Consider the following 57,671-nt stretch of genomic DNA (forward strand, 5'->3'; position numbering starts at 1 on the left):
GCGGGGGGGGGCGCCCCGCGCCGCCCGGGCCGGGGGGGGGGCGCCCCCCCCCGGGGGGGGGGGGGGGGCACGGCCCCTCGTGTCGTCGGGTCAGTGCGCCCGCTGCTCCCGGTGCAGGCGCTTCGCACGCTCGCGCCGGGACGGGGCCAGCACGTCCACGGTGACGCCGGCGCCCAGGCCGGGCGTGGCCTCCTGGACGCGGAACCGGTCGGCGACCTTCCGCACCCGGGCGTCGTCCGGGCCGAGGCCGATGTAGAACAGCGACTCGTCGACGGGGTCGTCGTCGCCGCCCCAGCGCACCACGCCCTCGCAGTCGGCGAGGATGTCCCGCACGGTCAGCACCTGCAACGGGAAGAGCGAGCCGCTCGCGCCGGCGCCCGGACGGATCCGCACCGCGGTGCCGGAGGCGAGGTTCGACTCCGGCGCGTCCTTCTTCAGGCCGCCGATCGGCTGCCAGCCCGCGAGGTCGACGCCGGGAAGCTGCTCGACCTCGTAGTGGTAGCGCCGCACGACGTGGAGCAGGATCGCCTCCACGTCGCCGATCCGGACGTCGACCTCCAGCCCGGTGCCGGACACCGGGCGCGTCCACACGGTGGAGACGTGGTTGGCCCGCTGCTCCAGGGTCCAGCCGTTGGCCGAGGTGGGGGCCTTCTTCCGGGCACCGGGGGTCGCGCTCGCGGGCGCGGCCACGGCCACGGACGGGACGAAGGAGCCGACGGCGGCCACGGCGGCGACCACGCCCGCCCCCTTGACCAGAGCCCGTCTCGGTACGCCGATCATGCTGCTGCGCGTGTTGTCGGTCACGAGTTCAGTTCCTTACCAAGCTGATGACGATGAGGGTGAGCGTGGGCAGTGCGGTGGCCGCGGAGCTCAGCAGCCAGTACGCACGCGGTGACAGCGCCGTCCTGCGCCGGAAGGGACGGTTGGCCATCCACCAGACGAGACCGAACAGGGTGAGGACCGGTGTGGCGACCATCACCCAGGGCAGCACGCCGTCGTTCTCGGTGGGTTCGCGGTCGGTCCAGCCCAGTTCGGCAAGGGGCCAGTTCGAGGCGAAGTACCACAGCAGGAACGCGGGCACCACGGCTGGGAACCCCAGCAGGACGTTGACGATCAGGGGGAGGCCCAGCCGGAGCCACGGAGGTGCGGTGCTCGTCTTCATGGGGTCTCACTGGCCGCGTGACAGCATGTTGTAGTTCTCCAGCACGTTGTACAGGCCGATCAGCTCACGGCCGTACTTCGCGGCGTCGTCGCCGGTCCCGTTGTACCGGGCCAGCAGGGCCTGGGTCTGGGCCGGGCTGGTGGTGAGGCTCGGCCGGGGGGCACCGAGCTGGTACGCGTTGTAGAGGGTCAGGTAGGCGACCGAGCTGATGTTGTACGCCTCGTCCTCGGTGAGCTTCTCCCACACCCACGGGATGTCCGCGTCGGTGAGCGGCGTGCCGTTGATGATGCCCTGCTCACGACAGTAGTTGCGGGCGTCGATCGTCACCCACGCGTGGATCTGTCCCCAGCCGGTGCTGCAGTCGTCGTCCAGCCCCATCCTCACGGCCTCCACGGCGGCGATGTCCAGGGGGTTGAGCTTGCGCAGCTCCCACAGCACCGGCGCCTGGATGAGGGCCTTGCGGAGCCTGAGCTGCCGCGCCAGTGAGGTGAACAGCCAGTCCGCGCTGAGCACCAAGTCGAAGGCCTTGGTGGTGGAGATGCCGCCGAGCGTGGCCCAGTCGTCGTCCGCCTCCCAGTCCTCGCCACCGGTCTCCGGCACGCCGATCGAGGTCAGGTAGGCCTGGACGTCCTTCAGCATGAGGTCCCGGTACGCGTTCTTGTCCAGGTCCGTGTCCAGGCCGCCGAAGTCGGCTCCGGGGTTGAAACTGCTCTGCCCGTAGTCCCGCCCGGACACGATGTTGTTGTCGATCTCGATCTGGCCCGCGCCCGATCCGACCGTGATGGTGGAGATCTGGTCGAACGCCCAGTTGGTGGGCAGCGGGTAACCGAGGTTGCCGGAGAAGCCGCTGGACATGTCGGAGACGAAGCTCGCCGCCGCGTAGCCGGCGTCGGCGACGCGCTGGCAGACGTTGCGCGGGCCGTAGACGCCGACGCCGTAGCCGGAGTTCTCGCCGATCGTGCGCATGATCCCGCGGAAGTGCGGGATGATGTAGTCGGTGACCTCGCCGTCCATCGCGTCGTAGTCGACGGCGAAGTAGATGATGGTGCCGGCCTTGAAGCCGTGGAACTGGGCCCACTCGATCGCGCGGAACGCGTCGGCGGTGCCCTGGTTGGGGCTGAAGTAGTCGGCCGACCGGCTCCACGTCTGGAAGATCGGGAAGCAGCTGAGCCCGTACTCCTTGATGGTGGCGAGTTCGCCCGGCTGGATCTGCTTCTCCGGCAGGCTCGTGGTGGAGGGGTTGAAGAGGTAGCGGCCGATGTACCTGTAGCCGGCGTCCTTCAGGGCCTGCGCACGCGCGGGCGTGATCTTGGTGACGCCGTCGCAGGCCGTTCCCTTGCGGGACTGGTCACCGTAGGAGACGAGCAGTGAGGCCCAGGTCTGGAAGTCGCCCTTGCCGGTCACGGGGAGCTTGCTGAAGGACTGGAAGGTCTCCACGCCGGCCTGCACCGTGGAGGTGAAGTTACCGAAGGGGACGTTCCGCTTGTTCAGGATCATGGCCGCGGTGAAGAGCTGCGCCCAGACGCCGGTGGTGCCGTTCGACACGGTGTGGTTCTTCAGGCCGGACTGGGTGCCCGGCCCGAACACACCGTTGGCGACGCCGTCCGCCATGCCCAGCTCGTACTGGATCGCGAACAGCATCGACTTGGCCACGTCACGGGAGTGGTGGCCGTCGCAGGGGATGACGTAGAAGTCCTTGCGCAGGATGTACCGGCCGTTCAGCCACTGCTGGATGGAACGGATGGTGTCCGAGCCGTTGTTGACGGTTACGTAGGCGTCCATGTTGAACAGGCCCTTGACCACCTTGGGCCACAGGGAGCCGCCCGGGTAGGTGCCCGAGACGCCCATGTTCTGGTTGAGCTTCACGACCGCGGCCTCGACCCGGTCGTTGTACTGTCCGTCGATCTCGCCGCCGTCGTAGCCCTTGCAGTAGAGGGCGGACTGGATGATGCGGCAGAAGTTGGCCGACGGGATGGTCGTCTCGTCGAGCTTGCCGTACAGCTCCCCCAGCTTTCCGAGGGTGGTCGGGCCGAAGGAGTCGGACAGGGTGGTGATGCCCATCTCGTACTGGAGCGCCCGGGTCAGGGCGTACATCACGGGCCAGCCGGTCTGGCCGTTCTCACTCAGCTTGGATATGCCCAGGGTCGCGCCGTCGTTGTACGTGGTGTTGATGAATCTCTGGGCGCGAAGCACCATCTCGTCAGCCATGGCTCCGTCATCTCCTGTCGGTCCGGGACGGACGGGACCTGTGGGGCCCGTCCGCCATGAGGTGGTTCGCGGTCGGTACGGCTGCGTCGGGTGCGGCTTCGTCCGCCCGGCCATGAGGGGTGACGGCGCGCGGGCCGCGGGGTGCCCGCCGCCGGATCGTGGCGTGGCGGCGTGGGACGGGCCTCCGGCTGTCCGTGCACGCTGCCCGTACGGTGGCGTGCGTTGCTGGAAGCTGTTGCGCGGACCGGGCGCCCCCTCGGCTCTGTGCCCGGCACACCGGTCGCGTGCTCCGTGACAACCTCCGTGATCTTGCTTTTTCCTTGACGCCCGATCAAGTCCTTTATGAATGGACTGTGTTGTTCAGAGGGGGGCGAAGGGGAGGGTTCGTGATGGGGTCGTGACCGGAAGGGAATGGAGATCGTGCACAACCCCGGGGGCGTGCCGGGCGTCGCGGGGGTGTGACGCCTCCTCGCCGGCCGGCCGGCGCGCGCGGGCGCCCGCACACGCCAGCCGGCCCCGCGCCCGAGGGCGCGGGGCCGGTGTCCGCGGGGGTCCGGGCGGGCGGTGGCTCAGCCCGCCAGCCCCAACTCCCGGGCGATCAGCATGCGCTGGACCTCGCTCGTGCCCTCGCCGATCTCCAGGATCTTGGAGTCGCGCCACATCCGGGCCACCGGGTACTCGTTCATGAAGCCGTAGCCGCCGTGGATCTGGGTGGCCTCGCGGGCGTTGTCCACCGCGACTGTGGAGGAGTACAGCTTCGCCAGGGCTGCCTGCTTCTTGAAGGGTTCGCCGGACACCAGCCGGCTCGCCGCGTCGCGCCAGGCGAGGCGGGCCGTGTGGGCCTTCATCTCCATGTCGGCGATCTTGAACTGGATCGCCTGGTTCGCACCGATGGGCCGCCCGAAGGCGTAACGTTCCTTCGCGTACTTCACCGACTCGTCCACACAGCCCTGCGCCAGCCCCGTGCCCAGCGCCGCGATGGCGATGCGGCCCTCGTCCAGGATGCGCAGGAACTGCGCGTAGCCGCGGCCCTCCTCGCCCAGCAGGTTCGCCGCCGGGACCCGGACGTCCTGGAAGGACAGCTCCCGCGTGTCCGACGCGTTCCAGCCGACCTTCGAGTACGGGGCCGCCACCGTGAACCCCGGCGTGCCCGAGGGGACGATGATCGAGGAGATCAGCGGTCCGCCACCGGGCTTGCGGCCGGTGACCGCCGTGACCGTGACCAGACCGGTGATGTCCGTGCCCGAGTTGGTGATGAAGCACTTGGTGCCGTTGATCACCCACTCGTTCGTCGACTCGTCCAGCCGGGCCGTCGTGCGGGTCGCGCCCGCGTCGCTGCCGCCGTCCGGTTCGGTCAGCCCGAACGCGCCCAGGACCTCCCCCGAGCACAGCCGGGGCAGCCACCGGCGCTTCTGCTCCTCCGTGCCGAAGAGGTGGATCGGCATCGCGCCCAGGGAGACCCCCGCCTCCAGGGTGATGGCCACCGAGGAGTCGACCCGCGCCAGTTCCTCCAGGGCCACGCCCAGCGCGAAGTAGTCACCGCCCATCCCGCCGTACTCCTCCGGGAACGGCAGCCCGAACAGGCCCATGCGGCCCATCTCCTGCACGATCCCGTACGGGAACTCGTGCCGCTCGTAGAAGTCACCGATCTTCGGCGCCACGACGTCGTGTGCGAACTCCTCCACCGTGCGGCGGAGTTCTTCCAGTTCGGGGGAGAGGTTGTGGTCCATGGCGTTCACTGCTCCTGGTGGGAGAGGGCTCGTACGGTGCGGGACGGGCTGGGTCGGCCCAGGTGCGCGGCCATCCAGACGCTTGTGGCGACCAGACGGTCCAGATCGACCCCGGTGTCGATGCCGAGTCCCCGCAGCATCCACACGAGGTCCTCGGTGGCGAGATTGCCGGTGGCGGACTTCGCGTACGGGCAGCCGCCCAGTCCGCCGGCGGAGGCGTCGACCGTGGTGACGCCCCGCTGGAGCGCGGCCAGCGTGTTGGCCAGGGCCTGGCCGTAGGTGTCGTGGAAGTGCACGCCCAGCGCGGCCACGGGTACGTCCGCCTCGGCGAGGGCGGTGAGCAGGGCGGTCACATGGCCCGGGGTCGCCACCCCGATGGTGTCGCCCAGGCTCAGTTCGTCGCAGCCCATGGCGAGCAGGGCCCTGCAGACCCGTACCACCTGCGCGAGCGGGACCGCGCCCTCCCAGGGGTCGCCGAAGCACATCGAGAGATAGCCCCGGACGTGGACGTCCTCCGCCTTCGCCCGCCTCACCACCGGCGCGAACATCGCCAGCGCCTCGTCCACCGTGCGGTTGAGGTTGGCCCGGGCGAAGGACTCCGTGGCGCTGGCGAACACCGCGACCCGCCGCGCGCCCAGCGCCAGCGCGCGGTCCAGGCCGCGTTCGTTGGGCACCAGGACCGGCAGCGCCACCGGCAGGTCGGCGACCGCCCGGTACAGGTCCTCGGCGTCCGCCAGCTGGGGCACCCACTTCGGGTGGACGAAGCTCGTCGCCTCGATCGTGGTCAGGCCCGTGCCGGCCAGGCGGCGGACGAACTCCGCCTTGACGACCGTCGGGACGGTCGCCTTCTCGTTCTGCAGCCCGTCGCGCGCGCCGACCTCGTGGATGCGGACCCGCGCGGGCAGGCCCTCGACCGGTACGGTCATGGGCAGGCCCAGCTCCGAGGCGTTCATGCCGTCTCCTCCTCCACCGGTGCGATGACCGCGAGCACCTGGTCCATGGCGACCGTCGTGCCCGGCGCCACGTCCAGTTCGGTGACCGTGCCGGCGTGCGGGGCGGAGATGACGTGCTCCATCTTCATCGCCTCCACCACCAGCAGGCTCTGCCCGGCGCTCACCTCGTCGCCGACGGCGACCTTCACCACTGTCACCGTGCCGGGCATCGGCGCGGTCAGCGAGTCGGCGCCCGCCCGGCCGGCGCGGGTGAGGGACGCGGCGACCGGGTCGTGGTCGCGGACGTGCCAGGCGTCGCCGTCCCGGCCGAGCCAGTCGGCGGCACGGTGGAAGGTGTGCCGGACGCCGTCGAGCGTCACCGTCACCCGGTCCTCGGTGACGGTGTGGGCACCGCGCGGGGCGTGCTCCACCGGGTCCGTGACCCGCAGGTGGAAGGCGGCCGGCTTCGGGGTGCCGCCCAGGCGCCAGCCGTCCGGCACCGAGAACGGGTCCGTCCAGCCCTCGCCGCGCGGGCGCAGCGCGTCCAGGCGTACGGCCGCCGCCGCCTCGTACACCTCCTCGGGGACCCCGGCGGAGACCAGGCCGTCCGCCTCGCGTTCCACCAGTCCGGTGTCCATGTCACCGCCGACCACGGCCGGGTGGGCGAGCAGCCGCCGCAGGAACCCGGCGTTGGTCTGCACGCCCAGCGTGACCGTCTCCGCGAGCGCCGCGCGCAGCCTGCGCAGGGCGGTCGCCCGGTCGGGGCCGTACGCGATCACCTTGGACAGCATCGGGTCGTACAGGCTGCCGACCTCGGTGCCCTCGCTCAGCCCGGAGTCGGTGCGCACGCCGTCGCCCTGCGGTTCGCGCAGCCTCAGCACCGTGCCGCCCGAGGGGAGGAAGCCGCGCGCGGGGTCCTCGGCGCAGACGCGCGCCTCGACCGCGTGACCGGTGAGCGTGATGTCGTCCTGTCCGAAGGCCAGCGGCTCGCCCGCCGCCACCCGCAGCTGCCACTCCACCAGGTCGAGCCCCGTGATCAGCTCGGTGACCGGGTGCTCCACCTGGAGGCGGGTGTTCATCTCCATGAAGTGGTACGACGACGGGTCGGTGCCGGGGACGATGAACTCCACCGTGCCCGCGCCCCGGTAGCCGCAGGAGCGGGCGGCCTGGACCGCCGCCGCGCCCATCGCCGCCCGGGTCGCCTCGTCCAGCAGGACGCTGGGCGCCTCTTCGATGATCTTCTGGTGGCGGCGCTGGAGCGAGCACTCGCGCTCCCCGAGGTGGACGACGTTGCCGTGACCGTCGGCCAGGACCTGGATCTCGATGTGCCGGGGCCGGTCGATCCACCGCTCGACGAGCAGCGTGTCGTCACCGAAGGAGGCGCGGGCCTCACGGCGGGCGGCGGCGATCTCGTCGGCCAGTTCCCCGGCGTCCCGCACCAGGCGCATGCCCTTGCCGCCACCGCCGGCGGACGGCTTGAGCAGCACCGGCATGCCGATCCGGTGCGCGGCGTCGGCGAGTTCCGCGTCCGTGAGCCCACTGCCGCTGGAACCGGGGACCACCGGGACCCCGGCCGCCCGCACCGTCTCCTTCGCCCGGATCTTGTCGCCCATCAGGGCGATCGCGTCGGCCGGCGGCCCGATGAACACCAGCCCCGCCTCGGCGCACGCCCGCGCGAAGGCGGCGTTCTCGGCGAGGAACCCGTACCCGGGGTGCACCGCCTGCGCGCCGGTGCGGGCCGCCGCCCCGATCAGCCGCTCCACCGACAGGTAGCTCTCCGCCGCCGGCGCCGGACCGATCCGTACCGCCGTATCGGCCTCCCGGACGTGCCGGGCGCCGGCGTCGGCGTCGGAGTACACGGCCACCGAGCGCACGCCCATCGACCGCAGGGTGCGGATGACGCGGACGGCGATCTCGCCCCGGTTGGCCACCAGCACTGTTTCGAACATCTGAGCTGCCATCGTGTGCAGTCCCCTCACATCCGGAAGACGCCGAACTGGGGATCACCCAGTGGCGCGTTGGCGCACGCGGTCAGGGCCAGACCCAGCACCCGCCGGGTCTCCATCGGGTCGATCACGCCGTCGTCCCAGAGGCGGGCCGTCGCGTAGTAGGCGTTCCCCTGGCGCTCGTACTGGGCGCGGACCGGGGCCTTGAAGGCGTCCTCGTCCTCGGCCGGCCACTCCTCGCCCCGCGCCTCCAGCTGGTCCCGCTTGACCGTCGCGAGGACCGAGGCGGCCTGCTCGCCGCCCATGACCGAGATCTTGGCGTTGGGCCACATCCACAGGAAGCGGGGGGAGTAGGCCCTGCCGCACATCGAGTAGTTGCCCGCGCCGTACGACCCGCCGACCACCACCGTCAGCTTCGGCACCCGCGTGCAGGCGACCGCCGTGACCATCTTGGCGCCGTGCTTGGCGATACCGCCCGCCTCGTAGTCCCGGCCCACCATGAAGCCCGAGATGTTCTGCAGGAACACCAGCGGGATGCCCCGCTGGTCGCACAGCTCGACGAAGTGGGCGCCCTTCTGGGCGGACTCGGAGAACAGGATGCCGTTGTTGGCGACGATCCCCACCGGGTGGCCGTGGATCCGGGCGAACCCGGTGACCAGGGTCTGCCCGAACTCCGCCTTGAACTCGGCGAACCGGGAGCCGTCCACCACCCGGGCGATGATCTCCCGCACGTCGTAGGGGGTGCGGGAGTCCACCGGCACCACGCCGTACAGCCCCGCCGGGTCCACCTTGGGCTCGACGGACTGCTCCACCCGCCAGGGCAGGGGACCCCGCGCGGGGAGCGTGGAGACGATGGTGCGCACGATCCTCAGCGCGTGCGCGTCGTCCTGCGCGAGGTGGTCGGTGACGCCCGACACCCGCGAGTGGACCTCGCCGCCGCCCAGCTCCTCCGCCGTGACCACCTCACCGGTGGCCGCCTTCACCAGGGGCGGGCCGCCGAGGAAGATCGTGCCCTGGCCCCGCACGATCACCGCCTCGTCGCTCATCGCCGGGACGTACGCGCCGCCCGCCGTGCACGAGCCGAGGACCGCCGCGATCTGCGGGATGCCGGCGCCCGACATCCGGGCCTGGTTGTAGAAGATCCGCCCGAAGTGGTCCCGGTCGGGGAACACCTCGTCCTGCATCGGCAGGAAGGCGCCGCCGGAGTCCACCAGGTAGACGCAGGGCAGCCGGTTGTCCAGGGCCACCTCCTGCGCGCGCAGGTGCTTCTTCACCGTCATCGGGTAGTACGTGCCGCCCTTGACGGTGGCGTCGTTGGCGACGACCACGCACTCCCGCCCGCTCACCCGGCCGATCCCGGCGATCACGCCGGCCGCCGGGGCCTGCCCCTCGTACATCCCGTCGGCCGCCAGCGGGGCCAGCTCCAGGAAGGGCGAGCCGGGGTCGAGGAGGGTGTCCACCCGGTCGCGCGGGAGCAGCTTCCCGCGCGCGACGTGCCGCGCCCGCGCCCGCTCGCCGCCGCCGAGCCGGGCCGCGGCCAGCTTGCCGCGCAACTCCTCGACGAGCGCCCGGTGCGCCTCCTCGTTGGCCCGAAAGGCCTCCGACGCGGGATCCTCCCCCGCGCTGTGAAGCTCCGGTGCCTCGTGCATCCTGCGGGTCCCCTCACCTTGTTAATGAGCGTTAACGTATGTCCCTTAGGTTAACGAGCGCTAACCGCGCTGTCTAGAATCGTTCTCATGGCCACCAGAACCGACGCCCCCACCCGTCGCGAGCAGATCCTGAAGGAGGCCGCCCGGCTCTTCGCCGAGCGCGGTTTCCACGGTGTCGGGGTCGACGAGATAGGCGCCGCGGTCGGCATCAGCGGGCCCGGGCTCTACCGGCACTTCGCGGGCAAGGACGCGATGCTCGCGGAGCTGCTGGTCGGGATCAGCGACTCGCTGCTGACCGGTGCGAAGCGGCGCCTGGAGGAGGCCGACGGCGTGGCTCCCGAGGCGGTCCTCGACTCGCTGATCGAGGGGCACATCGACTTCGCGCTCGACGACCGTCCCCTCATCACCCTGCACGACCGTGAGCTGGACCGCCTCCGGGACCCCGACCGCAAGCTGGTCCGCCAGCTCCAGCGGCAGTACGTGGAGCTGTGGGTGGAGACGGTGCGCCGGCTGTACCCGCGGCTGCCCGAACCGGCCGCCCGCTCGGCGGTGCACTCGGTGTTCGGCCTGCTCAACTCCACCCCCCATCTGATCCGCCAGGGCTCCCTGCCGGGCCGTGCGGGTGCCGCCGAACTGCTGCACCGGATGGCCCGCGGGGCGTTCGCGGCGGCGGGCGCGCGGTGATCCCGGGGAGTGACGAGCGTTACGGGGTCCCCGCTCTGGACGGCTGTGGATACTCGCCGGTATCTTGAGTGAGCAAGCGCTTAGCCACGGGGGGATCCGGCCATCGGCCGAGAACCCGGACGGCGAGCAGCCAGGTACGCGAGAGCGGCGCCGGTTCAGGCGCAGGGAAGGGTGGCGGAGTGCGCCGGACGGTTTTCAACGAGGATCACGAGGCGTTCCGGGAGACCCTCCGCGCCTTCATCGAGGCCGAGGTCGTCCCCGTCTACGACGAGTGGTTCGCGGCGGGCCAGGCACCCCGCGACTTCTACTACAAGCTCGGTGAGCTGGGCGTCTTCGGCATCAGCGTGCCCGAGGAGTACGGCGGCGCGGGCATGGACACCCACAAGTTCGAGGCCGTCCTCTACGAGGAGACCGCCCGCGCGGGTGTGCAGTTCGGCGGTTCCGGCGTGCACGTGCTGCTCGCGCTGCCCTACCTCAAGATGCTGGCCACCGACGAGCAGAAGAAGCGCTACCTGCCGAAGTTCGTCACCGGCGAGGAGATGTGGGCCATCGCGATGACCGAGCCGGGCACCGGCTCCGACCTCGCGGGCATGAAGACCAGCGCCAAGCTGAGCGAGGACGGCACGCACTACGTCCTCAACGGCGCCAAGACCTTCATCACCGGCGGCGTCCACGCCGACAAGGTGATCGTCTGCGCGCGCACCGCCGCCCCCACGGCCGAGGACCGCCGCCACGGCATATCCCTGTTCGCCGTCGACACCAGGTCCGAGGGCTACTCCGTCGGCCGCAAGCTCGACAAGCTCGGCCTGAAGACCTCCGACACCGCCGAGCTGGCGTTCGTCGACGTCAAGGTCCCCGCCGAGGACCTGCTCGGCGAGGAGAACAAGGGCTTCTCCTACCTCGGCCACAACCTGGCCTCCGAGCGCTGGGGCATCGCCTTCGGCGCCTACGCCCAGGCCAAGGCCGCCGTCCGGTTCGCCAAGCAGTACGTGCAGGAGCGCACCGTCTTCGGCAAGCCGGTCGCCCACTTCCAGAACACCAAGTTCGAGCTCGCCGCCTGCCAGGCCGAGGTGGACGCCGCCGAGGCCGTCGCCGACCGCGCCACGGAGGCCCTCGACGCCGGCGAGCTCACCCCCGCCGAGGCCGCCTCCGCCAAGCTGTTCTGCACCGAGGTCGCCCACCGTGTCATCGACCGCTGCCTCCAGCTGCACGGCGGCTACGGCTACATGAACGAGTACCCGATCGCCCGCCTGTACGCGGACAACCGCGTCAACCGGATCTACGGCGGCACCAGCGAGATCATGAAGACGATCATCGCGAAGGACATGGGCCTGTAAGCCCCGCGGGATCCCCGGCGTACACGACCGACCCATGAGCCAGGCACTGCAGGACCTCCTCGATCTGCTCGACCTCGAGCAGATCGAGGAGGACATCTTCCGCGGCCGGTCCCGCCCCGCCGTCGTCCCCCGCGTCTTCGGCGGGCAGGTCGCCGCACAGGCACTGGTCGCCGCCGGGCGCACCGTCCCCGCGGACCGGCCCGCCCACTCGCTGCACGCGTACTTCCTGCGCCCCGGCGACCCCGGCGCGCCGATCGTCTACACCGTCGACCGGATCCGCGACGGCCGCTCCTTCACCACCCGCCGGGTGGTCGCCGTCCAGCACGGAAAGCCGATCTTCCACCTCTCGGCGTCCTTCCAGACGTACGAGGAGGGCCTGGACCACCAGGACCCGATGCCGTCCGCCCCGGACCCGGCGACCCTGCCCACCTCCGAGGAACGGCTGCGCGGCTACGCCCACCTCGACCCCGAGGTCGTGGACCGCTTCCTGGAGGCACGCGCCGCGGTCGACCTGCGCTACGTCGACGAGCCGCCCTACGGCCGCTTCGGCGAGCCCCGCGAACCCCACTCCCAGGTGTGGTTCCGCACCAGCGGCAAGCTCGCGGACGACCCCCTGCTGCACGTCGTCCTCGCCACCTACGTCTCCGACATGACGCTGCTCGACTCGGTGCTCCTCGCCCACGGGCGCGGCGGCTGGGCGGTCGGCGACGTCGTGGGCGCGTCCCTGGACCACGCCATGTGGTTCCACCGCCCCTTCCGCGCCGACGAGTGGCTGCTGTACGACCAGCAGTCCCCCTCGGCCCACGGCGGCCGCGGTCTCGGCCAGGCCCGCATCTACACCCGGGACGGCCGCCTGGCGGTCTCGGTCATCCAGGAGGGCGTGGTCCGCGTCCCGCGCGCCTGACCCCTAGGCCAGCCCCGCCTCCGCCAGCAGGTACGCCGTCATCGGGTCGTAGTGGCGGGGGCTGGTCACGTGGTCGTCCAGGGGAACCGTCACCTGCACAGTGCCCTCCGCCTCCGCGAGGAACAGGGCCGGGTCGTTGCAGTCGGCGTAGCCCACGGAGTCCACGCCGTGCTGTCCGGCGTATCCCGCCCAGCCGTGGTCGGCGACGACCAGGTCGGGCAGCGGACGGCCGTCCCGCTCCAGAGCGGTCAGGATCGCCTTCATCGGCTCCCCGGAGTGGGTGTGCCACAGCGTGGCGCCGTGCTCGAGCACCGCCACGTCCGCGAACTGCATCACATAGCCCTCGTCCGTGGTCAGCCCGTCCGGGATCACCACGATCTCGCAGCCCGCCGCCCGCAGCGCGGCGGCCGTCGCCCGGTGCACGTCCAGCAGACCTCCCGGGTGGCCGGTGGCGAACAGCACCCGCTGCTGCCCGTCCGCCGCCTTGCGCAGCCGTCCCGCCATGCGCTCCAGACCGGCGACCGTCAGCTCCGGGTCGATGGTGTCCTGCCCGTAGCGGTGTTCGGGATCGTCGTTGACGCCGACCCGCTCCGCCATCACCGCGAGCACGTCCTGCTCGTCGGTCCAGCGGTCGCCGAGCTCCAGGCCGAGCCAGTAGTGGCGGTCGCCGTTCGCCAGCTTGCGGTAGTGGGAGAGGTTGTTCTCGCGCGGCGTGGCGACGTCGCCCGCGATGCGCGTGGCGACGAGGTGTTCGACGAGTTCGGCGCGGCTGGGTGTCCCGGATATCGGCATGCCCCCCATTGTGGAGCAGCGCCCTGTGCGCGTCCCCGGCATATCGCCCCCTGGGACGTGCGTCACGTGCTCAGCCGGCTCCGTGCGCGTACTCAGGCCGGGCGCCCCGGTCCTCCCTCCCGGCGCAGCGCGAACCACAGCTCCATCCGTACGTCCGGATCGTCCAGGTCGGCCTCCAGCAGCGCCGCGCACCGCGCGATCCGCTGCCGCACGGTGTTGCGGTGCACGGACAGCGCCACCGCCGTACGGTCCCAGCTGCCGTGCAGGGACAGCCAGGTGCGCAGGGTGTCGGTGAGGGCGGGGGCGGCCGCTATCGGCGCCAGCAGCGCCCGGGCGTGGGCGTCCGCGTCCTGCGGGGGGACGAGGTCGCCGAGGGCGGGGCGGGCGCCGTGCCGGACCAGGGGCGTGCGGGTGGCGCGGGCCCGGGCCAGGGCGCGCGCGGCCTGGATGTCGGCGGCCGGCCAGTCCCGTGGGGCGACGGCCGCGCTGACACCCAGGGTCCAGCCTTCCAGCGCCTCCACCGCCCGCCCGGCCGGCACCAGCACCCGTACCGTCTCGCCCGCCGGGTCCACCAGCGCCGACCCGAGCGCCGCGCCCAGCGCGGAGACGGCCACCGGGTCCGGTGCCCGCCTGTCCGGCCGCGCGTGCACCACCCGCCACCGCTCCCCGCCGAGCAGCGGCGCCACCTCCTCGGGCGTGCCGCCCAGCAGCAGCCGTACGAGCGCCGAGGCGCGGTCCGCGCCGGTACCGCCGTGCTGCTCACCGGTGAGCAGGGACAGCAGCACGGCGGCCACGGACGTGATGGTGTGGTCCCCCGGATCCCGCTGCGGGGCGGCCGCCCCGAGCACGAAGCCCCGCCCGTTGCCGAGCGCGTGGGCGACCAGCCGGGTACCGGCGACGGTGTCGCCGGCGGAGGCGGGCCGGCCGGTGCCGGGGCGCACCACCTCCGCCAGCTTCGCCAGCGCCGCCCGGACCTCCTCGCCCTCCTCCCGTCCCGCCCCGGCGAGTTCCGTGCCCTCGGGGCCGTACAGGACCGCCCGGCCGCCCAGGTGCCGCGCGAGCTGCCGCAGGACGGAGGGGACCGGGTCCCGGCGGGCCGCGGCGGTGGCCAGGCCCTGCTGGGCCTCCGTGACCCGGCGCAGCTCCGCCAGGCGGGCCTGGGCCATCAGCTGCCAGACCGCGCGCGCCACCCCCGAGAACGTGGTCCGCGGCGGCACCTCCAGCAGCGGCAGGCCGTGCATCCCGCAGGCCTCCGCCAGCTCCGCCGGCACCGCGTCGTGCACCGGCGCCAGACCGAACCCGAGCGCCGCGCCGCCCGCTGCCACGATCCGCGAGACGTACGCGTCGAAGTACCCCGCGCCCGCCCCCTCCGGGATGTGCACACCCGCCGACAGCAGCAGCTCCCCGCCCAGCAGGTACGGGTAGGGGTCCGCCATCTCGGAGGTGTGCGCCCAGTGGACGGCGACGCCGGGGTCGTCGGGTCCCGCGATCCGGCGCAGGCCGAGGTCCGCGCGGGCCAGGAGCGCGGTCAGGGGCACGGGCGGCGTGGGCGGAACAGCGGGATCCGGCACGGTGGACGTTTCCTCCATCCCCTTCGGCTGGAATGGATGAAACGTACACTTCGCAGTCGCCGTCCGGCCACCTAGGGTCGGGTCGACCGGCGGCCCGCGGGTACGGGCGGACGTTCCCGCGCCGAGCCGCCGGACAGAGCGTCACCAGGGCAAGCAGCGCGTACGCAGTGAAGCGCAGGAAAGAAGGCGGTTCCCCATGAGCAGCAACGAGACACCCCGCGGCCCCGTCGACTCCTCCCGTGTCCCGCGGTACGCCGGCCCCGCGACCTTCGCCCGGCTGCCCCGTCTCGACGAGGTCGGCCGCGCCGATGTCGCCGTGGTGGGCGTGCCGTTCGACTCGGGCGTCTCCTACCGGCCGGGCGCCCGCTTCGGCGGCAACGCCATCCGTGAGGCGTCCCGGCTGCTGCGCCCCTACAACCCCGCGCAGGACGCCTCTCCCTTCGCTCTCGCCCAGGTCGCGGACGGCGGTGACATCGCCGTGAACCCGTTCGACATCCACGAGGCCGTGGAGACCGTCGAGGCGGCCGCCGACGATCTGCTGGGCACCGGCGCCCGCCTGATGACCCTCGGCGGCGACCACACCGTCGCCCTGCCGCTGCTGCGCTCGGTCGCGAGGAGGCACGGGCCCGTCGCCCTGCTCCACTTCGACGCCCACCTCGACACCTGGGACACCTATTTCGGCGCCGAGTACACGCACGGGACGCCGTTCCGCCGGGCGGTGGAGGAGGGCGTCCTCGACACCTCCGCCCTCTCCCACGTCGGTATCCGCGGCCCGCTGTACGGCAAGAAGGACCTCACCGACGACGAGAAGATGGGCTTCGGCATCGTCACCTCCGCCGACGTCTACCGCCGGGGCGCCGACGAGGTCGCCGACCAGCTGCGCCGGCGCATCGGGGACCGCCCGCTGTACATCTCCATCGACATCGACTGCCTGGACCCGGCTCACGCGCCCGGCACCGGCACCCCCGAGGCCGGCGGCATGACCTCCCGCGAGCTGCTGGAGATCCTGCGCGGCCTGGCCTCCTGCAACCTGGTCTCCGCGGATGTCGTCGAGGTGGCCCCCGCGTACGATCACGCCGAGATCACCTCGGTGGCCGCCTCCCACACGACGTACGAGCTGATCACGATCATGTCCCGTCGGATTGCGGAGGACCGCGAGAAGTGACGCACGACCACGACCTGGTGCTCCGCCCGACGCCGGCCCAGACGGAGGCCGCGCTGAACCCGCCCCCCGGCCGCATCGGCGGGGACCTGGTCGTGGAGGCCCTGGCCGGGCTCGGCGCCACCACCGTCTTCGGCCTGCCCGGCCGGCACGCCCTCGGCGTGTTCGACGCCCTGCGCCGCTCCGGTCTCAGGTACGTCGGCCTGCGCGTGGAGAACAACGCCGCCTTCGCGGCGGACGCGTACGGCCGGATCACCGGCGAGGCGGCCCCGCTGCTGCTGTCGACGGGCCCGGGAGCCCTCACCTCACTGGCCGCGCTCCAGGAGGCGGCGGCCGCCTCCGCTCCCGTGCTGGCGATCGGCAGTCAGGTCCCGACGGCCGGGCTGGGCGGCGGCCGCCACGGCTATCTGCACGAACTCCCCGACCAGTCGGCCTCCTTCCGCGGCGTCGTGAAGTCCGTCCACACCGTGCGCACGGCGTCGCAGATCCCGTCGGCGATCGCGGCGGCCTGGAAGTCGGCGCTGAGCGTCCCGCACGGGCCGGTGTGGGTGGAGATCCCGCAGGACGTCCTGCTCGCGGAGACCGTGCTGCCCGTGGTGACGGCGATGGACGCCACCCCCGAGGAACTGCCCCCGCGCCCCGAACTGACGGCACTCGCCGCCCACCTGCTGTCGCACGCCACCCGTCCGGCGATCATCGCGGGCGGGGGAGTGGTCCGCTCCGACGCGTCCGGCAAGCTGAAGCGGCTCGCGGAGCGGATCCAGGCCCCGGTGGTCACCACTCCCGGCGGCAAGGGCGCCTTTCCCTGGACCCACCCGCTGTCGCTCCGGTCCTGGCTGGAGGACCGGCACACGACCGATTTCCTCGAGGACGCGGACGTCCTGCTGGTCGTCGGCTCCGGACTCGGTGAACTCTCCTCGAACCACCACACGTTCAAGCCCCGCGGCCGGGTGATCCAGATCGAGGCCGACCTCGGCAAACTGGAGTCCAACCACCCCGGCATCGGCATCCACGCCGACGCCCGCCTGGCCCTCCAGGCGCTGCTGGAGACGGTGGAGGCGCGCGAGGACGCGACGGCTCCGGAGCGCGTGCGCGCGCTGCTGGCGAAGGTGGCCGAACGCATCGCCGCCCAGGACCTCACCCTGGAGCAGCGGGTCCTGACGGCGGTCCGCCGCGCCCTGCCCGCCGACTCGCCCTCCTTCTGGGACATGACGATCCTGACCTACTGGGCGTGGTCCGCCTTCGATGCCAAGGGCCCCAACCATCTGCACTCCGCCCAGGGCGCGGGCGGTCCCGGTTACGGCTTCCCGGCCGCCCTCGGCGCGGCGGCCGCCGACCCCACCCGCCCGGTGCTCGCCGTCTCCGGGGACGCCGGCGCGCTGTACTCCGTCGCCGAACTGGCCACGGCCCGCCAGTACGGCCTCGACGTCACCTGGCTCATCGTGGACGACGGCGGCCACGGCGTCCTGCGCGAGTACACGACCGACGCCTTCGGCGAGCCCACGGGGACGGAACTGACCCGCCCCGACTACGTGGCGCTCGCCGAGTCGTTCGGGGTCCCGGGGGTCCGTACGACCCCCGGGACCCTGGAGGCCGACCTCGCCGAGGCGCTGTCGGCACCCGGCCCCCGGGTGGTGGTGCTCCCCGCCGTCCTGCGGATGTTCGCGCCGACCCACCTGGGCTGAGTACGGCGGGCCGGAGTCACGCCCGGGTACGGCGGGCCGGTGCGGCGCCGGAGTGCGGGGGTCAGCAGCCGCCCGGTCCCACCCCGTCGATCCGTCCGCCGAAGTCGCCGAGGTAGCGGGAGCGCCAGTCGCCGTTGAAGACGTTCCGCTTCTCGGTCGGCTGCCAGTTCACGAAGCAGGCCCGGGTGCTGGCCACGAACGAGCCGACGTGGTCGTGGAAGCGGGGCGGCATGTCGCGGTAGCCGCTGCGCGCGGTCCACTCCCAGTAGTTGCCGTCGAAGCCCTCGCCGCTCCAGAGGCACACCGATCCGTCGGGGCAGGACGGGGGTGCGGCCGGGGCGGCGGACGCCGCGTGGGCCGGCAGCAGCAGCGCGGTCAGGGTGAGGGCGGTGGCGAGGGACCAGGAACGAGTCTTCACGGCACTCTCCGGTAAGGCGTCGTGTACGGGAGTGCCCCGGCGGATCCGCCGGGGCACTCCCATGCTGTCGGCGGCGCGGCACCGAACGGCCCGGCCTGCCGTTCACACCACCTGATGGAGCGAACCCGAGGCTCGACGGCGTACTCGCGGCCGAGCGCCGGCCCTCGGCGCGCGGGGCGCACAGGGCTCGTGACACCGGCGCCCGGTGCCTCGGCGAACGGGGTGCGGCCGGGCCGGCGGGAGATCGTGGCCCGGCACCCGGGGCGCGTGGGACATCGCCTTCCAGGACGCCGATACGACCGCGGTGCGCTTCTGGCGTCGCGTCGCGTCGCCGCGACCGTCGCCGGCGGGGCGTGGACCGAGGCGCGCAGCGGGGTGCCGATCCGGCCGGACCTGCCTCCTGATGTCCGGATCCCGTTCAGCGCCCCGACGCGGCCCAGGGATCGAGCAGGTCGCGGAGCAGTTCGCCGAAGGCGTTGTCCAGCGTGTCCTCCCGGGCCCGGTCGCCGGCCGCCTCGGGGCAGAGGGCGGCGGGCCGGGCGATCCACAGGATCTTCCAGGGCCGGCTGCCGAGTTCGCGATCGCCCCAGACGCCGCCGTGCGGACAGAGGGGGTGCAGGACGTCGCTGATGCGTTCCGTCGCGGTCCGCATCAGCGGACTCTCGGTCGCCGTGCAGGCCGCGGAGAAGGCCCGGGGGGAGGTCCGCGCGACGGCCGCCGTGGTCGGGTGACGGCGGATGACCCGCACGACCTCCGTCAGATGCGCGGTGATCCCCGGGACGGTGCCGTCGCTCGGGCAGGCGCGCTGCGCCGTGTCGAAGGCCTGCGCCAGCTCCGTCCCCAGGGCGCGCAGGTGCAGGGTCGAGGCGGACTTCCAGTGGGCGTAGAGGAAGTTGCGCGTGGTTCCGCAGCTGCGGGCGACGGCGGTCAGCGACACGTCCAGGCCGCCGGTACGCATGAGGGTGCGCACGGTGCTGATCACGTGCCCTGTGCTGTGGGGGTTGTGGCCGTAGGCGAATCGGGAGCTCATGCCGGACACCCTGCTGAAAAACCGTGAGCACTCGGGCCGGCAGAGCGCGTTGACCACTCAAATGAGCGACGCGGAGACGCTGGGGGCGGGGATGCTCACGCTTTTCCGGTGAGGTGGGTCAGTCCTTGAGGGCGGCGGCGAACGACGCCCGGCCCGCCGCCGGGAACACCAACGGACGGCACACCCTGTCGCCCCGTCACGGACGGAACCGGCTGCCTCTCGCGTCGCGCCGACGCCGTGGAACACACCCGACTCGCCATGGCCGGCGGGCTCCCCGGCTCTCGGTGGACCTGCTCGCCGACCGCCGAGAGCCGGGGAGCCCGCCCGGCGGCTACCAGATCGACTCCACCCACTCCGGGTGGTCGATGAACGGGTTGCGGTTGTGCTGGTACGACGTGTAGATGATCTCGTTGCGGCGCTTCTCGGACGCGCTCGGCGGGTCCTGCTGGTGCCACTGCTTCAAGACCGGGAGGCGGCCGTGGTACGGGTTGCTGCCGTTGGTCACGGAGTCGTTGGGCTCCAGGTCGGGCCAGCCGTCGGTGCCCTCGTAGCGGACCGCCATGTAGAGGATCATGCGGGCCACGTCGCCCTTGACGGCGGCGCGCGGTTCGAAGGAGTTCGAGTCGGTCAGGCTGCCGCCGCTGTTGGTGAACGAGCTGCCGCCGTTGTCGAAGTCCTTGTTGCCGCGGATGGAGTTGACCTGGACGTCCTCGGGGCGCAGGTGGTGCAGGTCGGTGCCGGGCCCGGTGGAGGTGCCGAAGTCGCCGTGGGACTTGGCCCACACGTGCTCGCGGTTCCAGTCGCCCGTGTCACCGCCGTTGAGGGACTTGCTGCGGGAGATGCCCGAGTACAGCAGGACCACGTTGTTGCTGTTGTTCGGGTCCTGGTCGGTGACCTTCAGGGCGTCCCAGACGGCCGAGTACGAGATCTTCGTCTGGTTGCTGATGATCGTGTGCAGGGAGTCCTTCAGCGCCGTGCCGGACTTGCCGATTGCGGCGGCGTAGTACGTGTCGTCGTACGCGGTGGTCGCGGCCCCGGCGGTGGTCGCGGCCCCGGCGGAGGGCGTCAGCGCGGGGACGGTGAGGCCGACCAGCACGGCCGAGGTGGCCAGGGCGAGGCTCTTCCAGCGGCGGCGTATGTGTGTCACGGGCATGGGGGCGTCCGATCTACGCGAGTTGATGGAGCGGCCGCTGAAGCGTGACATGGACATGTATACAGATGGGTGAAGGAGAGGTGTCGGTCATGTGACGTCGAGCGGTGACCGGCCGTCACCCGGCCGTCCTACGGTGACGGCATGCGCCTGAGAACCCTCCTCGCCGCCACCACCGCCGCTCTCGCCGCCGCCGGCTGCCTGACCGCCGCCGGGCCCGCCCACGCCACGCCGGTCCACGCCTGCTCCCCGTCCGTCTCCGTCGACGGCTTCTCCGACGCCCTCGACAAGACGGCGTACGACGACGCCTACGTCGGCAACCTCTCCGCCCTCGCCCCCGGCCGGCACCGCACCGTCGCCGCCCTCTCCGACCGGTCCGTCCTGTTCCGGCTGGACGCGCGCACCCTGCGGCCTGGGAGCGCGGTCCCGCTCGCCGACGAGAACGGCGCCGCCCTCGACTCCGAAGGACTGGTCGCCGACCGCGGCACCTACCTGGTCTCCTCCGAGACCGAACCCTCCGTGCGCCGCTACTCCCGTGACGGCAAGATCCTCGACCGCCTCCCGGTGCCCGCGGAACTGCGCACCCGCGCCCGCGCCAACGGCAGCTTCGAGGGCCTGACCCTCCTCCCCGGCGGCCGCACCCTGCTCGCGGCGATGGAGTACCCGCTCACCGGCGACCCCGCCGACCGGATCCGCCTCCAGACCTGGCGGCGCACCGCCCACGGCGACTTCCGGCTCGGCGCCCAGTACACCTACCGGACCGACCCGGGCCTCGGCGTCACCGAGGTGACCGCCACCCCCGACGGACGCCTGCTGGTCCTGGAGCGCGGCTTCACCCCGGGCGTCGGCAACACCGTCCGGCTCTACCTGGCCGAACGGCACCGCGACGCGTACGACAAGACCCTCCTCGCCGATCTCGCCGACTGCCCCTCCCTCGGCGCCACCGCCCGGCAGCCCCAGCCCAACCCGCTCCTCGACAACATCGAGGGCATGGCGATCACGGGAGGCGGCCACGGCCGGCTGAAGGTGCTGCTGGTCAGCGACGACAACGAGAACCCCACCCAGACGACCCGCTTCTACGCTCTGCGCGTACGCCCCTGAACGTTGCGGAGGGATGAAATCCGCCGCTGACCGCGTTGGTGCCTTCCGGCAGATCAGGACGATCGGAGGGCACCCGCGTGACACCGCAACGGGGATGGGCACGGCGACTGGCCGCATACGCGTGGCGTCATCCCAAGGACGTCCTCCTCGCCCTGGGCTCCTCCCTCGGCGGCATGGCCGTGATGGCGCTGGTCCCGCTGATCACCAAGGTGATCATCGACGACGTGATCGGCGACGGGACGAGGGACATGGCCACCTGGGCCGGTCTGCTCATCGGCGCCGCGCTCGTCGTCTACGTCCTCACCTACATCCGCCGCTACTACGGCGGCCGGCTCGCCCTCGACGTCCAGCACGACCTGCGGACCGACATGTACGGGACGATCACCCGGCTGGACGGCAGACGCCAGGACGAGCTGTCCACCGGGCAGGTCGTCGGCCGCGCCACCAGCGACCTCCAGCTGATCCAGGGCCTGCTCTTCATGCTGCCGATGACCATCGGCAACCTGCTGCTGTTCCTGATCTCCCTGGTGATCATGGCGTCGCTGTCGCTGCCGCTCACCCTCGTCGCCGTCGCCGTCGCCCCCGCCCTGTGGTGGATCGCCAAGCGCAGCCGCACCCGGCTGCACCCCTCCACCTGGTACGCGCAGGCACAGGCCGGCGCCGTGGCCGGTGTGGTCGACGGCGCGATCAGCGGCGTACGCGTGGTGAAGGGCTTCGGGCAGGAGGAGCAGGAGACCGGCAAGCTGCGCGAGGTCGGCCGGCGGCTGTACGCCGGGCGGCTGCGCACCATCCGGCTGAACTCCCGCTACACCCCGGCCCTGCAGTCCGTGCCCGCCCTCGGCCAGGTCGCCATGCTGGCGCTCGGCGGCTGGCTCGCCGTGCGCGGGGACATCACCCTGGGCACGTTCGTCGCCTTCTCCACCTACCTCGCCCAGCTGGTCGGCCCGGTCCGGATGCTCGCCGTCGTCCTCACCGTCGGCCAGCAGGCCCGCGCGGGCACCGAACGCGTCCTGGAGCTGATCGACACCGAGCCGTCCCTCACCGACGGCACCAGGGAGCTGCCCGCCGACGCCCCGGCGACCGTCGAGTTCGACGACGTCTCCTTCGGCTACGACCCCGACCACCCGGTCCTGAACGGCCTCTCCTTCGAGATCCGCCCCGGCGAGACCCTCGCCGTCGTCGGCGCCTCCGGCTCCGGCAAGTCCACCGTCTCCCTGCTCCTGCCGCGCTTCTACGACGTCAGCCGCGGCGCCGTCCTCGTCGGCGGCCACGACGTGCGCGAGCTGAGCACCGCCTCCCTGCGGGCGGCGATCGGCCTGGTCCCCGAGGACTCCTTCCTCTTCTCCGACACCGTGCGCAACAACATCGCCTACGGCCGGCCGGACGCCACCGAGGAGCAGATCACCGCCGCCGCCCGCGCGGCCCAGGCGGACCGGTTCATCGCCGAACTGCCCGACGGCTACGACACCACCGTCGGCGAACACGGACTGACCCTCTCCGGCGGCCAGCGCCAGCGCGTCGCCCTGGCCCGCGCGATCCTCACCGACCCGCGCCTGCTGGTCCTGGACGACGCGACCTCCGCCGTGGACGCCCGCGTCGAGCACGAGATCCACGAGGCGCTCAAGGAGGTCATGCGGGATCGCACGACCCTGCTGATCGCCCACCGCCGCTCCACCCTCAACCTCGCCGACCGCATCGCCGTCCTCGACGCCGGGCGGCTCGCCGACATCGGCACCCACGAGGAGCTCCAGCGGCGCTCCGCCCTGTACCGCAGGCTGCTCACCGACCCCGACGAGCTGGGCGGCGTCTCCCCGGGCCACACCCCGCCGGCCGGGCCGCAGGAGGAGGACACCTCCGTCCGCGCGGAGCTGGACGCCGAGTTCGACGCCGAACGCGGGGTCACCCCGCGGCTGTGGACCGGCGACCGCGCGCCCAAGGACACCGCGCTGTCCGGCACCCCGGCCACCCCGGAACTCCTCGCCCAGGTCGAGGCGCTGCCCCCGGCCGACGACGTCCCCGACATCGACGAGACGCAAGCCGCCCGGCCGGAGGACTCCTACGGACTGCGCCGCCTCCTGCGCGGCTTCGGACCACCCCTCCTGATCAGCCTCGGGCTCGTCGCCGTGGACGCGGGCATGGGCCTGCTGCTGCCGGTGCTGATCCGGCACGGCATCGACCAGGGCGTCACCCGGGCGGCCATCGGCGCGGTCTGGGCGGCCGCCCTGTTCGCCCTGCTCGCCGTGGCCGCCCAGTGGGCGGCGCAGATCGGCGAGATCCGGATGACCGGCCGCACCGGTGAGCGCGTCCTGTACGCGCTCAGGCTGAAGATCTTCGCCCAGCTCCAGCGGCTCGGCCTCGACTACTACGAGCGCGAGCTGACCGGCCGGATCATGACCCGGATGACGACCGACGTGGACGCGCTGTCGACGTTCCTGCAGACGGGCCTGGTCACCGCGTTCGTCTCGGTGGTCACCTTCTTCGGCATCATGGTCGCCCTGCTGGTGATCGACATCGAGCTCGCCCTGGTCGTCTTCACCACCCTGCCCCTGCTGGTCGTCGCCACCTACTTCTTCCGCCGGGCCAGCGTCAAGGCGTACGAACTGGCCCGCGAGCGGGTGTCGGCGGTCAACGCCGACCTGCAGGAGTCGGTGTCCGGACTGCGGATCGTGCAGGCCTTCCGCCGCGAGCGGGACGGCGTGCGCCGGTTCACCGAGCGCAGCGCGAGCTACCGCAGCGCCCGCATCCGCGGGCAGTGGCTGATCTCGGTGTACTTCCCGTTCGTGCAGTTCCTGTCCTCGGCGGCGGCGGCGGCCGTGCTGGTCGTGGGCGGCGCGCGGGTCGACGACGGGACGCTGACCACCGGCGCGCTGGTGGCGTACCTGCTCTACATCGACCTGTTCTTCGCGCCGGTGCAGCAGCTCTCCCAGGTGTTCGACGGCTACCAGCAGGCGTCCGTGTCGCTGGGCCGCATCCAGGAGCTGCTGCGCGAACCGGCCTCCACCCGGGCCCCGGCGAAACCGCTCGGCGTGACGTCCCTGCGCGGGGAGATCACCTTCGAGGACGTGCACTTCGCGTACGGGGACGGCGAAGAGGCGCTGGAGGGCATCGACCTCACGATCCCCGCCGGGCAGACCGTCGCCTTCGTCGGTGAGACCGGCGCCGGAAAGTCCACACTGGTCAAGCTGGTCGCCCGGTTCTACGACCCCACCGGCGGCAGGGTCACCGTGGACGGCACGGACATCAGGGACCTGGACCTCACCGCGTACCGGCACCGGCTGGGGGTCGTCCCGCAGGAGGCGTACCTCTTCCCGGGCACCGTCCGCGACGCCATCGCCTACGGCCGGCCGGACGCCACCGACGCCGAGGTCGAGGCGGCGGCCCGGGCGGTGGGCGCGCACGAGATGATCGCCACCCTGGAGGGCGGCTACCTCCACGAGGTCGCCGAGCGGGGCCGCAACCTCTCCGCGGGCCAGCGCCAGCTGATCGCGCTGGCCCGCGCCGAACTGGTCGACCCCGACATCCTGTTGCTCGACGAGGCCACGGCCGCGCTCGACCTGGCCACCGAGGCACAGGTCAACCAGGCGACGGACCGCCTCGCCGGCCGCCGCACGACGCTCGTCGTCGCCCACCGGCTGACCACCGCCGCCCGAGCCGACCGGGTCGTGGTGATGGACCACGGCAGGGTCGCCGAGGACGGCACGCACGAGGAACTGCTCCGGCTCGGCGGCACGTACGCCGGTCTGTGGCGGACCTTCGTGGGGGAGGACGCGGAGGACGTACCGGCGCCGGCCTGACCGGCGCCCGGCGCGGCCCCGCGCGCAACCATCCGGCATACGTCATGCGTCCGTACACGCGTACGCCGCCTGGCGCGGCAGGCGCGGTACGGGAGGACGACTGTGGGTAGTGGAGCGATACGCCGGAGACTCGCGCTGGGCCTCGCGGTGCTGACCGCCTCGGGGCTGCTCGCCGTCGCCGCGCCCGGTGACGCGCACGCCGCCGCGGCCTGCCCGGGGCGCAAGGTGCGCACCCTGCCGTTCTCCACCGGGTCGGTGGTCGTCTACAAGCGGGGCGGCTACGTCTGTGCCGTCACGCTGGCCAAGAAGCCCGGCGCCAAACGGAGGATGTCGGTGAGCCTGCGGGCGCGCGGGGGCCGCCCGGTCGTCGACGAGGGCGACTACAGGCACCACGCGGGCCCGGTGACCGCGCACGCCGGCCGCCGCTGCGTGTGGGTGAAGGGCAGGGTCGGCGGCGGGACCGTCAGCTCCGGCTGGATCCTGTGCTGACCCCGCGACCGAGGGTTTTCCCTGTGTCCCCTGGTGCTGCGGGGAGTTGGTCCGCTAGCTTCCGGCGCACATATGTCTCACAGGGGAGTGCGCATGCGCAAGGCGCTCAGATGGCTGCTGGCTCTCACGGTGCTCATAGGCACACTGAGTACGGCCGGAGCGGCCACCGCCGCCGAGCCGGAGGCCACCGGCACGACTGACATCAAGGAGAGACTGCTCTCCGTACCGGGCATGAGCCTGGTGGAGGAGAAGCCGTACACCGGGTACCGCTTCTTCGTCCTCAACTACACGCAGCCGGTCGACCACCGCAGGCCCTCCGAGGGCACGTTCCAGCAGCGCATCACCGTGCTGCACAAGGACACCGCACGGCCGACCGTCTTCTACACCAGCGGCTACAGCGTCTCCACGACGCCCCGCCGCAGCGAGCCGGCCCAGATCGTGGACGGCAACCAGGTCTCCATGGAGTACCGCTTCTTCACCCCCTCCCGGCCCGACCCGGCCGACTGGACCAAGCTGGACATCTGGCAGGCCGCCAGCGACCAGCACCGCATCTTCGCGGCCCTGAAGGGGATCTACCCGGAGAACTGGATCTCCACCGGCGGCTCCAAGGGCGGCATGACCGCCACCTACTACGAGCGCTTCTACCCGCGGGACATGGACGGCGTGGTCGCCTACGTCGCCCCCAACGACGTGGTGAACAAGGAGGACTCGGCCTACGACCGCTTCTTCGCGACCGTCGGCACCGAGGAGTGCCGCGACCGGCTGAACGCGGTGCAGCGCGAGGCGCTGGTGCGCCGGGAACCGCTGGAGAGGAAGTACGAGGCGCACGCCGCCGAGAACGGCTACACCTTCGACACCATCGGCAGCCTGGACCGCGCGTACGAGGCGGTCGTCCTGGACTACGTGTGGGGCTTCTGGCAGTACAGCACGGTGGAGGACTGCGAGCAGATCCCCGCCGACGCGAAGAACGCCACCGACGACGAGATCTGGACCTCGGTCGACACCGTCTCCGGGTTCTCGTTCTACACGGACCAGGGCCTGAGCCCGTACACGCCGTACTACTACCAGGCCGGTACGCAGCTGGGCGCGCCGACCATCCACTTCCCGCACATCGAGAAGAAGTACGTCCGCTACGGCTACCAGCCGCCGCGCAACTTCGTGCCCCGTTCGATCGGGATGAAGTTCGAGCCGAGGGCCATGCGGGACGTCGACAGCTGGGTCCGCGACAACGCCAGGCACATGCTGTTCGTGTACGGCGAGAACGACCCGTGGGGCGCCGAGCCGTTCCGTCCCGGGCGCGGCGCGCGTGACGCGTACGTCTTCACCGCGCCCGGCATGAACCACGGCGCGAACGTGGCCGGTCTGATCGAGCAGGAGAAGGCGTTCGCCACGGCCCGCATCCTCGACTGGGCGGACGTCGCCCCGAGCGCGGTCCAGGAGAACCCGGCGGCGGCGAAGCCGCTGGCGAAGTTCGACGCCAAGCTCGACAAGCGGGACGTCGAGCGGCAGCGGACGCTGCGCCCGTAAGGCGCCGGACGGGACTACACCGGGCGGGCACAGCCCACCGGTGTGGTCCCGCCGAGCCGGACGTAGAGGGCCGTGGACGCCGGGCAGTCGGACCGGGTGCCCACGGCCTTCGTCACCTCGAACTCCGGTTCCCGCCTGCCCGATCCGTCGCACGCGGTCTCGCGGACCCGGCCGTCGCCCAGGTCGTAGACGCAGTCGCCGACGATGGTGCGCGGCCCGCCCCCGCCGCCCGGATCGCCGGGGTGCGGCGGCTGGAGGTGGCGCATGCAGGCGTAGCCCCGCGGCACCGCCCCGTCGCCGTCCTCGTCGGAGGAGGGCCGCTGTTCGCTGATGTGCAGCACGAAGTCCGTGGTCGCCGGGCAGCGCGGCCCGTCGCGCACCGTCCCGTCGTGGCGGGCGACCACCCGGGCCGCCGCCCGTTCACTGGCGCAGGACACCTCGGTGAAGCTCGTGCGGCCGAAGGAACTGCACTCGTCGACCGCGAGGAACACCGCCCCGTACCCGGACGGACGGGGCGGGGCGGGCGACTCCGCGCCCCGCCTGTCCGCGCCGCCCTCCGCCCCGGCGCCGTCGCCCGGCGCGCTCTGGCAGCCGGTGAGCAGCGCCGTGCCCGCCGCCACGAGCGCGGCGAGCGCCCCCCACCCACTTCTCACGTGCATCGTCATCCCCCCGGGCACCCCCGCCCAGCGTGACCCGGCGAGCCGGGCCGCGCCAGCCGTATGGGGTGCTTTGCGCACCTTGGGTGCGGTGCGTCGGGTGTGTGACGTACGGGTGCTACGTCCAACCGGGTAGGGACGGCACCCGCGTACGGCGTCCGGCGGAGCAGTACGTCGGTACATCAGTGCGGTACTACGGCACTACGCCGGCCCGTCAGTACGTCAGTCCGTGCCCGACGGGATACAGCACCGTCGCCGGGTCGTCCGCCCGCTGCACCGGCACCGGCAGGGTTCCGCGCGGACCGGTCTCGCCCGCGATCACCCGGGCCGCCGCCCGCAGTTCGACGTCGGTCCAGGAGTACGACGCCAGGTACGCCGGCACGCCGGGCAGGTGGGCCACGTCGTACGGGTTGCGGATCGCGACCGCGACCACCGGCTTCCCGGTCGCCAGCAGCTGTGCGACGAGCGTCTTCTGACTGCTGGACGCCGTGACGTTGTACGTGCCGACGACCACCGCGTCCGCGTCCCGGGCCGCCGCCACCGCCCGGGCGACGGTCGCGGAGGACGGTGCCGTGCCGGTGGACAGGGCGGTGGCCGTGAAGCCGAGCCCGGTCAGCGCGTCGGCGAGCACCCCGGTCGGCGGTCCCGTCGTCCCGGACGGGGAGGCCGGGTCGGCGCCGACGACGAGGAGCCTCGGCGTCCGGCGCCGGGACAGCGGCAGCAGGCCGCCCTCGTTGACCAGCAGGGTCGTGGTCCGCCCGGCGATCCGGTCGGCCGCGGCCAGGTGCGCGCGGACGCCGACCGTGCGGTCGACGCCGTCGTGGCCGACGTACGGGTCCCGGAACAGGCCCAGTTTCGCCTTCAGCCGCAGCACCCGCAGGACCGACTCCTCGAGCCGCGACTCGGTCAGCTCGCCGTCCCGTACGGCGTTCAGGACCGCGTTCCAGGCCACGTCCAGGGAGGGCGGGTTGAGCAGCTGGTCCACGCCCGCCTTCAGGGCGAGCACCGGCACCCGGTCGTCGCCGTACTTCGTGCGGACGCCCTCCATGCCGAGGGAGTCGGTGACGACGACGCCGTCGTAGCCCAGTTCCCCGCGCAGGATGCCGGTGAGGATGGGGTGGGAGAGGGTGGCCGGGTCCTCGGAGCCGTCGAGCGCGGGCACCATGAGGTGGGCCGTCATGATGGAGTCGATGCCGGCCGCGATCGCCGCCCGGAACGGGGGCGCGTCCAGTTCCTCCCACTGCTCGCGGCTGTGGGTGATGATGGGCAATCCGGTGTGGCTGTCGACGGCGGTGTCGCCGTGCCCGGGGAAGTGCTTGGCGGTCGCCGCGACCCCCGCGTGCTGGTACCCGGCGACCTCGGCGGCCACCAGCCGCGCCACGTCGTCCGGCCGCGAGCCGAAGGAGCGGACACCGATGACGGGGTTGGCCGGGTTGACGTTGACGTCGGCCACCGGGGAGTAGTTCTGGCGGATGCCCAGGGCGCGCAGTTCACGGCCCGCGATCCGGCCGAGGGCGCGGGCGTCGGAGCGGGAGGCGCCCGCGCCGATGGCCATCGCGCCGGGCAGCAGCGTCGCCGGCTCGCCCACGCGGGCCACGGCGCCGTGCTCCTGGTCGGTGGAGATGAGGACGGGCAGCCCGCGCGGAAGACCGAGGGACGCCTTCTGGATGCCGTTGGACAGGTCCGCGATCTGGTGCGGTGCGCGGGTGTTGTGCGCCCAGGCGAAGTAGATGATGCCGCCGACGCGGTACCTGGCGAGCAGTTCGGCGGCCGTGCGGACGCCGATCTCCTCGAGGTTGGCGTCGATGTCGGCCTGGTCGGGGTCGGTGGCGGAGTGACCGTAGACCCGCATCACGAACAGCTGGCCGACCTTCTCCTCCAGCGTCATGCGGGAGACGAGGGCGCGGAGCTTCCTGTCGTCGGGGGCGGACGGCCCGGTGGCCGCGTGGACGGCGGGACCGGCCGCGAGGGCGGTGGTGACGCCCGCCGTCGCCGCGAGGACGGTGCGTCTGGACGGACGTGCGGTGTTTCCCGTGCTTCCGGTGCTGCTGTCGGGCACGTGCGCTCCTAGGGAAGGTGATCCGCGGGGACCGGGGATCCGCTGAAGGAAACTGCCGGGATGCCACCAATATCCGGGAAGTTTCTGCCGGTCAAGGGTGCGCGCGGCAACCGGGAGGGGCCGTCATCGGCGCGGTCGGAGGGGTGCGCGCCGATGACGGCGTGCTGCCGGCCGCGGCACGGCGGAGAGGGGTGGTCAGCGATCGCAGCCGGCAGCGAGGGCCGACACCGCACCACGGGGACTCATCCGGCAGCTCGCGAATGGGACGGGCGGAGGAGGGGACGGGTTCCCCGGCCGGACCGGATTCCCGGAAGTCGGGGCGGGCGGGCCGGACGGGGTCAGCGGGGCGCGTGCGCCGACACCGCGGGCCAGTGCCCGCACAGTGTGCGGACCGTCTCCGCGATCGCCGGCCGGCGGGCCGCCCCGGTCCGCCACAGCGCGTACAGCCGCCGTACGGGCAGGGGGTCGAGCGGTACCTCCACCACGCCCTCGGGCAGCGGGCCGCGCCCCAGCCGGGGGATCAGCGCGATGCCGAGCCCGGCCGCGACCAGGGCGACCAGGGTCGGGTTCTCGTCGGCCTGGTGGACGATCTCCGGCTCGCACCCGGCCGCGCGCAGGGTGCGCACCAGCCACTCGTGGCAGACCCGGCCCGGCGGCTGGCAGATCCACCGCTCACCGCCCAGTTCCTCCCGCCGCACCGCCGTACGCCCCGCGAACGGATGGCCCCGCGGCACCAGCAGATCGCACAGGTCGTCGCCGATGACCGCCTGCTCCACGCCCGCCGGGGCCGGCAGCGGCGCGATGTCCCAGTCGTGGGCGATCACGAGATCGACCGCGCCCTTGGCCACCAGGTCCACGGAGAGATGGGGGTCGATCTCGGTGAGCCGGGTGTCGAGCGCGGGGTGCCGGCGGGCCAGGTCGGCCAGCACCGGCGGCATGAGGCCGCGCGCCGCCGACGCGAACGCGGCGACGGTCAGCCGCCCGGCCGGCACCCCGCGCCGCTCCTCCAGCTCGGTCTCCGCCCGCTCCACGATGGCGATCAGCTCCTGGGCGGCGCGCACCAGCTGGTGCGCCTCGTCGGTCAGCCGCACGCCCCGGCCCTCCCGCTCCAGCAGCACGGTCCGGGTCTCCCGCTCCAGCTTGGCGATCTGCTGGGAGACGGCGGAGGAGGTGTACCCGAGCGCCACGGCGGCGGCGCCGACGGTGCCGTGGACGGACACGGCGTGCAGGGCGCGCAGCCGCTGGAGGTCGAGCATGACGGCTCCCGGGACGGATTAGCGATGCTTCATCCAACCATGCAGCGATCATCGCTGGTGCTGAAGGGTTCCGGGCGGTGATCCTCGACGTATGCGACCTGCCCACCTTCTCCTCGCCGTTCTCGTCGCCGCCGTGTGGGGGGTGAACTTCACCGTCATCGAGATCGGGCTCGGCCACTTCCCGCCGCTGCTCTTCTCCGCCCTGCGCTTCCTCGTGGCGGCGCTGCCCGCGGTGTTCCTCGTGGGGCGCCCCACGGTGGCGTGGAAGTGGATCGTGGGGGTGGGGCTGGCGCTCGGGGTGGCCAAGTTCGGGCTGCTGTTCGCCGGCATGGACGCGGGGATGCCCGGCGGGCTGTCCTCCCTGGTGCTCCAGATCCAGGCGGTGTTCACCGCCCTGTTCGCCTTCGCGCTGCTCGGCGAACGCCCCTCCCGGATCCGTCTGGTGGGCATGGCGGTGGCGCTGGCCGGGATCGGCGTGGCCGCGGCCGACGAGGGCACCTCGGGTCCGTCGGCCGGCTTCGGCCTGGTCGTCGCGGCGGCGGCCTGCTGGGGCGTCTCCAACATCCTCACCCGCAGGGCCGCGCCCCCGGACGCCCTGAACTTCATGATCTGGGTGAGCACGGTGCCGGTGCTGCCGCTGCTGGCCCTGTCACTCCTGCTGGAAGGCCCCTCCCGGGACCTCGACGCCCTGCGCGGCCTCGACCGGCAGGGCGCGGGCACGGTGCTGTTCGTCGCCTGGGTCGCCACGGTGTTCGGGTTCGGCGCCTGGGGCTGGCTGCTGCGCCGTCACCCCGCCTCCACGGTCGCGCCGTTCTCCCTGCTCGTCCCGGTCTTCGGGATGTCGTCGGCCGCACTGTTCCTGGGCGAGTCGGTGACCCCGCTGCGCTGGTGCGCGGCGGCCCTGCTGATCGGCGGGGTGGCCCTGGCCTCGGTGACACCCCGGCGCCCGGCGCCGGAGCCGGCGGTCCCGAACCGCCTGGAACAGCCGCCGACGCCCCAGGGAGCGGAGAGACGGCCACCCCTCTAGGGGCGCGGGGAACCGCGCGAACCACCACGACGTACCCGCACCCGCCCAGGACACCGGCGACCCGGGCCCTCGTACGGGCACCCCCGCAGGGGGTCAGGCCGCCTCGTTGAGCAGCCGGGCCAGGTGCTCGCGGCCGGGGGTGAGGAGCCCGGGGAGCGGGGCGGCGTCGGCGTACCAGCGCTTCTCGTACTCCCAGCAGAGCCAGCCGTCCCAGCTGTGGCGGGAGAGCACCTCCACGCAGTCGGTCAGCGGCAGCACTCCCGCACCGAGCGGGAGCGGGGTCCTGTCGTCGGCGGAGGCGATGTCCTTGACCTGGACGTAGCCGAGATGGGGGGAGAGCGCGGCGAAGCTCTCCACGGGCTGCTCGCCCCCGAGCCAGGTGTGCATCACGTCCCACAGCGCGCCCACCTGACGGTGGCCGACCAGGCCGAGGATCCGCATCGCGTCGGCGCCGGTGCCGTGCGAGTCGTGGGTCTCCAGCAGGATGCGCACGTCCAGGTCGGCCGCGTACTCGGCGGCCGTGCCCAGCCGGCGGGCGGCCGTCGCGTCCGCCTCCTCGGGGCTCTGTCCGCCACCGCCGCCGGGGAAGACCCGCACGAACGGGGCGCCGAGGTCCCGGGCCAGGTCGAGCAGGGCACGGATCTCTTCGATCACCGGGGCGTCCTCGCCGGGGGCGGCGACCGGGACGTACCCGGCGAGGCCGAGAGGTTCGACGCCCGCCGCCTTGAACGCGGCGGCGGTGTCGGCGCGTTCGGCGGGGGTGAGGCCCGGGTGGACGGGTTCCTCGGGATGGGTGCGCAGTTCGACGCCGTGGTAGCCGTGCGCCGTCGCGAGGGCGAGCACATCGGTGAGGGGCAGGCCGGGGACGCCGAGGGTGGAGAACGCCAGCTTCATGCTTTCGGAGAGTACCCGGCAACGCCCGGTTCAAGACTCAGGCGCCAGTCCCGACCCACCGGACCCGTCCGGGACCCGGCTCGGAGACCCGGCGTCCGGTGCGGATCCGGCCCCGCGGGCCGGCCGCGTCCGTACGCGGGCCGGGCCTCCGGGGCGGCCGGACGGCAGACGCCGGCCCGGGCGCCCGTCGTGGCGGCGGCCGTGGGGACCGGGTCCGCCCTACACCCGCGGCGCTCCGCTGGACCCCCGCACCATCAACTCCCCGCGCACCGCCGCGATCCCGCCCGACGGCGGCTCCTCACGCCCCATCGCGACACGCCCCGCCCGCGCCCCCGCCTCCGCCAGCGGCAGCCGCACCGTCGTCAGCGCGGGCACCACGTCGATGCTGAACGGCAGGTCGTCGAAGCCGGCCACCGACACGTCGTCCGGGATCCGCAGCCCCGAGTCCCGCAGCGCCGCGCACGCGCCCAGCGCGACGGAGTCGTTCGCGGCGACGACGCCCGTCAACGACGGGTCCCTGCGCAGCAGTTCGAGTGTGGCCTCGTAGCCGGACCGGCGGTCGTAGCGGCCGTGGACGGTCCAGCGGGGGTCCTCCTCGATGCCGTGCGCGGCCAGCGCGGCCCGGTGGCCCTCGAGGCGGTGCCGTGTCGTGGTGCGCTCCCGCGGGCCCGCGATGTAGCCGAGCCGGCGGTGCCCGAGGCCGATCAGGTGCTCGGTGAGTTCCCGGCCGCCGCCGCGGTTGTCGAAGGTCAGCGCGAAAGCCCCGGTCCCCGGCGCCGGCGGCCGGCCGCACAGCACCACCCGGGTCCCGGCGTCGGCCAGTTTGCGCAGCTTGGCGTCCATGGCCGTCTTGTGCGGCAGGTCCTCGACGGCGCCGCCGGTCAGCACCACCGCCGCCGCCCGCTGCCGCTGGAGCAGCGTGAGGTAGGTCAGTTCTCGCTCGGGCGAGCCGCCCGTGTTGCACACCACCGCGAGCCTCTCCCCGCCCGCGCGCCCGCCCGGCCCCCCGATCTCGGCCTGGATCGCGCTCGCCATGATCCCGAAGAACGGGTCGGCGATGTCGTTCACCAGGATCCCCACCAGGTCGGAGGTGGCGGCGGCCAGGGCGCTCGCGGGGCCGTTGAGGACGTAGTCCAGTTCGTCCACGGCCTTCAGCACCCGCTCGCGGGTGGTCGCGGCCACGGGATAGTTGCCGTTGAGCACGCGCGACACCGTCGCGGGGGAGACCTGCGCGCGAGCCGCCACGTCCGCCAGGGTCACCGTCATGTCTCGTCCTCCGCCTCGCGCCGTGTCGCCGTCGCCCAGACCCTATGGCCCCACGCCCGTCCGTTCGCCCCCTCGAACAACCCGGGCCGCGCGACGCCCTTGTCCGAAGTGCCGTCCAGAGGCTAGCTTCTCCCTAAATAGAAAGCGCTTGCTGTGACGTTCACCAGTCACCCGTCGCACGGCGGCGACCTCCGCGTGACGGGTGGGGCGTAGGCGGCGCGCGGACCGCGTACGAAGGGAATGACGTGACACGCAAGACGGTGCGTATCGCCATGAACGGTGTGACCGGGCGCATGGGCTACCGCCAGCACCTCGTCCGCTCCATCCTGGCCCTGCGCGAGCAGGGCGGCCTCGACCTCGGTGACGGCACCGTGCTGTGGCCGGAGCCGGTCCTGGTCGGCCGCCGGGAGCACGCGCTGAGGGCGCTCGCCGACAAGCACGGCCTGGAACACGTCTCGACCGACCTGGACGCCGTCCTCGCCGACGGGGGCGTCGACGTCTACTTCGACGCCCAGGTGACCTCGGCCCGCGAGGAGGCCGTCAGGAAGGCGATCGCGGCGGGCAAGCACGTCTACACCGAGAAGCCGACCGCCACCGGCCTCGACGGCGCCCTGGAGCTGGCCCGCCTGGCGAACGCGGCCGGCGTCCGGCACGGCGTCGTCCAGGACAAGCTGTTCCTGCCCGGCCTGCTCAAGCTGAAGCGGCTCGTCGACGGCGGCTTCTTCGGCCGGATCCTTTCCGTGCGCGGCGAGTTCGGCTACTGGGTGTTCGAGGGCGACTGGCAGGACGCCCAGCGCCCCTCCTGGAACTACCGTGCCGAGGACGGCGGCGGCATCGTCGTCGACATGTTCCCGCACTGGGAGTACGTGCTGCACGAGCTGTTCGGACGGGTGAGGTCCGTGCAGGCCCTCACCGCCACCCACATCCCGCAGCGCTGGGACGAGAACGGCAAGCCCTACGACGCCACCGCCGACGACGCCGCCTACGGCGTCTTCGAACTGGACGGCGGCGCGATCGCCCAGATCAACTCCTCCTGGGCCGTGCGCGTCCACCGCGACGAGCTGGTCGAGTTCCAGGTCGACGGCACCGAGGGGTCGGCCGTCGCGGGCCTGCGCGACTGCCGCGTCCAGCACCGCTCCGCCACCCCCAAGCCGGTCTGGAACCCGGACGTCCCCGCCACCGAGGTCTTCCGCGACCAGTGGCAGGAGGTCCCCGACAACGGCGAGTTCGACAACGGCTTCAAGGCCCAGTGGGAGCTGTTCCTGCGGCACGTCTACGCCGACGCCCCCTACCACTGGGACCTGCTGGCCGGCGCCCGCGGCGTCCAGCTCGCCGAACTGGGCCTGAGGTCCTCGGCCGAGGGCCGCCGCCTCGACGTACCGGAGATCGCGCCGTGACCCTCCACCTGCCCGGCGCGAACGGCACGCTGCGGGCCTACGAGCCCCGCACCGAGCCCCTCGCCGCCACCCCCGGACCCCCCTTCACCTCCCGCACGGTCTTCTCGGCCGCGCACGTCGTCGCCGACCCGTACGCCGACACCACCCCCGACTCGCCGGCCGCCGTCGACTGGGACGCCACCCTCGCCTTCCGCCGCCACCTGTGGTCGCACGGGCTGGGCGTCGCCGAGGCCATGGACACCGCCCAGCGCGGCATGGGCCTGGACTGGGCGGGCGCGGCCGAGCTGATCCGCCGCTCCGCCGCCGAGGCGAAGGCGTCCGGCGGCCGCATCGCCTGCGGCGTCGGCACCGACCAGATCACCGGCGGCACCCTCGCCGAGGTCCGCGCGGCCTACGAGGAACAGCTCGCGCTCGTCGAGGAGTGCGGCGCGCAGGCCGTCGTGATGGCGTCCCGCGCGCTCGCCGCCACCGCCCGCGGCCCCGAGGACTACCTGGAGGTCTACGGCCACCTCCTGCGCCAGGCCGCCGAGCCGGTGATCCTGCACTGGCTCGGCCCGATGTTCGACCCGGCCCTGGAGGGCTACTGGGGCTCGACCGACCTCGACGCGGCCACCGGCACCTTCCTCGAGGTGATCGCCGCCCACCCCGACAAGGCCGACGGCGTCAAGGTCTCCCTCCTGGACGCCCGGCGCGAGATCGGCCTGCGCCGCCGCCTCCCGCGGGGCGTGCGCTGCTACACCGGCGACGACTTCCACTACCCCGAGCTGATCGCCGGGGACGAGCAGGGCTTCAGCCACGCCCTGCTCGGTGTCTTCGACCCGCTCGGCCCGCTGGCCGCCGAGGCGGTCCGGGTGCTCGACACCGGGAACACGGAGGGCTTCCGTGCCCTCCTCGACCCCACCGTGGAACTCTCCCGGCACCTCTTCCGGGCCCCCACCCGCTTCTACAAGACGGGCGTGGTCTTCCTGGCCTGGCTGGCCGGCCACCAGCGCCACTTCACGATGGTCGGCGGCCTGCAGTCGGCGCGCTCCCTGCCGCACTTCGCCCGCGCCTACGAACTCGCCGACACCCTCGGCCTGTTCCCCGACCCGAAGCTCGCCGAGGAACGGATGAGGACCCTGCTGCACCTGTACGGAGTGACTCCGTGACCGGCCTCGCGCGCTTCAGCATCAACCAGATGACGGTCAGACAGCTGTCCCTGCCGGAACTCGTCGGCGCCTGCCGCGACCTGGGCGTGCCGGGCGTGGGCCTGTGGCGCGAGCCCGTCCGTGCGTACGGCGTCGAGGCGGCCGCCGGGCTGGTGCGCGACGCGGGCCTGACGGTGACCACACTGTGCCGGGGCGGCTTCCTCACCGCGACCGGCGCCGGCGAGCGGGCCGCCGCCCTGGCCGACAACCGCCGTGCCGTCGACGAGGCGGCCACCCTGGGCACCGGCACGCTGGTGCTGGTCCCGGGAGGTCTGCCGGCCGGCTCCAGGGACCTGCGCGGCGCCCGGGAGCGCGTCGCGGAGGCGCTCGCCGAACTCAGCCCCTACGCCGGGGAGCACGGGGTGAAGCTGGCCATCGAGCCGCTGCACCCGATGTTCGCCTCCGACCGGTGCGTGGTCTCCACCCTCGCCCAGGCCCTCGACCTCGCCGAACGCTTCCCCGCCCACCAGGTCGGCGTCACCGTCGACACGTACCACCTCTGGTGGGACGACACCGCGCCCGCGCAGATCGCCCGCGCCGGCGCCCAGGGCCGTATCCACGCCTTCCAGCTCGCCGACTGGATCACCCCGCTGCCGGAGGGCGTCCTCAACGGCCGCGGCCAGATCGGCGACGGCGCGATCGACATGCGGGAGTGGAAGGGGTACGTGGAGGCGGCCGGGTACACCGGCGCCATCGAGGTCGAGCTGTTCAACGACGCGCTGTGGGCCCGGGACGGCCGCGAGCTGCTCGCCGAGACGGCGGCGCGGTTCACGGAGCACGCGGCGTGACGACGGCACGCGGCCCCCGCCCGCGGGAACGGGACACGGGCCCTGCCGGTGCGCGTGGCGGTGGCCGGACGGTTGCTTCCTGCCCGCGGGGACCCCGTGGGGAGACGGGGCGGAAAAAAATCGCGGCGGCCGTGCAACCCTTCCCCCGCCCCGCCGGTCGTACTGGGAGTCGGAACCCGTGGAGGGGACCCGGGGGGGGGAGGGGTTCTGACAGGGGAGGGGTACCGAGGGGGCCCGGTCGACGGACCGGGCCCCCTCAAAGTCCCCCGGGGGTTCCCACGGCCGCCGGCCTCAGAAGAACACCCCGCAGCGCAGCAGCACATTGGCGTACGGGCGTGCCTCGCCGGTGCGGACGACCAGCCGCGCGCCGGCGCTCAGCTCCTTCAGCCGTTCGTGCGGGACCAGTGCCAGGCCGGGGAAGCGGCCCGCCAGCAGCCCGGCCGCCGCCGGATTGGCGTGCCGTACCTCCTCCGCCGCCGTCGCGCCCTCGACCACCAGCTCCTCCAGCAGCCCCTCGACCACCTCGGCGAAGGACGGCACCCCGGCCCGGAAGGCCAGGTCCACCACGCGCGGACCGTCCGGGATCGGCATCCCGGCGTCGCACACCAGCACCCCGTCCCCGTGCCCGAGTTCGGCGAGGGCACCGGCGAGGTGCCGGTTCAGGATCCCGTGCTTCTTCACAGCGCCGTGACCTCCGCCGCCGTCGGGAAGGACACCTGCGCCCCCTCCTTGGTGACGGTCGCCGCACCCACCCGGGCCGCGAACGCCGCGGCCTCGGCGAGGGACTCGCCCGCGCCCAGCCGCCACGCCAGCGCGGCCGTGAACGCGTCGCCCGCGCCGGTGGTGTCCACGGCGCGCACCTCGGGGGACGGCACCCGGACGACCCCCTCCGGGGAGGCCACCAGCGCGCCCTCGCCGCCCAGCGTCACCACCACCGAGCGCGGGCCCGCCGCCAGCAGCAGCCGTGCCCAGTCCTCGGGCTCCTCGCTCACCCCGGCGGTGTCGCCGAGGATCACCCTCGCCTCGTGCTCGTTGACGATCAGCGGATCGCAGGCCGCCAGGACCTCCGGCGGCAGCGGGCGCGGCGGGGAGGGATTGAGCACGAACCGGCTGCCTGGCACCAGGACCCGCACCACCTCCTCGACCGTCTCCAACGGGATCTCCAGCTGTGCGGACACCACCCGGGAGGCGTGGAAGAGGCTCCCGGCGGCCCGTACGTCCGCCGGGGCCAGCCGGGCGTTGGCGCCCGGCGAGACGACGATGCTGTTGTCGCCCGACGGATCCACCGTGATCAGCGCGACCCCGGTGGGCGCCCCGCCCACCAGCACGCCCACCGTGTCCACACCGGCCGCCCGCTGCGAGTCCAGCAGCAGCCGGCCGTGTGAGTCGTCGCCGACCCGGGCCAGCAGGGCCGTACGGGCCCCGAGCCGGGCGGCCGCGACCGCCTGGTTCGCGCCCTTGCCGCCCGGATGGACGGCCAGGTCCGAGCCGAGCACGGTCTCCCCGGCGCCCGGGCGGCGCTCCACACCGATCACCAGGTCGGCGTTGGCCGATCCGACGACCAGGAGGTCGTAGTCGTACATGAATCGCTCCCCGATCCGAGTGTGGGGGGCGGGCGGTCGACGTGACCGCCCGCCCCGATGCCTCTGTGCCCTCGCGCCCGGTGTCAGCCCTCGAAGCCGGCCACGTTCTCCTTGGTGACCACCTTCACCGGCACCTTCACCATGTTCTCCACCTTCTCGTCCTCGGCGGCCCGCAGCGCGTTCCGTACCGCGATCCTGCCGAGTTCCGAGGGCTGCTGCGCGACGGACGCGTACAACGTGCCGGCCTCGACCGCCTTCAGCCCGTCCGGCGTGCCGTCGAAGCCGACGACCTGGACCGACTTCCCGGCCCTGGAGCCGAGCGCCTTGACCGCGCCGAGCGCCATCTCGTCGTTCTCCGCGAAGACACCGTCGATGTCGGGGTGCGCCTGCAGCAGGTTCGTCATCACGTCCAGGCCCTTGGTGCGGTCGAAGTCCGCGGGCTGCTTGGCGACGACCTTGATGCCCGGGTAGTCCTTCAGGCCCTCGGTGAAGCCCGCGCCGCGCTCGCGGCTGGCGGAGGTGCCGGCCTGCCCCTGCAGGACGACGATCGTGCCCTTGCCGCCGAGCCTCTCGGCGAGCGCCTCGGCGCCCAGCGCGCCGCCCTCGACGTTGTCGGAGGCGACCAGCGCGGCCGTGTCCGCCTCGTTGACCCCGCGGTCCACGGCGACGACCGGGATGCCGGCCTTGTTCGCGCCGCGCACGGCGGGACCGGACGCGTCGGAGTCCACCGGGTTGACGACGACCGCGGAGAGCGAGCCGCTGGTGAAGTTCTGCAGCTGGTTGGCCTGCTGGGAGGCGTCGTTCTGCGCGTCCGTGACCGTCAGGTCCACGCCCAGCTTCCTCGCCTCCTCCTCGGCCCCGGCGCGGATCTGCACGAAGAACGGGTTGTTGAGCGTCGACAGCGACAGGCCGATCCTCTGCGTCCTTCCGGCCGAGGACCCGTTGTGCAGCAGCGAGGTCGCGCCGACCACCGCGACGGCGACGACGGCGGCGATGACGTACGTGAGTGCCTGCCTGCCCCTGCCGCCGTTCCCGGACGCCCCGGGCGCCGACGTGGTCGCGCCCGCCTTGCGGCGCAGCGTGTCGAACAGCACCGCCAGCGCGATGACCACACCGATGACGACCTGCTGCCAGAACGCGGACACGGACAGCAGGTTGAGCCCGTTGCGCAGCACCGCCAGGATCAGCGCGCCGATCAGCGTGCCCGACGCCTTGCCGGTGCCGCCCGCCAGCGAGGCGCCGCCGATGACGACGGCGGCGATCGCGTCCAGCTCGTAACCCTGCGCGGCCTGCGGCTGCGCGGAGGACAGCCGGGAGGCGAGCACGATGCCCGCGGCGGCGGCGAACAGACCGGAGAACGCGTAGATGGCGAGCTTCTGCCGCTTCACCCGCAGGCCCGACAGCCGCGCGGCCTCCTCGTTGCCGCCGATGGCGTACATGGAGCGGCCGATGTACGTCCGTCCGAGCACGAAGGCGGTGAGCAGCCCCATCACGATCATCACGAGCACCGGCACCGGCAGCCAGCCGCCCAGCGTGTCGCCCAGGTGGGAGACCGAGTCGGGGAACGCGATCGGCGAACCCTGCGAGATGACGAGCGACAGACCGCGCCCCACCGACAGCATCGCCAGCGTCGCGATGAACGGCGGCAGCTTCCCGTACGAGATGAGGAAACCGTTCACCAGACCGCAGGCGATGCCCGTCGCGACGGCCAGCAGGCCCGCCAGGACGACCGGGACGCCGGCCTCGGTCGCGCTCCACGCCAGCACGGTGGCGGACAGCGCGGCGACCGAGCCGACCGACAGGTCGATGCCCGCCGAGACGATCACGAAGGTGACGCCGAAGGCGAGGATCGCGGTCACGGCGGCCTGGACGCCGACGTTGAGGAGGTTGTCGGCGCTCAGGAAGTCCCCGGACAGCGCCGACATGGCGATCACGAGGACGATCAGCGCGGTCAGCGCGCCGTTGTCGAGGAGCAGGCGGCGCAGGCCGGCCGTGGCGCCGCCCTGCGCGCCCGGCTTGCCCTTGAGCGTGTCAGTGGCCACGGGAGGCCTCCGTTCCGTTGCTGTGGGGAGTGCTCTGGGGAGTGCTGACGGCGAGGGCCATCACGGCGTCCTGAGTGGCCTGTTCGGCGCTGAGCTCGCCCGCGACGCGCCCCTGCGCCATGACGACCACCCGGTCGCTCATGCCGAGCACCTCCGGCAGATCGCTGGAGATCATGAGCACGGCGGCACCGGCGGCCGTCAGTTCGTTGATGAGCTGGTAGATCTCGACCTTGGCGCCGACGTCGATGCCGCGCGTCGGCTCGTCGAGGATCAGCACCTTGGTGTTCGCCAGCAGCCACTTGCCGATGACGACCTTCTGCTGGTTCCCGCCGGACAGCGTGCGCACGTGCTGCCCGAGACCGGCCATCCGCACGCCGAGCTGCCCGGCGATCCGCTCCGCGGCCTCGTGCTGCCCCTTGAGGTCGACGAGCCCCGCGCGGGAGGAGGACCGGAGCGTGACCAGGCCAAGGTTCTCCTCGACGGAGGCGTCGAGCACCAGCCCCTGCCCCTTGCGGTCCTCGGGCACCAGCCCGACACCGGCCGCCATGGCGGCGTTCACGTCGTGGCGGCGCAGCCGCGCGCCGTCGACGTGAACGGCCCCGGCGTCGTACGGATCGGCCCCGAACACCGCCCGGACGACCTCCGTCCGCCCGGCCCCGACGAGCCCCGCGATGCCGACCACCTCACCGGCCCGCACCTCGAAACTCACGTCGTGGAAGACGCCGTCCCGGGTGAGCCCCTCCACCTTGAGCAGCGCGTCGCCGGCGTCGGCACGCTCGCGCGGATACTGCTGCTCGATCGACCGCCCGACCATGAGCCGCACGAGCTCGTCCTCGGGGGTGGAGGCGGGCACCTGCCCGACGCTGCGGCCGTCCCGGATGACGGTGACCCGGTCGCCGAGGGCGGCGATCTCCTCCAGGTGATGGGTGATGAACACGATCCCGACGCCGTCCTCGCGCAGCCGCCGCACGATGACGAACAGCTTCTCGACCTCCTCGGAGGTCAGCACGGCGGTCGGCTCGTCCATGACGAGCACGCGCGCGTCCAGGCTGAGCGCCTTGGCGATCTCGACCATCTGCAACCGCGCGATGCCGAGTTCGCGCACGCGGGCGCGGGGAGAGACGTTGACGCCGACGCGCTCGAGCAGCACCTCGGCGTCCGCGTCCATCTTCTTCCGGTCGATCATCCCGAACCGGCGCGGCTGCCGCCCGAGGAAGATGTTCTCGGCGACCGTCAGATCGGGGACCAGGTTGAACTCCTGGTAGATGGTGGCGATCCCGAGCCGCTCGGAGTCCTGCGCACCGTGGACGCGCACCTCCTCGCCGCCGACCACGATCCGGCCGGTGTCGGGCGTGTAGGCGCCGGAGAGCATCTTGATCAGCGTGCTCTTGCCCGCGCCGTTCTCACCGAGGAGCACGTGCACCTCGCCCCGGCGCAGGTCGAAGTCGACGCTGTCGAGCGCGACCACACCGGGGAAGGTCTTGCGGATGCCCTCGACGCGCAGCAACTCGTCCGGGTTGCTCACGACGTACTCCTTTGTACGGGGGACTGTTGTACGGGGGACTGCGGGGGTGCCGGCTCACCGCACGAACGGCGCACGACGAGCCGGGCGGGAAGGGTCACGGACTCGCCGGGCCGGCCCTCGACACGGTCGACCAGCGCGCGCACGGCGGCCCGCCCCAGCGCGCCCGTGGACTGGGCGATCGCGGTGACCGGCGGATCGGTGTGCACGAACCAGGGGATGTCGTCGAACGCGGCCAGCGCGATGTCGTCGGGCACCCGCAGCCCGCGCGCGCGGATGGCGTCCAGCGCACCGAGCGCCATCAGGTTGTCGGCGGCGAAGACGGCCTCGGGCGGCTCGGCCAGATCGAGGAAGCCCTCGGTGACCCGGCGCCCGCTGTCGGCCTGGAAGTCGCCCTGGCCTGTGTAGGCGTCGGGGAGGGCCAGTCCGTACGCGCCGAGCGCCTCCCGGAAGGCGTCCACGCGCTCACGGCCGGTGGTGGTGGCAGCAGGCCCGGCGATGATCGCGAGCCGCCGGTGCCCGAGCCGGTACAGATGCGCCACGAGGTCCCGTACGGCGCCGCGCCCGTCCGACCTGACGACGGGCACGTCCACGCCGGGGATCCACCGGTCGACGAACACCATGGGCGTTCCCGCGCGGGCGGCGTCCAGCATGTGCGGCGAACCGCCGTCGGTGGGGGAGACGAGCAGGCCGTCGATACGCCGGTCCAGGAGGGTGGTGACGTGGTGGTCCTGAAGGTCGGGCCGCTCGTCGGCGTTGCCGATGATCACGCTGTAGCCGAGCGCGCGGGCCTCCTCCTCGACGGAGCGGGCCAGTTCGGTGAAGTACGGGTTCATCACGTCGCTGATGACCAGCCCGAGGGTGCGGGTCTGGTCGGTGCGCAGCGACCGGGCGACGGCGTTCGGGCGGTAGCCCAGCGTCTCGACTGCGGCCAGCACGCGTCTGCGGGCGTCCTCGCTGACCGACGGATGGTCGTTCAGGACGCGCGACACCGTGGCGACGGACAGCTCCGCCTCGGCAGCGACGTCCTTGATGCTCGCCATCGCCGCTCCACCTCCTCGTGGAATCGATTACACGAGGGATTGGAAACGATTACACGAGGTGGGCGCAAGGGGTGTGCGGGTGGCCGATATCCGATCGTGACCGGAGCGGGGGCGGGCACGGCGGTGGGCTCAGCGCCAGTCGTCGATCACGTAGGCGTCCGGGTGGCTGTAGCCGGGTTCGTTGGGCTTGTGCATGGTCACGCCTTGCAGCCAGGTACGGAAACCGCGGTCGGCCATGCGCCGGTAGGCATCCTGGCGGGCCAGGTTCATGCCGGCGTCCAGTTGCCCCAGTCCCCTCTCGGTGGCCAGCTGCTCGCACGCATCCAGCAGACGTTCGAACCGGTCCGCGGCGTCCGGACCAGGACGTACGGCGCCGAATTTGACGAAGCACACGTCCTCACCGGCCTCCGACCCCGCTCCGCAGTGGCAGACGGCCAGACCGTCGAGGTCGGAGTCGGCGCCCTCGAGGAGGATGGTGTCACCGAGCCCCTGCGCCTGTGTGGCCGTGATCTCGCGCTCCAGGCTCAGGCCCTCGTGCACGGCCCCCGTCAGTGCGCGACCGAGGCTCAGGGCGTCGGGCCGCTCGGCGGCGGTCAGTTCGCCGTACAGCACCCGGCCGGGGACTGCGGCACCGGCGGCGACCTGTTTCTTCATGATGGCCGTGAGGAATCGGGGCCAGAAACCGTACCGGCGGTAGAGCTCGAGATGCTTGGGACTGTGCGAGAAGGTGAACAGGCCGAGGTGGCGGTTCCCCCAGGTGTCGAAGCAGGCCATGACCGGTTCCATGAGGCGCCCGCCGATGCCCTGGTCCCACAGATCCGGACGCACGGTCAGCGGGCCGAAGAACCCGACGCTGCCCCAGTCGGCGGCGAAGTTCGATCCGACGACCTCGCCCTCCACGGTCGCTGCGAAGGCCGCGTGCGGGTCTGCCGCCCAGCGGGTGCGGACATAGTCGGCGGTCCCGAAGAACGTCTCCGGCTCAGGGGCCCCGAGGAAGGTCCCGAAGGCGATCCTGAAGATCCCGTCGGCCCGGTCCAGGTCCGGCTCGACCAGCGGGCGGACCGACACCGGGGCGGCGACACCCGTTCGCTTCACTGCGGGCATGATCGCTCTCCTTTCCACCCCCACTTCCATCGCACCACGGGCACGCGCCGAGGGCGAAGCGACAGGTCCGGCGGTACCTCCAGGACCGGGCGGCCGCGTTCCCCGACGGCCGGGCGGCCGTCTTCCCGCCCCCCTCGACCTTCGCCCCCCCCCGAATCCCCGACCCCGCCCCTCCCCACCCGGCAGCAGCCACCAGCCACCGCCCACCGGCCGTTCGCCGCTGAGCCGGCCCGGCGTGCGGGCGAGGCGCGACCGCGCACCGCACACCCCGGCCGACTCACGCAGCCGACGGTTGACCGCAGACATACCCGGGCCCCCGCTCTCCTCCCGGCCGCTCGCTCGCTTCTCCCCCGCGGAAGCACGACACCGACCAAGAAGCGGGCGGCCCCACGGTCACGCCTCCAACGCCCTAAGCGGCACCCGGCTCGCACCACACGTACTTGCCCTGGCTGCCAGCCTGGCCAGCGGCTGCCAACCCCACACGTCGGCACAAGCACGCACCAGCGCCAGTCCCCGCTCGTCCTCCATCTCCTCCCTCCCGCCGGACGGCACCGGCGGCTCCGGCGGCTCCGGGGCTCCGGGGGTTCGGGGTCCGCGTCCCACGCCCCGATCCGCAGCGTGCCGGGCGGGAGCCAGAGCACGCGGAGGGCGGCGGGCCCTCGGTGTGCTGCGTGGACGGAAGCGCCGACGCGGGAGCGACGGCTCCGCCGCCTCTCGGTCCCCTTCAGCGAGATCGGTGGAGCGGTGGGAAGACGCCGGTAGGCTGGCCTGCTGTGGACGCGGGGGCAGGAAACGAGATGGTTGCCGTCCCGTCGGGACGGGTGACGCTGTCGGACCGGCGGACGCAGAGCGATTGGCCGGTCGAGGTCGCGCCGTTTGAGATGTCGGCGTTCCCGGTCACGCAGTCCTGGTACGCGCGAATCACAGGCCGACGGCCGAGTAGTGCGCAAGGCGAGCGGCTGCCGGTCGAGGGTGTTTCGTGGTGGGACGCGGTCCAGTTCTGTAACGCCTTGTCCCGGCGTGAGGGGCTGACGCCCGCGTATGACCTGTGCGTCGACGCCGAGACGGCCGGATGGGACACCTCCGCGGACGGGTACCGGCTGCCGACCGAGGCTGAATGGGAGCACGCCTGTCGTGCGGGTACTACTGGCCCGCGGTACGGCCAGCTCGACGAGGTCGCCTGGTACCAAGGCAACTCCGACGGGCGGATCCATTCTGTCGGCGGCAAGCAGCCGAACGCATGGGGCCTGTTCGACATGCTGGGCAATGTGTGGGACTGGTGCTGGGACGTCTACGACGCCGAGGTGTATGGCACCTACCGGGTGCTCCGTGGTGGCGGATGGGCCGACGAGCACTGGAGCTGCCGGGCGTCGGTGCGGCGGCGCAGCCACCCGACCTTCCGGATCGACGATGTGGGGTTCCGCATCGCTCGCTCCGCACCACTGCCTCGGCCGTAACAGCCGCATGCTGAATCGGTGGGGCTCCGGCGCCCCGGTGTTTCGCACGGTGTGCGCCACGCCACCGACGGTAGGGATAAAGGTTTAAGTTCTGCAAGTCGATCGCATACTCTTCCCCTCGAACGAGTCACGCCGAAGCGTGCGTTGGGAGAAACGGGCGATGGTCTTGAGGAGTGAACCGACGGCACGTCAGGTGCGCCTGGCGGTCGAAGTGCGCAGGCTCCGTGACGCGGCAGGCCTCACCGCCCGCGAGGCGGCGGCACTGCTCGGGGTGAGCGCCCCGCAGATCAGCCAGATCGAGACCGGCCTCGCCGGCCTGAGCGAGAAGCGTCTGCGCCGCCTCGCGGCTCACTACGTGTGCACGGACGAGGCGTTCGTGGACGCCCTGGTGGCGATGGCGACCGATCGGAGACGTGGATGGTGGGAGGAGTACCGGGAACGGTTGCCCACGCCGTTCCTCGACCTGGCCGAACTGGAGCACCACGCCACGTTCCTGCGTGAGGTCCAGTTCCTGTACATCCCCGGTCCGCTCCAGACGGAGGACTACGCCCGCGCGGTCTTCGCCTACCGCGTCCCCGGACTCCCGCAGGAGGAACTCGAGGTGCGGGTCCGGCACCGGATGCAACGCAAGGCGGTCCTCGAAAGGGCGACGCCGTACGAGGCGGTCGTCCACGAGGCTGCGTTGCGCATCATGGTGAACGACCGGGCCACCTCACGGGCCCAACTGGCCCGCCTCCTGGAGTTCTCCGAGTCGGAGCACCTCACCGTCCGTGTCATCCCCTTCGATGTGGAGGGCTTCGCCGGCGCCGGGAGCGCCATGACGTATGCGGGAGGCGCCGTGCCCCGACTGGACACAGTGGTGCGGGACGGGCCGCACGGTGCGACCTTCATCGATTCGGAAGCCCAGCTTGCCGCGTTTCGAACGCTCTTTCATAAAGTGGAGGCGGTGTCGCTCCCTCCCGAGCGGTCGCGCGACTTCATTCACAGGCTGGCGAAGGAGCTGTGAGCACTTCATGGACATCCCCGGGAACTGGCGAAAGTCGTCCTACTCAGGTCCCGGCGACGGCGACTCCTGCGTGGAGATCGCTCGTAGCCCCACCCGCATAGGCATACGCGACTCGAAGGACCCCCTCGGAGCCACCCTCACCTTCCCCGCCGACGTCTTCACCCTCTTCCTCCAAGCCCTCAAGACGCACCGGTAACCCGCGCGGGCTGTCACACCCCGCCGGTACCGTCGAACCATGTCCAACCAGTCCGCGGCCCCCGGCGAACCCCGCCTCGCCGTCCTCGAAGGCGTCCTCGAACGCATCACGTACGCCAACGAGGAGAACGGCTACACGGTCGCCCGCGTCGACACCGGCCGGGGCGCCGGTGACCTGCTCACCGTGGTGGGCGCGCTGCTCGGGGCCCAGGTCGGGGAGTCCCTGCGAATGGAGGGGCGCTGGGGGTCGCATCCCCAGTACGGCAAGCAGTTCCACGTCGAGAACTACACGACCGTGCTGCCGGCCACGGTCCAGGGCATCCGCCGCTACCTCGGCTCCGGCCTGGTCAAGGGCATCGGTCCGGTCTTCGCCGACCGGATCACACAGCACTTCGGGACGGACACCCTCCAGATCATCGAGGAGGAGCCGAAGCGGCTGATCGAGGTCCCCGGGCTCGGCCCCAAGCGGACCAAGAAGATCGCCGACGCCTGGGAGGAGCAGAAGGCGATCAAGGAGGTCATGCTCTTCCTCCAGACCGTCGAGGTGTCGACGTCGATCGCGGTCAGGATCTACAAGAAGTACGGGGACGCGTCGATCTCCGTGGTGAAGAACCAGCCCTATCGGCTGGCCGCCGACGTCTGGGGCATCGGCTTCCTCACCGCCGACCGGATCGCCCAGTCCGTCGGCATCCCGCACGACAGCCCCGACCGGGTGAAGGCGGGCCTGCAGTACGCCCTGTCGCAGGCCACCGACCAGGGCCACTGCTACCTCCCCGAGGAGAAGCTGATCGCCGACGCGGTGAAACTGCTCCAGGTCGACACCGGGCTGGTCATCGAGTGCCTGGCGGAACTCGCCGCCGAGCCGGAGGAGGGGGAGGACCCCGGAGTCGTACGGGAGAAGGTGCCCGACCCGGAGGGCGGCGACCCCGTCACCGCCGTCTACCTGGTCCCCTTCCACCGCGCGGAAGTCGCCCTCGCCGCCCAGCTGCTGCGGCTGCTGCGCACGGACGAGGACCGGATGCCCGTCTTCCGGGACGTGACCTGGGACAAGGCGCTCGGCTGGCTGAAGGGCCGTACGGGCACGGAGCTCGCCCCCGAGCAGGAGGCGGCCGTGAAACTCGCGCTCACCGAGAAGGTGGCGGTGCTGACCGGCGGCCCCGGCTGCGGCAAGTCCTTCACGGTCCGCTCGATCGTGGAACTGGCCCGCGCCAAGAAGGCCAAGGTCGTCCTCGCCGCCCCGACCGGCCGCGCCGCCAAGCGCCTGGCCGAACTGACCGGCGCGGAGGCCTCCACCGTCCACCGCCTGCTGGAGCTGAAGCCCGGCGGCGACGCCGCCTACGACCGCGACCGTCCGCTCGACGCCGACCTGGTGGTGGTCGACGAGGCCTCCATGCTGGACCTGCTGCTCGCCAACAAGCTGGTCAAGGCCGTGCCGCCGGGCGCCCACCTGCTCTTCGTCGGCGATGTCGACCAGTTGCCCAGCGTCGGCGCGGGCGAGGTGCTCAGGGACCTGCTCGCCGACGGCGGCCCGGTCCCCGCCGTCCGCCTCACCCGGGTGTTCCGGCAGGCCCAGCAGTCCGGCGTCGTCACCAACGCGCACCGGATCAACTCCGGGCAGCACCCCGTCACCGACGGCATGAAGGACTTCTTCCTCTTCGTCGAGGACGACACCGAGGAGGCCGGCCGGCTCACCGTGGACGTGGCGGCCCGGCGCATCCCGGCCAAGTTCGGCCTGGACCCGCGCCGGGACGTGCAGGTGCTGGCCCCCATGCACCGGGGCCCGGCCGGCGCGGGCACCCTGAACGGGCTGCTCCAGCAGGCCGTCACCCCGGGCCGGCCCGATCTCGCCGAGAAGCGGTTCGGCGGCCGGGTCTTCCGCGTCGGCGACAAGGTCACCCAGATCCGCAACAACTACGAGAAGGGGGAGAACGGGGTCTTCAACGGCACCGTGGGCGTGGTCACCTCGCTCGACCCGGTCGACCAGCGCCTGACGGTACTGACCGACGAGGACGAGGAGGTGCCGTACGACTTCGACGAACTGGACGAGCTCGCGCACGCCTACGCCGTGACCATCCACCGCTCCCAGGGCAGCGAGTACCCGGCGGTCGTCATCCCGGTCACCACGGGGGCCTGGATGATGCTCCAGCGCAACCTCCTCTACACGGCGATCACCCGGGCCAAGCGGCTGGTCGTCCTCGTCGGCTCCCGCAAGGCGATCGGGCAGGCGGTGCGCACCGTGTCGGCGGGCCGCCGGTGCACGGCACTGGACTTCCGCCTCGCCGGATCCCGCCCCCCGGGCACCCCGTCGGCGGGGTGAGAACCCCGTCCCCCCCAAAAAATGATCGATCAAATGAGTCGCAAAGGTCACAGGGCTCTTCCGGATGGGGAACACAGGGGGCAGGATGGGCTAGTTGACGGCACTGAGTGCCGCCAATAGGCCCGATGGGCGACCCCGAGTGCACTCACCTGAGCCGAGTGGGGGATGGTAGAGACAGTCAGGGCACCTCGAAGATGAGGCACAACGTCGGTGAGGGAAGACGTGAGCGACAACTCTGTAGTACTGCGGTACGACGGCAGCGAGTACACCTACCCGGTGATCGACAGCACTGTCGGTGACAAGGGCTTCGACATCGGAAAGCTCCGCGCCCAGACCGGTCTGGTGACGCTGGACAGCGGCTACGGCAACACCGCCGCCTACAAATCCGCGGTCACCTATCTCGACGGCGAGGCCGGCATCCTCCGGTACCGCGGCTACCCGATCGAGCAGCTGGCGGAGCGCTCCACCTTCCTGGAGGTCGCCTACCTGCTGATCAACGGCGAGCTGCCGACCGTCGACGAGCTGACCGGGTTCAAGGGCGAGATCACGCAGCACACCCTGCTGCACGAGGACGTCAAGAACTTCTACAAGGGCTTCCCGCGCGACGCCCACCCGATGGCCATGCTGTCGTCGGTGGTCTCGGCGCTGTCGACCTTCTACCAGGACAGCCACAACCCCTTCGACGAGCGCCAGCGCAACCTCTCCACGATCCGGCTGCTCGCCAAGCTGCCGACGATCGCGGCCTACGCCTACAAGAAGTCGATCGGCCACCCGTTCGTCTACCCGCGCAACGACCTCGGCTACGTCGAGAACTTCCTGCGCATGACCTTCTCGGTCCCCGCCCAGGAGTACGAGCTCGACCCGGTCGTCGTCTCCGCGCTGGACAAGCTGCTGATCCTGCACGCGGACCACGAGCAGAACTGCTCCACCTCCACGGTCCGCCTGGTCGGCTCCTCGCAGGCGAACATGTTCGCCTCGATCTCCGCCGGCATCAACGCCCTCTGGGGCCCGCTGCACGGCGGCGCCAACCAGTCGGTGCTGGAGATGCTGGAGGGCATCCGCGACGCCGGCGGCGACGTCGACTCCTTCATCCGCAAGGTGAAGAACAAGGAGGACGGCGTCCGCCTGATGGGCTTCGGCCACCGGGTCTACAAGAACTTCGACCCGCGCGCCAAGATCATCAAGGCCGCCGCGCACGATGTGCTCTCCGCCCTCGGCAAGTCCGACGAGCTGCTGGACATCGCCCTGAAGCTGGAGGAGCACGCGCTCTCCGACGACTACTTCGTCTCGCGCAGCCTCTACCCGAACGTCGACTTCTACACCGGCCTGATCTACCGGGCCATGGGCTTCCCGACCGAGATGTTCACGGTCCTGTTCGCCCTCGGCCGGCTGCCGGGCTGGATCGCCCAGTGGCACGAGATGATCAAGGAGCCGGGCTCTCGCATCGGCCGCCCGCGCCAGATCTACACGGGCATCGTCGAGCGGGACTTCGTCCCGGTCGAGGAGCGCTGACCCCCGCTCCGAGCCGCAACGCCGGGCCCCGTGCACGCAGGACGTGTACGGGGCCTTCGGACGTCACGGGCCCCCGGGCCCGGAACGCCGTGCGACGGGGAGCGTCCGGACGACAGGACGGTGGGCATATGAAGAAGGCGCCCCGGCGCCGGTCCCCCCACGGGCCGACGAACCAGGGCGCCTTCCCATGTCCCGGTGCGGATTCCCCCCACGGGATCCGGCCGGGCGTCTGTGAGGACAGCGCCTGAATCGCTGTGTGAGCACGACGGGCGAACCCGCCACTCTCGTCGGAATGCGGTCTGCCGGGACAGCGCACGGTCGGGAGGGCCGCTCAAAGCTTCCCGCTGGTACGTGTCCCGGCAACGCAATCACCAGGGAAAGTCCCCCAAGACATTCCCCAGATGTCAGGAAGCGCCCCCCAAGACGCTGCCCGACATCGCCAACTTAGACCTTCGAACCCCTTCGATGGTTACGTTCAGATCACTGTGATCTGCGTCTCTTGCATATGTCCCTTACGTGCGCAAGAGCCCGCAAACCGCTCAACGGGACTCAAGCGTAAGGAAGATGCGCGAGCCTTGTGAAGAGCTTATGTGAGGGGCGTACCGGACTCCAGAGGTACACCCCAATTCAAGACCTCAATGGAACGCCCGCAGCCGCAGGCTGTTCGTCACCACGAACACCGAGGAGAAGGCCATCGCGGCGCCGGCGATCATCGGGTTCAGCAGGCCCGCCGCGGCCAGCGGCAGCGCGGCGACGTTGTAGCCGAAGGCCCACACGAGGTTCCCCCTGATCGTGCCGAGGGTCCTGCGGGACAGCCGGATCGCGTCCGCCGCCACCCGCAGATCCCCGCGCACCAGGGTCAGGTCGCCCGCCTCGATCGCCGCGTCCGTGCCGGTGCCCAGGGCCAGGCCCAGATCGGCGACGGCCAGCGCGGCCGCGTCGTTGACGCCGTCGCCGATCATGGCGACGCTGCGCCCCTCCTCCTGCAGCCCGCGTACGACGTCGGCCTTGTCCTCCGGCAGCACCTCGGCGATCACCCGGTCGATGCCCACGGCCCGCGCCACCGCCTCGGCCACGGTCCGGTTGTCGCCGGTCAGCAGCACCGGGGTGAGCCCCAGGGCGCGCAGCTCGCGCACCGCCTCGGCGCTGGTCTCCTTCACGGTGTCGGCGACGGCCAGGATCCCGCGCGCCGTCCCGTCCCAGCCCGCCACGACGGCCGTGAGTCCCTCGCGCTCGGCCTCGTCCCTGGCCCGGGCCAGCTCGGGCGGCAGCTCCTCGAAGAGCCGCCCCACGGCCACCTCGCGGCCCTCCACCCGCCCGCGTACGCCCCGGCCGGGGACGTTCTCGAAGCGCTCGGCCACCGGCAGCGTCCCGGCGCTCCCCCGCTCTCGGCTTCGCTCGAGCGGGGGGACCCTCATCTCGGCGCCCGCGGCGATCGCACGGGCGACGGGGTGCTCTGAGGCGTGCTCCAGGGCGCCCGCGAGCCGCAGCAGCAGGTGCTCGTCGGTGCCCTCGGCGGTGTACACCGCCTGGAGGGTCATGCGGCCGGTGGTGACGGTGCCGGTCTTGTCCAGGACGACGGTGTCGACGCGGCGGGTGGACTCCAGGACCTCCGGGCCCTTGATGAGGATGCCGAGCTGGGCGCCGCGCCCGGTGCCGACCATCAGCGCGGTCGGCGTGGCCAGCCCCAGGGCGCAGGGGCAGGCGATGATCAGGACGGCGACGGCCGCGGTGAACGCGGCGACGGTGTCGCCGGTGGTGCCGAGCCACACCCCGAAGGTGCCGGCCGCGATCAGCAGCACCACGGGGACGAAGACACCGGAGACGCGGTCGGCCAGCCGCTGCACCTGGGCCTTGCCGTTCTGCGCGTCCTCGACCAGCTTCGCCATCCGCGCGAGCCGGGTGTCCGCGCCGACCCGGGTCGCCTCGACCACCAGCCGCCCGCCCGCGTTGACCGTGGCGCCGGTGACGGTGTCGCCGACGGTGACGTCCACGGGGACGGACTCGCCGGTCAGCATGGAGGCGTCCACGGCGGAGAAGCCCTCCAGCACCGTGCCGTCGGTGGCGATCTTCTCCCCGGGGCGCACGACGAAGTGGTCGCCCACGGCCAGCCGGTCCGCCGGTATCCGCACCTCCCGCCCGCCCGGCCGTCTCCCGCCGCCCTCGACCGGGAGCGCTCCGCGCTCGCCCTCGTCGTACCGGAGCACGGTCACGTCCTTGGCGCCCAGCTCCATCAGCGCCCGCAGGGCGGCCCCCGCGCGGCGCTTGGACCGGGCCTCCAGATAGCGGCCGAGCAGGATGAAGGCGGTGACGCCGGCGGCCACCTCGAGGTAGATGGCGGAGGCGCCGTCGGTGCGGGAGACGGTGAGTTCGAAGGGGTGCCGCATGCCGGGCATGCCCGCGTGGCCGAGGAAGAGCGCCCACAGGGACCAGCCGAACGCGGCGAGCGTGCCGACGGAGACCAGCGTGTCCATGGTGGCCGCGCCGTGCCGGAGGTTGGTCCAGGCGGCCCGGTGGAAGGGGGCGGCGCCCCAGACCACGACGGGGGCCGCGAGGGTGAGCGAGAGCCACTGCCAGTTGTCGAACTGCAGGGGCGGGATCATCGCCATGAGGACGACGGGCAGGGCGAGGAGCGAGGAGACGGTCAGGCGCCGGCGCAGGCCGGCCAGTTCCGGGTCGGCCGGTGCGGCGGCGGGCGCCTCCTCCCGCGGCGGCGCGGGCTCCTCGGCGGTGTAGCCGGTCCGCACCACCGTGTCGATCAGTTCGGCGACCTCGGTGCCCGGTGGGCAGGTGATCCGGGCCTTCTGCGTCGCGTAGTTCACCGTGGCGGTGACGCCGTCCATGCGGTTGAGCTTCTTCTCGACGCGGGCCGCGCAGGAGGCGCAGGTCATCCCGCCGATGAGCAGCTCGACCTCCGAGGTCGCCGGCTGTCCGGCGGTCGGCGCCTCGGGGGCGGTGGTGCTGGTCATGTCCGTACTCCAGGGGTGTCCGGGACTCGGGGGCGGTGGCGTGCCGGGCCGCGGGGGGCGGGTGGCCCGTGCGGCCCGGTTCACGCCGTGCGGTGGCTCGGCCCTGACCTCAGAGCGTGCCGGCCAGCTCGAAGCCGGCCTCGTCGACGGCCGCGCGGACCGCCTCCTCGTCGAGCGGGGCCGCGGAGACCACGGTCACCTCGCCGGAGGAGGCGACCGCCGTCACCGAGCTGACCCCGGGGATGCCGGAGATCTCGCCGGACACGGCGCCCTCGCAGTGTCCGCAGCTCATCCCGCTCACCTTGTAGACGGTGGTGACGGAACCCTGGGTGCCGGTCTGGGAGGTCATGTCGTTGCTCCTCGTCGAGACGTAAGAGGGTGTGAAGGTGGGGCGTGCGGGGCCCACGGGGGGCCTCCGCCCCCAGGGTATACCCCTAGGGGGTATAAATCCACGAAGGGTGGGCCGGGTCCGGTGCCCGCCCGGGCCGGCGGTGACCGCGGCGGGCGGTTCGCGCCGGTCCGCCCGGAGGTGTCGCCCACCCGGGTGCGCGGGGGTTCCGCGGCGCCGTCCGCAAGCCGGGCCGGTCATGGGGGTGCCACGCCGGTGGGACGGTCCTCCGCCGTCTCCCCGCTCCGCGGGAGGGGGGATAGCGTTCCGCCGGAGGCGACGACCGAGGGAAGGCGGACCGGCCATGCGGGCGGTGGTGTTCGAGCGGTACGGGGAGCCGGCCGAGGTGCGGGAGGTCGCGGACCCGGAGCCCGCGGCGCACGGGGTCGTGGTCCGCGTCGAGGCCACCGGCCTGTGCCGCAGCGACTGGCACGGCTGGCGCGGTCACGACCCGGACATCGCGCTGCCGCACGTCCCCGGCCATGAGCTCGCCGGGGTCGTCGAGGCGGCCGGCGTGCGGGTCACCGGCTGGCGTGCCGGGGACCGGGTCACCGTCCCGTTCGCCTGCGCCTGCGGGAGCTGCCCCGCCTGCGCGGCCGGCGACCAGCAGGTGTGCGAGCGGCAGACCCAGCCCGGGTTCACCCACTGGGGGTCCTTCGCCCAGTACGTGGCGCTGGACCACGCGGACGTGAACCTGGTCGCCGTCCCCGACGGGATGTCCTGCGTGACGGCCGCCTCCCTCGGCTGCCGTTTCGCCACCGCCTACCGGGCGGTGGTGCGGCAGGGCCGGGTCGCGGCGGGGGAGTGGGTGGCGGTGCACGGCTGCGGCGGGGTGGGGCTGTCGGCCGTGATGATCGCGGCGGCCTCGGGAGCCCGGGTCGTCGCCGTCGACGTGTCGCCCCGGGCCCTGGAACTGGCCCGGCGGTTCGGCGCGGCGCACTGCGTGGACGCGTCGGCCGAGCGGGACACGGCGGGGGCGGTCCGCGACCTCACCGGCGGCGGCGCCCACCTCTCCCTGGACGCCCTCGGCTCGCCCGTCACCTGCGCCGCCTCCGTGAACGGCCTGCGCCGCCGGGGCCGCCACGTCCAGATCGGCCTGCTGCCCCCGGCGGACGGCACCACACCGGTCCCCATGGCCCGTGCCGTCGCGTGGGAGCTCGAACTCCTCGGCAGCCACGGCATGGCCGCGCACGCCTACCCCCCGATGCTGGAACTGGTCCGCGCCGGAGTGCTCCGCCCCGACCTGCTGGTGACGTCCACCATCGGCCTGGACGCGGTCCCGTCCGCCCTCGCGGCCATGGGCACGGCCGCGGGGGCGGGCGTGACGGTCGCCGAGCCCTGGAGCTGAGCACCGCCCGCTCCCGGCCGGGCGGACGGCGGCGGGTCAGCCGTCGCCGCGGCCGCGGTTGCCCGGCCGGGCGGCGACCCAGGCCCGGATGGTGTCGGCGCGCCAGTAGGGCTTGCCGGCCTCCACGTGGTCGGGCGGGGGCAGCAGCCCGTGCTTGCGGTAGGAACGTACGGTGTCCGGCTGCACCTTGATGTGGGCCGCGATGTCCTTGTAGGACCACAGCTGTCGGTCGGTCACGGGCTGCACCTCCCCGCGCGCACCGCGGCGGCGGCCGGGGAGGCCGTCCGGGGGAGCCGGGTGCTGCGCTGTCGATCACCAAAGGTCACGTCCGGTGAACGAGGCCGGCCGACGGCGGGGCAGGGGCTGTGCGCCGGGTGTGACGCACGGCCCGCGCACATGTGACAGCTGTGACGGTACGCGGGTATTTGTGACAGGCCTGACGCACAGGGGCGCGCCGGCTCCTCGGCGCGCCCCGTTGACGCACACGACCCCCCACCACCGGCGCCGCCGGTTCACCCGCCGTGCTTCCCGTCTTCACCCGCCATACTTCTCGTCCGAATGTCCGGACAAAATGTTGACAGGGCTTCCCGTGCGGGGCTACAAACCGGGGAGGGCCGCGAGGACGACGAGAGCCGTGCGAGCCGTACGAAGGGAACACCGATGTCGTACGACGTGATCACCATGGGGCGGATCGGAGTGGACCTCTACCCGCTCCAGACGGGCGTACCGCTGTCCCGGGTCACGTCCTTCGGCAAGTTCCTCGGCGGCTCGGCGACCAATGTCGCGGTCGCCGCGGCCCGCCTCGGACGCCGTACCGCGGTGATCACCCGCACCGGCGACGACCCCTTCGGCACCTACCTCCACGAGGCCCTGCGCGACTTCGGCGTCGACGACCGCTGGGTCACCCCCGTCCCCGGCCTGCCCACCCCGGTCACCTTCTGCGAGGTCTTCCCGCCGGACGACTTCCCGCTGTACTTCTACCGCCGGCCCAAGGCCCCCGACCTGGAGATCGAGGCCCACGACCTCGACCTGGACGCCATCCGCGACGCGCGCGTCTTCTGGGTCACCGGCACCGGACTGAGCGAGGAACCCAGCCGCACCGCGACCCTCGCCGCCCTCGCCCACCGCGCCGGGTCCGGCACCACCGTCTTCGACCTCGACTGGCGCCCCATGTTCTGGACCGACCCCGAAGCGGCCCGCCCCTTCTACCGCGAGGCCCTGCGCCACACCACGGTCGCCGTCGGCAACCTGGACGAGGTGGAGGTCGCCACCGGTGAGCGCGACCCGCACGCCGCCGCCCGCGCCCTGCTCGCCGCCGGGGTCCGAACCGCCGTCGTCAAGCAGGGCCCGAAGGGCGTGCTGGCCATGGACCAGGGCGGCCGGT

The 57,671-nt window shown here is 72.6% G+C and carries 46 protein-coding genes and 1 pseudogene (1 of these 47 running past the window's edge); 20 read left to right on the forward strand and 27 right to left on the reverse strand.

Annotation, left to right across the window (positions count from 1 at the left end; translation table 11 throughout):
- Nucleotides 1-90: 90 nt before the first annotated feature.
- From ACF07S_RS04570 to ACF07S_RS04600, 7 genes are all read right to left on the reverse strand, one after another.
- Complete coding sequence (locus tag ACF07S_RS04570) at nucleotides 91-780, reverse strand: hypothetical protein (RefSeq protein WP_391973601.1); 690 nt, start codon at nucleotides 778-780, stop codon at nucleotides 91-93.
- A gap of 28 nt (nucleotides 781-808) precedes the next feature.
- Nucleotides 809-1,162: a hypothetical protein gene (locus tag ACF07S_RS04575; protein WP_391973414.1), complete on the reverse strand. Its 354-nt coding sequence runs from the start codon at nucleotides 1,160-1,162 to the stop codon at nucleotides 809-811.
- A gap of 6 nt (nucleotides 1,163-1,168) precedes the next feature.
- Nucleotides 1,169-3,370, reverse strand: a complete 2,202-nt coding sequence (locus ACF07S_RS04580) for a glycoside hydrolase domain-containing protein (protein ID WP_391973415.1) — start codon at nucleotides 3,368-3,370, stop codon at nucleotides 1,169-1,171.
- Between the two features lie 569 nt (nucleotides 3,371-3,939).
- A complete protein-coding gene (locus ACF07S_RS04585; protein WP_391962303.1) occupies nucleotides 3,940-5,100 on the reverse strand; it encodes an acyl-CoA dehydrogenase family protein in 1,161 nt (386 codons plus the stop codon).
- Between the two features lie 5 nt (nucleotides 5,101-5,105).
- Nucleotides 5,106-6,053 carry a hydroxymethylglutaryl-CoA lyase gene (locus ACF07S_RS04590; RefSeq protein ID WP_391962302.1) on the reverse strand — a complete coding sequence of 316 codons (948 nt, stop codon included), beginning with the start codon at nucleotides 6,051-6,053 and terminating at the stop codon, nucleotides 5,106-5,108.
- Nucleotides 6,050-7,981, reverse strand: a complete 1,932-nt coding sequence (locus ACF07S_RS04595; protein WP_391973602.1) for an acetyl-CoA carboxylase biotin carboxylase subunit — start codon at nucleotides 7,979-7,981, stop codon at nucleotides 6,050-6,052. The genes ACF07S_RS04590 and ACF07S_RS04595 overlap by 4 nt, the downstream gene beginning before the upstream one ends.
- Before the next feature lie 26 nt (nucleotides 7,982-8,007).
- Nucleotides 8,008-9,627, reverse strand: a complete 1,620-nt coding sequence (locus ACF07S_RS04600; protein WP_391962301.1) for a carboxyl transferase domain-containing protein — start codon at nucleotides 9,625-9,627, stop codon at nucleotides 8,008-8,010.
- An 87-nt stretch (nucleotides 9,628-9,714) separates the two neighbouring features.
- Between ACF07S_RS04600 and ACF07S_RS04605 the strand changes: the two genes are divergently transcribed.
- From ACF07S_RS04605 to tesB, 3 genes are all read left to right on the forward strand, one after another.
- Nucleotides 9,715-10,311, forward strand: a complete 597-nt coding sequence (locus ACF07S_RS04605; RefSeq protein WP_391962300.1) for a TetR/AcrR family transcriptional regulator — start codon at nucleotides 9,715-9,717, stop codon at nucleotides 10,309-10,311.
- Between the two features lie 179 nt (nucleotides 10,312-10,490).
- Nucleotides 10,491-11,648, forward strand: coding sequence for an acyl-CoA dehydrogenase family protein (locus tag ACF07S_RS04610; protein ID WP_391962299.1), 1,158 nt, complete (start codon nucleotides 10,491-10,493; stop codon nucleotides 11,646-11,648).
- 34 nt (nucleotides 11,649-11,682) lie between these two features.
- Complete coding sequence (gene tesB, locus ACF07S_RS04615; protein ID WP_391962298.1) at nucleotides 11,683-12,552, forward strand: acyl-CoA thioesterase II; 870 nt, start codon at nucleotides 11,683-11,685, stop codon at nucleotides 12,550-12,552.
- A gap of 3 nt (nucleotides 12,553-12,555) precedes the next feature.
- On the opposite strand, the gene ACF07S_RS04620 is transcribed toward tesB, so the two are convergent.
- Together ACF07S_RS04620 and ACF07S_RS04625 are read right to left on the reverse strand one after the other, a co-directional pair.
- Nucleotides 12,556-13,344, reverse strand: a complete 789-nt coding sequence (locus ACF07S_RS04620) for a phosphatase (protein ID WP_391973416.1) — start codon at nucleotides 13,342-13,344, stop codon at nucleotides 12,556-12,558.
- 92 nt (nucleotides 13,345-13,436) lie between these two features.
- On the reverse strand, nucleotides 13,437-14,933 hold the full coding sequence (locus tag ACF07S_RS04625; protein WP_391973417.1) for a helix-turn-helix domain-containing protein: 1,497 nt from the start codon (nucleotides 14,931-14,933) through the stop codon (nucleotides 13,437-13,439).
- 178 nt (nucleotides 14,934-15,111) lie between these two features.
- On the opposite strand from ACF07S_RS04625, the gene speB reads away from it, so the two are divergent.
- Both speB and ACF07S_RS04635 read left to right on the forward strand, forming a co-directional pair.
- The gene (gene speB, locus ACF07S_RS04630) at nucleotides 15,112-16,080 is read left to right on the forward strand and encodes an agmatinase (protein ID WP_391973418.1); all 969 of its coding nucleotides are present in this window, start codon (nucleotides 15,112-15,114) and stop codon (nucleotides 16,078-16,080) included.
- Nucleotides 16,077-17,762 (forward strand): thiamine pyrophosphate-binding protein, encoded by a 1,686-nt coding sequence (locus tag ACF07S_RS04635; RefSeq protein WP_391973419.1) that lies wholly within the window; start codon nucleotides 16,077-16,079, stop codon nucleotides 17,760-17,762. The genes speB and ACF07S_RS04635 overlap by 4 nt, the downstream gene beginning before the upstream one ends.
- A 61-nt stretch (nucleotides 17,763-17,823) precedes the next feature.
- On the opposite strand, the gene ACF07S_RS04640 is transcribed toward ACF07S_RS04635, so the two are convergent.
- From ACF07S_RS04640 to ACF07S_RS04650, 3 genes are all read right to left on the reverse strand, one after another.
- Nucleotides 17,824-18,180: a peptidase inhibitor family I36 protein gene (locus ACF07S_RS04640; RefSeq protein WP_391962293.1), complete on the reverse strand. Its 357-nt coding sequence runs from the start codon at nucleotides 18,178-18,180 to the stop codon at nucleotides 17,824-17,826.
- A 418-nt stretch (nucleotides 18,181-18,598) separates the two neighbouring features.
- Entirely contained in the window at nucleotides 18,599-19,210 is a 612-nt protein-coding gene (locus ACF07S_RS04645; RefSeq protein WP_391973420.1) for a hypothetical protein, read from the reverse strand.
- A 331-nt stretch (nucleotides 19,211-19,541) separates the two neighbouring features.
- The gene (locus tag ACF07S_RS04650; protein WP_391973421.1) at nucleotides 19,542-20,363 is read right to left on the reverse strand and encodes an endonuclease I family protein; all 822 of its coding nucleotides are present in this window, start codon (nucleotides 20,361-20,363) and stop codon (nucleotides 19,542-19,544) included.
- A 141-nt stretch (nucleotides 20,364-20,504) separates the two neighbouring features.
- Here ACF07S_RS04650 and ACF07S_RS04655 point away from each other — a divergent pair, with 141 nt between their 5' ends.
- From ACF07S_RS04655 to ACF07S_RS04670, 4 genes are all read left to right on the forward strand, one after another.
- Nucleotides 20,505-21,461, forward strand: coding sequence for an esterase-like activity of phytase family protein (locus ACF07S_RS04655; protein ID WP_391973422.1), 957 nt, complete (start codon nucleotides 20,505-20,507; stop codon nucleotides 21,459-21,461).
- Nucleotides 21,462-21,538: 77 nt separating this feature from the next.
- Nucleotides 21,539-25,255 carry an ABC transporter ATP-binding protein gene (locus ACF07S_RS04660; RefSeq protein ID WP_391973423.1) on the forward strand — a complete coding sequence of 1,239 codons (3,717 nt, stop codon included), beginning with the start codon at nucleotides 21,539-21,541 and terminating at the stop codon, nucleotides 25,253-25,255.
- A gap of 102 nt (nucleotides 25,256-25,357) precedes the next feature.
- Nucleotides 25,358-25,744 carry a hypothetical protein gene (locus ACF07S_RS04665; protein ID WP_391973424.1) on the forward strand — a complete coding sequence of 129 codons (387 nt, stop codon included), beginning with the start codon at nucleotides 25,358-25,360 and terminating at the stop codon, nucleotides 25,742-25,744.
- 93 nt (nucleotides 25,745-25,837) lie between these two features.
- Nucleotides 25,838-27,271 (forward strand): S28 family serine protease, encoded by a 1,434-nt coding sequence (locus ACF07S_RS04670; protein ID WP_391973425.1) that lies wholly within the window; start codon nucleotides 25,838-25,840, stop codon nucleotides 27,269-27,271.
- A 14-nt stretch (nucleotides 27,272-27,285) separates the two neighbouring features.
- Here the strand turns inward: ACF07S_RS04670 and ACF07S_RS04675 are convergent, their stop codons facing one another.
- The 3 genes from ACF07S_RS04675 to ACF07S_RS04685 form a co-directional block, all read right to left on the reverse strand.
- The gene (locus tag ACF07S_RS04675) at nucleotides 27,286-27,930 is read right to left on the reverse strand and encodes a hypothetical protein (protein WP_391973426.1); all 645 of its coding nucleotides are present in this window, start codon (nucleotides 27,928-27,930) and stop codon (nucleotides 27,286-27,288) included.
- A gap of 211 nt (nucleotides 27,931-28,141) precedes the next feature.
- The gene (locus ACF07S_RS04680) at nucleotides 28,142-29,986 is read right to left on the reverse strand and encodes a glycoside hydrolase family 3 protein (protein ID WP_391973427.1); all 1,845 of its coding nucleotides are present in this window, start codon (nucleotides 29,984-29,986) and stop codon (nucleotides 28,142-28,144) included.
- Nucleotides 29,987-30,324: 338 nt separating this feature from the next.
- Entirely contained in the window at nucleotides 30,325-31,242 is a 918-nt protein-coding gene (locus tag ACF07S_RS04685; RefSeq protein ID WP_391962285.1) for a LysR family transcriptional regulator, read from the reverse strand.
- A 91-nt stretch (nucleotides 31,243-31,333) separates the two neighbouring features.
- On the opposite strand from ACF07S_RS04685, the gene ACF07S_RS04690 reads away from it, so the two are divergent.
- On the forward strand, nucleotides 31,334-32,269 hold the full coding sequence (locus tag ACF07S_RS04690; RefSeq protein ID WP_391962284.1) for an EamA family transporter: 936 nt from the start codon (nucleotides 31,334-31,336) through the stop codon (nucleotides 32,267-32,269).
- A gap of 93 nt (nucleotides 32,270-32,362) precedes the next feature.
- Here ACF07S_RS04690 and ACF07S_RS04695 read toward each other — a convergent pair whose 3' ends face one another.
- Nucleotides 32,363-33,163, reverse strand: a complete 801-nt coding sequence (locus tag ACF07S_RS04695) for a sugar phosphate isomerase/epimerase family protein (protein ID WP_391973428.1) — start codon at nucleotides 33,161-33,163, stop codon at nucleotides 32,363-32,365.
- Nucleotides 33,164-33,382: 219 nt separating this feature from the next.
- Nucleotides 33,383-34,429, reverse strand: a complete 1,047-nt coding sequence (locus ACF07S_RS04700) for a LacI family DNA-binding transcriptional regulator (protein WP_391962282.1) — start codon at nucleotides 34,427-34,429, stop codon at nucleotides 33,383-33,385.
- A gap of 245 nt (nucleotides 34,430-34,674) precedes the next feature.
- Between ACF07S_RS04700 and ACF07S_RS04705 the strand changes: the two genes are divergently transcribed.
- From ACF07S_RS04705 to ACF07S_RS04715, 3 genes are read left to right on the forward strand one after another with little or no spacing between them, the layout of a single operon-like run.
- On the forward strand, nucleotides 34,675-35,826 hold the full coding sequence (locus tag ACF07S_RS04705) for a Gfo/Idh/MocA family protein (protein ID WP_391962281.1): 1,152 nt from the start codon (nucleotides 34,675-34,677) through the stop codon (nucleotides 35,824-35,826).
- A complete protein-coding gene (locus ACF07S_RS04710) occupies nucleotides 35,823-36,974 on the forward strand; it encodes a dihydrodipicolinate synthase family protein (RefSeq protein WP_391962280.1) in 1,152 nt (383 codons plus the stop codon). The genes ACF07S_RS04705 and ACF07S_RS04710 overlap by 4 nt, the downstream gene beginning before the upstream one ends.
- Nucleotides 36,971-37,801, forward strand: a complete 831-nt coding sequence (locus ACF07S_RS04715) for a sugar phosphate isomerase/epimerase family protein (protein WP_391973429.1) — start codon at nucleotides 36,971-36,973, stop codon at nucleotides 37,799-37,801. Before ACF07S_RS04710 ends, ACF07S_RS04715 begins: the two co-directional genes overlap by 4 nt.
- Before the next feature lie 291 nt (nucleotides 37,802-38,092).
- On the opposite strand, the gene rbsD is transcribed toward ACF07S_RS04715, so the two are convergent.
- From rbsD to ACF07S_RS04750, 7 genes and pseudogenes are all read right to left on the reverse strand, one after another.
- On the reverse strand, nucleotides 38,093-38,482 hold the full coding sequence (gene rbsD / locus ACF07S_RS04720; RefSeq protein WP_391962278.1) for a D-ribose pyranase: 390 nt from the start codon (nucleotides 38,480-38,482) through the stop codon (nucleotides 38,093-38,095).
- A complete protein-coding gene (locus ACF07S_RS04725) occupies nucleotides 38,479-39,384 on the reverse strand; it encodes a ribokinase (RefSeq protein WP_391962277.1) in 906 nt (301 codons plus the stop codon). Before ACF07S_RS04725 ends, rbsD begins: the two co-directional genes overlap by 4 nt.
- A gap of 83 nt (nucleotides 39,385-39,467) precedes the next feature.
- Nucleotides 39,468-41,426, reverse strand: coding sequence for a substrate-binding domain-containing protein (locus ACF07S_RS04730; protein ID WP_391973430.1), 1,959 nt, complete (start codon nucleotides 41,424-41,426; stop codon nucleotides 39,468-39,470).
- Nucleotides 41,416-42,951, reverse strand: a complete 1,536-nt coding sequence (locus tag ACF07S_RS04735) for a sugar ABC transporter ATP-binding protein (RefSeq protein ID WP_391973431.1) — start codon at nucleotides 42,949-42,951, stop codon at nucleotides 41,416-41,418. Before ACF07S_RS04735 ends, ACF07S_RS04730 begins: the two co-directional genes overlap by 11 nt.
- Nucleotides 42,948-43,991 (reverse strand): LacI family DNA-binding transcriptional regulator, encoded by a 1,044-nt coding sequence (locus ACF07S_RS04740; protein ID WP_391973432.1) that lies wholly within the window; start codon nucleotides 43,989-43,991, stop codon nucleotides 42,948-42,950. Before ACF07S_RS04740 ends, ACF07S_RS04735 begins: the two co-directional genes overlap by 4 nt.
- 129 nt (nucleotides 43,992-44,120) lie before the next feature.
- A complete protein-coding gene (locus ACF07S_RS04745) occupies nucleotides 44,121-45,095 on the reverse strand; it encodes a GNAT family N-acetyltransferase (RefSeq protein WP_391973433.1) in 975 nt (324 codons plus the stop codon).
- A gap of 409 nt (nucleotides 45,096-45,504) precedes the next feature.
- Nucleotides 45,505-45,757: pseudogene (locus tag ACF07S_RS04750) on the reverse strand (ATP-binding protein); the annotation flags it as partial.
- A 135-nt stretch (nucleotides 45,758-45,892) separates the two neighbouring features.
- On the opposite strand from ACF07S_RS04750, the gene ACF07S_RS04755 reads away from it, so the two are divergent.
- The 5 genes from ACF07S_RS04755 (at nucleotide 45,893) to ACF07S_RS04775 (ending at nucleotide 51,582) form a co-directional block, all read left to right on the forward strand.
- Entirely contained in the window at nucleotides 45,893-46,552 is a 660-nt protein-coding gene (locus ACF07S_RS04755) for a formylglycine-generating enzyme family protein (protein ID WP_391973434.1), read from the forward strand.
- Nucleotides 46,553-46,712: 160 nt separating this feature from the next.
- Nucleotides 46,713-47,558 (forward strand): helix-turn-helix domain-containing protein, encoded by an 846-nt coding sequence (locus ACF07S_RS04760; RefSeq protein WP_391973435.1) that lies wholly within the window; start codon nucleotides 46,713-46,715, stop codon nucleotides 47,556-47,558.
- A 7-nt stretch (nucleotides 47,559-47,565) separates the two neighbouring features.
- Nucleotides 47,566-47,754, forward strand: coding sequence for a DUF397 domain-containing protein (locus tag ACF07S_RS04765; protein ID WP_391973436.1), 189 nt, complete (start codon nucleotides 47,566-47,568; stop codon nucleotides 47,752-47,754).
- Between the two features lie 39 nt (nucleotides 47,755-47,793).
- Complete coding sequence (locus ACF07S_RS04770) at nucleotides 47,794-50,070, forward strand: ATP-dependent RecD-like DNA helicase (RefSeq protein WP_391973437.1); 2,277 nt, start codon at nucleotides 47,794-47,796, stop codon at nucleotides 50,068-50,070.
- 222 nt (nucleotides 50,071-50,292) lie between these two features.
- Nucleotides 50,293-51,582, forward strand: coding sequence for a citrate synthase (locus tag ACF07S_RS04775; protein WP_391962268.1), 1,290 nt, complete (start codon nucleotides 50,293-50,295; stop codon nucleotides 51,580-51,582).
- A gap of 635 nt (nucleotides 51,583-52,217) precedes the next feature.
- Here ACF07S_RS04775 and ACF07S_RS04780 read toward each other — a convergent pair.
- Both ACF07S_RS04780 and ACF07S_RS04785 read right to left on the reverse strand, forming a co-directional pair.
- Nucleotides 52,218-54,551: a heavy metal translocating P-type ATPase gene (locus ACF07S_RS04780; RefSeq protein ID WP_391973438.1), complete on the reverse strand. Its 2,334-nt coding sequence runs from the start codon at nucleotides 54,549-54,551 to the stop codon at nucleotides 52,218-52,220.
- Between the two features lie 109 nt (nucleotides 54,552-54,660).
- On the reverse strand, nucleotides 54,661-54,900 hold the full coding sequence (locus tag ACF07S_RS04785) for a heavy-metal-associated domain-containing protein (protein ID WP_391962266.1): 240 nt from the start codon (nucleotides 54,898-54,900) through the stop codon (nucleotides 54,661-54,663).
- Between the two features lie 343 nt (nucleotides 54,901-55,243).
- Here ACF07S_RS04785 and ACF07S_RS04790 point away from each other — a divergent pair, with 343 nt between their 5' ends.
- Nucleotides 55,244-56,287, forward strand: a complete 1,044-nt coding sequence (locus tag ACF07S_RS04790; RefSeq protein WP_391973439.1) for a zinc-dependent alcohol dehydrogenase family protein — start codon at nucleotides 55,244-55,246, stop codon at nucleotides 56,285-56,287.
- A 36-nt stretch (nucleotides 56,288-56,323) separates the two neighbouring features.
- Here ACF07S_RS04790 and ACF07S_RS04795 read toward each other — a convergent pair whose 3' ends face one another.
- On the reverse strand, nucleotides 56,324-56,524 hold the full coding sequence (locus tag ACF07S_RS04795) for a helix-turn-helix transcriptional regulator (RefSeq protein WP_391962264.1): 201 nt from the start codon (nucleotides 56,522-56,524) through the stop codon (nucleotides 56,324-56,326).
- A 423-nt stretch (nucleotides 56,525-56,947) separates the two neighbouring features.
- Here ACF07S_RS04795 and iolC point away from each other — a divergent pair, with 423 nt between their 5' ends.
- A protein-coding gene (gene iolC, locus ACF07S_RS04800; RefSeq protein WP_391973440.1) for a 5-dehydro-2-deoxygluconokinase crosses the window boundary here: on the forward strand, nucleotides 56,948-57,671 show its 5' portion. Its footprint extends 227 nt past the window's final position; the window shows 724 of its 951 coding nt (coding positions 1-724); the start codon lies at nucleotides 56,948-56,950; the stop codon falls past the right edge of the window.

This window comes from Streptomyces sp. NPDC016640 (genome assembly GCF_043076215.1).
Classification (GTDB): domain Bacteria; phylum Actinomycetota; class Actinomycetes; order Streptomycetales; family Streptomycetaceae; genus Streptomyces.

Coding starts and splice junctions, on each gene's coding strand:
- ACF07S_RS04570 (WP_391973601.1), bottom strand. CDS start 780: ATGATCGGCGTACCGAGACGGGCTCTGGTCAAGGGGGCGGGCGTGGTC.
- ACF07S_RS04575 (WP_391973414.1), bottom strand. CDS start 1,162: ATGAAGACGAGCACCGCACCTCCGTGGCTCCGGCTGGGCCTCCCCCTG.
- ACF07S_RS04580 (WP_391973415.1), bottom strand. CDS start 3,370: ATGGCTGACGAGATGGTGCTTCGCGCCCAGAGATTCATCAACACCACG.
- ACF07S_RS04585 (WP_391962303.1), bottom strand. CDS start 5,100: ATGGACCACAACCTCTCCCCCGAACTGGAAGAACTCCGCCGCACGGTG.
- ACF07S_RS04590 (WP_391962302.1), bottom strand. CDS start 6,053: ATGAACGCCTCGGAGCTGGGCCTGCCCATGACCGTACCGGTCGAGGGC.
- ACF07S_RS04595 (WP_391973602.1), bottom strand. CDS start 7,981: ATGTTCGAAACAGTGCTGGTGGCCAACCGGGGCGAGATCGCCGTCCGC.
- ACF07S_RS04600 (WP_391962301.1), bottom strand. CDS start 9,627: ATGCACGAGGCACCGGAGCTTCACAGCGCGGGGGAGGATCCCGCGTCG.
- ACF07S_RS04605 (WP_391962300.1), top strand. CDS start 9,715: ATGGCCACCAGAACCGACGCCCCCACCCGTCGCGAGCAGATCCTGAAG.
- tesB (WP_391962298.1), top strand. CDS start 11,683: ATGAGCCAGGCACTGCAGGACCTCCTCGATCTGCTCGACCTCGAGCAG.
- ACF07S_RS04620 (WP_391973416.1), bottom strand. CDS start 13,344: ATGCCGATATCCGGGACACCCAGCCGCGCCGAACTCGTCGAACACCTC.
- ACF07S_RS04625 (WP_391973417.1), bottom strand. CDS start 14,933: ATGGAGGAAACGTCCACCGTGCCGGATCCCGCTGTTCCGCCCACGCCG.
- speB (WP_391973418.1), top strand. CDS start 15,112: ATGAGCAGCAACGAGACACCCCGCGGCCCCGTCGACTCCTCCCGTGTC.
- ACF07S_RS04645 (WP_391973420.1), bottom strand. CDS start 19,210: ATGAGCTCCCGATTCGCCTACGGCCACAACCCCCACAGCACAGGGCAC.
- ACF07S_RS04650 (WP_391973421.1), bottom strand. CDS start 20,363: ATGCCCGTGACACACATACGCCGCCGCTGGAAGAGCCTCGCCCTGGCC.
- ACF07S_RS04655 (WP_391973422.1), top strand. CDS start 20,505: ATGCGCCTGAGAACCCTCCTCGCCGCCACCACCGCCGCTCTCGCCGCC.
- ACF07S_RS04670 (WP_391973425.1), top strand. CDS start 25,838: ATGCGCAAGGCGCTCAGATGGCTGCTGGCTCTCACGGTGCTCATAGGC.
- ACF07S_RS04675 (WP_391973426.1), bottom strand. CDS start 27,930: ATGCACGTGAGAAGTGGGTGGGGGGCGCTCGCCGCGCTCGTGGCGGCG.
- ACF07S_RS04685 (WP_391962285.1), bottom strand. CDS start 31,242: ATGCTCGACCTCCAGCGGCTGCGCGCCCTGCACGCCGTGTCCGTCCAC.
- ACF07S_RS04690 (WP_391962284.1), top strand. CDS start 31,334: ATGCGACCTGCCCACCTTCTCCTCGCCGTTCTCGTCGCCGCCGTGTGG.
- ACF07S_RS04695 (WP_391973428.1), bottom strand. CDS start 33,163: ATGAAGCTGGCGTTCTCCACCCTCGGCGTCCCCGGCCTGCCCCTCACC.
- ACF07S_RS04700 (WP_391962282.1), bottom strand. CDS start 34,429: ATGACGGTGACCCTGGCGGACGTGGCGGCTCGCGCGCAGGTCTCCCCC.
- ACF07S_RS04725 (WP_391962277.1), bottom strand. CDS start 39,384: ATGTACGACTACGACCTCCTGGTCGTCGGATCGGCCAACGCCGACCTG.
- ACF07S_RS04740 (WP_391973432.1), bottom strand. CDS start 43,991: ATGGCGAGCATCAAGGACGTCGCTGCCGAGGCGGAGCTGTCCGTCGCC.
- ACF07S_RS04745 (WP_391973433.1), bottom strand. CDS start 45,095: ATGCCCGCAGTGAAGCGAACGGGTGTCGCCGCCCCGGTGTCGGTCCGC.
- ACF07S_RS04755 (WP_391973434.1), top strand. CDS start 45,893: ATGGTTGCCGTCCCGTCGGGACGGGTGACGCTGTCGGACCGGCGGACG.
- ACF07S_RS04760 (WP_391973435.1), top strand. CDS start 46,713: ATGGTCTTGAGGAGTGAACCGACGGCACGTCAGGTGCGCCTGGCGGTC.
- ACF07S_RS04765 (WP_391973436.1), top strand. CDS start 47,566: ATGGACATCCCCGGGAACTGGCGAAAGTCGTCCTACTCAGGTCCCGGC.
- ACF07S_RS04770 (WP_391973437.1), top strand. CDS start 47,794: ATGTCCAACCAGTCCGCGGCCCCCGGCGAACCCCGCCTCGCCGTCCTC.
- ACF07S_RS04780 (WP_391973438.1), bottom strand. CDS start 54,551: ATGACCAGCACCACCGCCCCCGAGGCGCCGACCGCCGGACAGCCGGCG.
- ACF07S_RS04785 (WP_391962266.1), bottom strand. CDS start 54,900: ATGACCTCCCAGACCGGCACCCAGGGTTCCGTCACCACCGTCTACAAG.
- ACF07S_RS04790 (WP_391973439.1), top strand. CDS start 55,244: ATGCGGGCGGTGGTGTTCGAGCGGTACGGGGAGCCGGCCGAGGTGCGG.